The organism is Sneathiella sp. D3-11, assembly GCF_055809395.1.
Genome location: NZ_CM147911.1, coordinates 521220 through 577475, shown reverse-complemented (window position 1 = coordinate 577475; position 56256 = coordinate 521220). Strand labels below are relative to the sequence as shown.

Sequence of the window (56256 nt, the reverse complement as noted above, 5' to 3'; positions counted from 1 at the left end):
AGCCGGAGCAGCCGCCGCCATTAACTGCGACACGCAGCATTTTCTTGTCGGAGTTCATTTCCTCGACAATGGCATTGATCCGGTCCGCCGCCGATTCCGACAACTTGACGGGAGGCTCCATATTATCCATGACAGACATTGTACTTAAATTCCCAACTTACAAAGGCAACTGGCCTTCGTTATAGAGACTATATAGCAAATGATGTATTAATCCTAAGCTTGTTTGTCAATCGACGGTCCGGAAAAGTAAACTGTATTATGTCCATGAGTTATATAACCCAGGCCCGCGCGGCGCTGAATGCCGTCCTTGATACGGTTGAGTTTCCCGATGCGGCGTTGAGGCGGCAGATAACCTTACGACCGCCGAAAGAAAAATCCTATGGTGATTTATCATCAAATTCATTTATAGTATTGAAATCAATAGAAAATATTGACTTTAATTTACTCTCACAAAAACTCCGTGACGCCTTTGAGAAATTGGACGGTATTGCCGATGTCCGACTGGAGGATAATGGCTATCTCAATCTTAAATACAATATTATTTACTGGTTAAATAATATAATACCGGTTTTTGAAGAAGGGCCGGAATTTGGTATTGGGGGGATGGCGTCGAAAAAATACACTTTTCCAGCGCCGGAAGAAGTTGTCGATCTTGCGAGTTACCGTCAGCAGGTGAATTTCGAGGCCTTGTCGCGGATCGCAACAACGGTGGGCGCATATGTTGAACGAGAAACCAGGCCTGCGCGGGAAGCTGAGGGATTTCCCCATACCACGGCAATAGCAAAATGCACCGAGGCAAAGGCGCGCTTTGCCGTTCTGGCCAATCCGCCCGGGTTTATCGACGCGTTCAGCCCTATTTTGGCCATAGACCGGCGTTATGATAATCCTGTTTTCGCGATACCTTACACGCGCCTGCTGCTGCAACGGCTCGGCGCGACGACGGAGGCAGCGGAAACCGGGGTGAGTGATGGGGTGGATATGTCAGTTTTAGTATTGCCGGAGGAAGTGATGCTGGCGCGGCGGCTGAATGACTGGCCACTCGCGCTCGAACAGGCTTTAGGTAAGCGAGATGCTTTTTATCTCGCCTCTTTCCTCCATGAGCTTTCCTTGCTATTTTTCCGTCTTGTAGAGCGAGTGCATCCCATATCGTCAAACTATCTGATGGCGGAGGCGGAGGGATCGGCGCGGCATTGCTTGTTGGGCGCGCTCGACAGAATTTTAAGCGGCGGCGTGGGGCTTCTCGGCGTTGATACAGTAAGGGAGTATGGTTAAGTGACTGGCGAAGATGACTACTTGGACGACGACTTCTACGATGGTGATGACGAACCCCGCTTCAGCCGCAAGAAATGGATCGGCGGTATTCTAGCCATTCTGATTGTCGGCGGTTTCGGTGTTGGTATCTGGTACGCTTATGATCAAGGTGTGAAAAAAGGCGTTCAACTTGCCCCGCCGATCATCAGCGCCGACACATCGCCCGTCAAGGTCAAGCCCGACGATCCGGGCGGGATGGACATTCCCAATCAGGATAAAGAGGTTTTCAGCGTTCTCCAGTCTGGTGACGCACCGGAAAAGGTGGAGAAGCTGATGCCGCCGCCGGAAGACGCGATCAAGGATGACGTGGCCGAACAAGCGGCCGATGCCGCGGTGAGTACGGCAGAAAAGGCCGCCGACGACAGTAAGCTTGAAACCCTGATCGAGAAGGCGACGAAAGACGCTCCGTCGGCAGCGGAGGCAGCTTCGAAGGCGGCGAACACGTCAGGAGCAAGCGAGAGCGCGACAGTTGCGGTCAAAAAGCCGGAAGTTGTTGTCGAGAAAGTTGCCCCTGAAGTGGAAGAGAAAAAGGTCGAAGTGGTGGCCGCTCCGGTTCCTAAAAAGGTTGAGGAGCCTAAAGCAAGCGGCCCTCGCTATCGGGTGCAGGTTGGCTCTTTTCGCTCTGCCGACGCGGCGGAGAAACAATGGTCAATGCTTTCTTCCAAGCATAAATCACTTCTCTCCGGCCTTAGCTATCGGGTGCAGGATGTCGATGTGAAGGACAAAGGCACATATTACCGTCTGCAACTCGGGGCTTATGGCAGCCGGGATAGTGCGAACAAGCTCTGTAATGATTTAAAGGCGCAAAAGCAGGATTGTCTCGTTGTCAGCGGCTGATCTATCAAAATGCCGCTCTGTCATTTTTGGCTGCGAGGGGACTAAACTTTCCGCGGCGGAGAAGAAATTTTTCAAGGCGGAGCAGCCTTTCGGATTTATCCTTTTTGCCCGCAATGTGGAAACGCCGAAGCAGCTCAGGAAACTGGTGAAAGCCCTGCGTACGGCGGTTGGCCGACCCGATGCGCCGGTCCTGATCGATCAAGAAGGGGGCGGGTGCAGCGCTTGCGCGGCCCCCACTGGTTCGAGGCGAAGCCCTTTGGGTATTTCGGCGAACTCTATCAGAACAACCCGGAGAAGGCGATTGAGACCCTGCGCCTTACGACGCGGTTGATCGCGGCGGACTTGCAAGAGGCGGGGATCACTGTTGATTGCACGCCTTGTCTAGATCTTTCCCTGCCGGAAACGGTGGATGCTATCGGGAACCGCGCTTTTGCGGAGGATCCGCAAGTTGTTGCCCGCCTCGGTGCGGTAGTCGCGGAAGAAATGCTGACCGCCGGGATCATTCCGGTGATCAAGCATATGCCGGGCCATGGCCGCGCAACGGTGGATAGTCATCACACGCTACCCCATGTCGAGACAGCACCTGAGACTTTGCAGGAAACCGATTTCCTCCCTTTCAAGGCGCTTTCTGTGTTACCGTGGGGAATGACCAGCCATATCGTGTTTGAGGCCATTGACGCGGACCATCCTGCGACCCAGTCAGCGAAGATTATCAAGGATATTATCCGGGGCGAGATAGGTTTCAATGGCCTGTTGCTAACCGATGACCTCAATATGGAGGCTCTGTCGGGCAGTCTGCCAGAACGGGCTACTGCCGCGCTGGAGGCCGGAGTGGATATCGTGCTGCATTGTTCGGGCGTACTCGCGGAAATGCAGGACGTCGCGGCCGTTTGCCCGCCTTTGACGGAGGAAACGCAAACTCGCATTGCCCTTGGCAACCGTGTGTTCGATCACGCAGCTGACAAGTTAGATGCAATGGCGGACCTAGCACAGCTAAACAAACTTCTTGAAACGGACGTCGCCTGATGGATTTTGGCAATATTCTCTACCAGATTTCTGTCTGGATTATCCCGGCGCTTACCGCCATCACTCTGCATGAGGCTGCGCATGGCTTTGTTGCCTGGAAACTCGGCGATGATACGGCGAAGCGGCAGGGACGGGTGACTTTCAATCCATTCAAACATATCGATCTTATGGGAACGATCATCATTCCGGGATTCCTGTTGTTGATCAAGGCTCCGTTCCTGTTTGGTTATGCGAAGCCGGTGCCGGTGAACTTCGGCCGCTTGGGTAATCCACGCCGTGATATGATCTGGGTGGCGCTGGCCGGGCCGGGGATGAATTTTCTGCTCGCCTTCCTCTTTGCACTTGGGATTCATCTTCTGCCGCTTTTTCCGGGAGAAGTCGCTCAATGGCTCGCACATAACTGTAAAAATGGTATTATTCTCAATGTTGTATTGGGCGTTTTTAACCTACTTCCGCTGCCGCCGCTCGATGGCGGGCGGGTCGCGGTTGGAATCCTGCCGGATAGTCTTGCCCTGCCACTCGCCCGGCTGGAACGCTATGGCTTCTTCATCCTGATCGGCGTGATTTTTCTTCTACCCATGATCACGCGTCAGCTCGGCATGGAGGTCGATTTGCTGAACTGGCTGTTCACCGGGCCCATCAGCTATGTGGTCAATCTGATTGCCAATCTGGCCGGTCTGGGATAGGCTTTTGCAATGCTGACAGGCTCACAATTTGCAATAGAGGCGGCGCGCCGTGGATAAGGGATCCTTCGACGATGCGGGACAGAAAAACCCCGATGTTATTCCGCTTCCCACTCATGCACTGCTAGTCGATCTCGACGGCTACGAAGGTCCGCTGGATGTGTTGCTTGTGCTGGCGCGGGACCAGAAGGTCGATCTCCTTAAAATTTCCATTTTGCAACTGGCCGAGCAATATCTCGCCTTTATCGAGCAGGCCCGCGCGCTACGGCTTGAGGTGGCGGCAGATTATCTGGTCATGGCGGCCTGGCTAGCCTATCTGAAATCGCGTCTGCTTCTCCCGGCGGAAGAGGATGATGGCCCAAGCGGGGAGGAACTGGCCGACCGGCTCGCCTTTCTATTGAAAAAGCTGGAGGCGATGCGAGAGGCGGCGGAAAAGCTGATGAACGGCACGGTTGTTGGGCGGGATCAGTTGCAGCGGGGCCGTCCGGAAGCCATCCGGATCACCCGCCATTCGAAATATGAATGTACGCTGCGTGAGTTGTTGCAGGCCTATGCTGCACAGAAGGAACGCAAGGGCATTATCAACCCACTCCGGCTGATGCGGGACGCCGTCTTCTCGGTGGAGGAAGCGCTGGATCGGCTTGAAAAGATGCTCGGCACGCTGCCGGAATGGACGGATTTGATGGCCTATCTGCCAGAAAATATCTCAGATCCTTTCAGTCGCCGTTCGGCTCAGGCCTCGACCTTGCTGGCAAGTCTGCAGATGGCGAAAGAGGGGCAATTGGAGTTGCGACAGGGCGCAACGTTCGGCCCTATTCAGGTGAAAAAGAGGAAGAGCGAGAAATGAGTCTCGATCCCGAGCATGTCAGAATGGCGGAGGCGTTATTGTTCGCTTCGAAAGAACCGCTGGACGAGGCAGCGCTGGCTGAACGTCTGCCCGACGGCGCGGATATTCCGGCTATCCTTTCGACAATTGAGGAGCAATACCGCCATAAAGGCGTTAACCTCACTCGTCTCGCCGGGAAATGGACTTTCTTGACGGCACCGGATCTTTCCTGGTTGCTGGAGGAGGAACGAGAGACAACCCGCCGTCTCAGCCGCGCCGCGTTGGAGACATTGGCGATTATCGCCTATCATCAACCAGCGACCCGCGCCGAGATTGAGGAAATTCGCGGAGTTGGCCTCAGTCGTGGCACCATGGATGTGTTGTTCGATGCGGGCTGGATACGCCCGCGTGGCCGCCGCCGTACGCCGGGGCGGCCGGTCACCTACGGCGTGACAGAAGATTTTCTTATTCATTTCGGACTTGACGATATCAAGGACCTTCCGGGCTTTGACGAGATGAAAGCTGCGGGGCTTTTGAGTACGGAGCCCACTGGTATTTTCAACGATCTTGCCCACCCAGGCGAAGAACTGGATGAAGTTGAGGATCCGGAGGAAGAGGAACTCTAGGCGGGCATCGTCGCCATCACGAATAACAAGAACAAGCCATCACAAGGTGACAAAACGAGGGAGTGGGGATGTCAACACGCAAGGGATATGTCTTTATTCATGGGGCTTGGCATAACAGTGAGACATGGGCCGAAATAAAGCCTCGCCTTGAAAGGCAAGGGCATCTCGTGCAGGCAGTTGATTTACCGGGGCCGGGCCAAATGCGTCCGAACCGGCCTCGCTGACACGGCGACCTTTCGACGCCGACGCTTTTGCAACGGAACCTTCTCCAAATGCAGATGTCACGCAACGGGAACGAACAGATGCCGTTATCAAGGTGGTTCGCGACATCAATAGCCAAACCGGCGGCAAGACCATTCTGGTTGGGCATTCGCTTGGCGGCTTGACGGTGTCGCATGTGGCAGAAGAAATTCCAGAGGAAATCGGAGCGGTAGTTTATTTAACGGCCATGATGCTTCCGAACGGAATGTCCGCACTGGAAGTATCGAAACGCGACGCGAAACCGGATGAAATGCTCCCGTCCCTGATATGTGCAAATCCGTCTGTTGTTGGGGCGATGCGCCTGAATACCAGAAGTGAGGACGAAGGCTATCGCGCGCGGATGAAGGAATGTTTCTATGGCGATGTCGATCAGGAGACGTTTGATAGAGTGAGTAAAAGCCTGCATTGCGACGAACCGGCAGGGGTGCGGATAGAGCCGTCACCCATTACGGCTGGGAATTTCGGAACTGTTCCGAGACATTACATTGAATGTTTGGAAGATAACGCGATTCCCATTTATCGGCAGCGGTTTATGATCCAGGCCGTTGATGCCAACGTGCGGTCGAAAACAACCGTCCATACCCTCGAAAGCAGTCACTCGCCTTTTGCCTCAATGCCGGATGAACTTGGCGAGATTCTGTTGAACATTTGAGGTTCAGACCCGTTTCGGTCGGCTGATACGGCAAAACGCGGCGATTTGCCGCTAACATCCGCCTTTTCTTATCCCTTGCAAATGATTATTATTTACCGATTGCGCCGGGTGGCTTAGATAAGCCCCTTCGCGTGAACTGGAATGAGGGATATCATTGGCAGTACTGGAGTTTGAAAATCAGCAACCGCTTGCGCGGCAGGGGCGGCGGCGCAAGGGCGCGTCCCTTGCGACGGGCTTTGTGTTGCTGATTGCGCTCATCCTGTCGATCCCGGTACTAGCTGTCCTCGGCTATGTCTTTGTGCCCGCGCAGGACATATGGGCTCATCTCGCCAGTACGGTTCTGCCGACCTATCTCTATAACACGCTCCTGTTGACGCTCGGCGTTGCGGCCATGGTGTTAGTGATCGGAGTGGGGACAGCTTGGCTGGTCACCATGTGTGAATTTCCAGGGCGAAGGATATTCTCATGGGCACTGTTCCTGCCGCTTGCCATGCCCGCCTATATCATTGCCTATACTTATACCGGCATGTTCGATTTTGCGGGGCCTATCCAGACAGCACTCCGTGAGACGTTTGGCTGGAGCCGGGCAGATTACTGGTTCCCGTCGATCCGGAGCCTTGGTGGTGCCATCACCATGCTCGGTCTTGTGCTCTATCCATATGTCTATCTGGTCAGCCGCGCAGCCTTTCTGGAGCAATCGATCTGTGCGCTGGAAGTGGGGCGGACATTGGGGCGCGGGCCGTGGCGCGGTTTCTTCTCGATTGCGCTTCCGCTCGCCCGTCCGGCCATTGTCACAGGCCTTGCGTTGGCGCTGATGGAGACGTTGAGTGATTTCGGCACTGTTGAGTATTTCGCCGTTGATACCTTTACCACCGGCATCTACCGGACCTGGTTTGGCCTGGGGGAGCCGGCGGCAGCGGCGCAACTCGCGGCGATCCTGATGCTCTTTGTCTTTACCCTGATCCTGATCGAGCGATTTAATCGGGGAAAACGGAAATTCCATCACACGACCGGGCGATATCAGAAAATCACCCGCTATTCTCTCCCCAAGGGGCGGCAAGGGTTTGCCATGCTGGCCTGCGCGCTTCCGATTATTCTCGGTTTTCTGCTGCCGACCGGATGGCTCCTGAAAGACAGTATATCGCATTCCAGCAGCGCCTTTAACGCCCATTTTCCGCAGTTGGTGCTGAACAGCGTGACCGTGGCCCTGATCGCGGCGGGGCTGTCGCTATTGCTCGCATTGTTCTTGATCTACGGTCTGCGGCGGGAAAGCCGTGCGCCGTCCCGGCTGGAGCAGGGGGCGCTGCGCGTTGCCTCAATGGGCTACGCGGTGCCAGGCCCTGTGCTCGCCGTCGGGATCATGCTCCCCTTCGGATTTGTCGATAACGCGGTCGATAGCTGGATGCGTGACGCGTTTGGTATCTCGACCGGGTTGATTTTAAGTGGCACCATGGTTGCGCTCTTGTTTGCCTATATTGTGCGGTTCCTTGCAATTTCCCTCAATACGGTGGAGGCCGGGGTGGATACAGTTACGCCCAATATGGATCGTGCCGCACGAACCCTCGGTGTTACGGGACTGAAAAAGATGTTCCGGGTGCATGTCCCGATAATTTCGGGCAGCCTGATGACGGCGGTCCTGCTTGTCTTTGTTGATGTGATGAAGGAGTTACCGGCGACCCTCGTTTTGCGGCCCTTTGGCTTTGACACATTGGCGATCCGTGCTTATGAAATGGCGAGTGACGAGCGGCTCGCTGATGCGGCGGGACCATCGTTGGCCATAGTTATTGTCGGTATCCTGCCGGTTATTATCCTCAGCCGGGCAATCGCTAAATCCCGGCCGGGACAGCATACAGCTTCGAGAAACGATTTTTAATGAGTAATCTGGTTTTCAGGAATGTCCGTCATCAGTATGACGGGGTAAATTCCGTCGATATCGAGCATCTGGAAGTGGGGGCGGGCAAGCTTGTCTGCCTGCTCGGGCCGTCAGGCTGCGGTAAATCGACGACGTTACGCCTTGCCGCGGGGCTTGAAAGCCCGATGAGCGGTGAAATCAGCATTGAAGGCGAGGTGATGGCCGATGACCGCGTCTTTGTCGGACCCGAGGATCGCCGCGTCGGGCTGATGTTTCAGGATTACGCCCTGTTTCCGCATCTGACTGTGGCGGATAATGTTGCTTTCGGCCTCTCGCACCTCAGCGGGGAGGAAAGGCGCGCGCGGGCGCATGCGATGTTGGAGACCGTCGGCATGGCGTCCTCGGCACAGAAATACCCGCATATGCTCTCCGGTGGGGAGCAGCAGCGCGTGGCGCTTGCCCGGGCACTCGCCCCAAGCCCTCGTATCATGCTGATGGATGAGCCATTCTCCGGCCTCGACGCAGTTTTGCGTAATCGGGTGCGGGATGAGACGCTGGCCCTCTTGAAGGAAATGGGCACGACCGTGTTGATGGTCACCCATGATCCAGAAGAGGCTTTGCGCATGGCTGACGAAATTGTGTTGATGCGCGCCGGTAAAATCGTGCAGCAAGGCCCCGGCGGTGAGCTTTATGATCGTCCGGTTGATGCATTCGTGGCGTCCTTCCTCGGCGATGTAAACCGGGTTCCTGCGCGCCGGAATGGTGATTTTTTCGAAACTGACCTCGGGCCGATACCCATTACTGCTGCTGCGACAGGTGACAAGGCGGCCGAGATCCTGATCCGCCCGGAGGCGATCCGATTCCTGCCCGTGGTCGACGTTAACGCGCCGACGGGGAAAGTGGTGCTATCGCGTAATCTTGGGGCCTATAGCCTGATCGATATCCAGTTTGAGAGCGGTTTTCGGGCGACAGCGCGCGTCGCGTCGATGTATCAGCCGAAGGTGGGGGAAAGCTGCTCTTTCTCGCTAAATTTAGGCGGCGTTTTCATTTTTCCGGAGCCTGGAAATGGCACATACGTCGATAAACACATATCAAACGCAAATTAAATGTCGTATAAACGCCTATAGACCTTTATATAAAACGAAGGGAGAGCCGCAGAGTTCCTTGAAAAAGTCCAGGGTTGGAAACTTTTCGGTGTTTGCGGTCGTCATATAGATTTAAGATATTCTCGAGATGAGAACAGGAGCATAGAACATGAGTATTGGTCCGTGGCAAATTATTCTAATTCTTGTCATCGTGCTCATTATTTTTGGTGCCGGCAAGCTGCCGCGCGTTGCCGGTGATCTGGCAAAGGGCATCAAGAATTTCAAAAGCGGGATGAACGAAGACGACAAGCCGGAGAAGGCCGAGGAGAGCAAGCCTGAAGTGCTTGAATCCGCCAGCAATAATGACAAGGCCGATAGCAAGGACAAGGCGGCGCAAGGCTAAGCCTTACGCGGCCTCATTCGTGAAACCCTTCAACCTGGACGAAGTGAATAGCCATGTTTGATATTGGCTGGACAGAAATGGCCTTTGTGCTGGTGATCGCTGTGCTGGTCATCGGACCAAAAGACCTGCCAAAGGCAATCTCGACCATCGGAAAATATGTTCGTAAGGCCCGCTCCATGGCGCGGGACTTTCAGTCCGGCATCGATGATCTTGCCCGGGAGACGGAACTGGATGAAATCAAGAAGGATATTCAGAAGGGGACGGATTTCAATATCAAGAAGCAGATCGAGGATGCAGTCGACCCAACCGGTTCCAAAGAGAATATGTTCAACGATATCAAGCCGCAGATCCGGGATCCGCGCGACAGCGCCAATAACTATTCTACCCCTCCAGTAAAAAGCGGGGAGGGGACGCAAAGCCCCGCCAAGGCCGACGCACCATCGGTCGCAGAGAAGACCGCCCCCGCCAAACCCGCTGAGCCTGCCCCTGTCAAGACAGCGGATGCTCCGCCAGTGCCTAAATCGGAAACCAAAGCGTCGTGAACGAAACGGAGATTGACGAGAGCAAGGCTCCCCTGATGGAGCATCTGATCGAGTTCCGCAATCGGCTGGTTTACTCGGTCATTGCGCTTCTCGTCGCGTTTATCCTTTGCTACGTCGTGGCGGAGGATCTGTTTGCCTTTCTCGTCCGACCGTTAGTGGAGGCGATGGGCGATGATATCGAAGGCCGCCGGATGATTTTCACCGGCCTGCACGAGGCCTTCTTCACTTATATCAAGATTGCCTTCTTCACGGCGATGTTTGTCTCTTTCCCGATTATTGCAACTCAGATCTGGATTTTTGTGGCACCAGGCCTTTACAAGAATGAAAAGAGCGCGTTTCTGCCCTTTCTTGTGGTGACGCCGATCCTGTTTTTCTTAGGTGGCGCATTGGCCTATGAAATCGTTATGCCACTGGCGTGGAAATTCCTGCTCAGCTTTGAAAGTAACGGCCAGGCCAGCCTCTATGCGCGGGCTGTTGCCGCAATTGTCGAGCATTACCCGACAATGGTGAATTACCTGCCCACGCCGTCCGAGCCGATGGCCCTGCCGATCCAGTCGGAGACGCGGGTCAGCGAGTATCTCAGCCTCTCCATGAAGCTGATCTTCGCCTTTGGTCTTTGCTTCCAGCTTCCGGTTTTGCTGACGCTGCTTGGGCGTGTTGGCATTGTCTCTTCTGCGGGGCTGAAGGCGAAATTCAAATATTCTATCGTTTTTGCCTTTATCGCGGCGGCAATCCTGACACCACCCGATCCCTTGAGCCAGATCACCCTCGCCATCCCGATCATCGTCCTCTACGCGATTTCAATCGTCAGCGTCCGTATGGTCGAGAAAAAACGCGAAGCGCGGGAAGCATTGGAAGACGAAGACTGATCTTTCATCGCCGCCTGTGGGCTGGTCACCACATTTTTGAGATAAATTTGAAGGACGGCGCAAAGCCCTCTGGACGTCGGGCGACCGCGCCCTTATACACAGAACATCCATCCTTCAGAAACTGAAATGACGTATCTATGCTCGATTTAAAATGGATCAGGGAAAATCCGGAAGCTTTTGACGCGGCCATGAAGCGGCGCGGCTTGCCGCCGCAATCCGAGGAGCTGCTCAAGGTTGATGTCTATCGACGGAGTGTCCAGACAGAAATGCAGGAGCTGCAGGCGCGGCGTAACGCAGCAGCAAAAGAAATCGGCAAGGCAAAAGCGTCCGGTGCCGATGCCGATGCGTTGATCCGCGAGGTGGCAGACCTCAAAGATGAGGCCCAGAGAAATACAGAACTTGAGCGGGAATTGCAGGAGAGGCTTGATACAGCGCTCAGTGTACTTCCCAATATCATGAAAGACGAAGTGCCGGATGGCGCGAGTGAGGACGACAATGTCGAGCTTCGCCGTGTCGGTGATATTCCGACTTTTGATTTCGACCCGAAAGAGCATTACGAGCTTGGCGAAGCCCTTGGCATGATGGATTTCGAGACGGCGGCGAAACTCTCCGGCTCGCGTTTCGTCGTCACCAGCGGCCAGATTGCCCGGCTGGAACGGGCGTTGGCGGCCTTTATGGTTGATGTGCATACGCTGGAAAAAGGCTATCTTGAAGTCTCCCCGCCGGTGATGGTGCGAGCAGATGCCATGTTTGGCACCGGGCAGCTCCCGAAGTTTGCAGAAGATGCGTACAGGACGGGGGAAGATCAATATATGATCCCGACTTCGGAAGTGCCGCTGACCAACCTCGTGCGTGAGAGCATCCTGAGTGAAGATGAACTGCCGAAGCGTTTTACCGCCCATACACTCTGCTTCCGGTCCGAGGCGGGATCTGCGGGCAAGGATACCGCCGGCATGCTGCGCCAGCATCAGTTCGCGAAGGTCGAAATGGTCTCAATCACCACGCCGGAGCAGTCTGACGACGAGCATGAGCGTATGACGGCTTGCGCAGAAGATATCCTCAAGCGCCTCGACCTGCCGTACCGGGTTGTCGTGCTCTGTAGCGGCGATACCGGTTTCGGCGCGCGCAAGACATATGACATTGAAGTCTGGCTGCCGGGGCAGGATAGCTACCGGGAGATTTCAAGCTGCTCAACCTGCGGCGATTTCCAGGCTCGCCGTATGAAGGCACGCTATCGTCCCGAAGGAGAGAAGGGAACGCAATTCGTACATACGCTAAATGGCTCCGGCCTTGCTGTTGGGCGGACGTTGATCGCGGTGATGGAAAACTATCAACAGGCGGATGGATCAATCAAGATACCGGAAGTACTCGTGCCTTATATGGGCGGAGTGACGGAAATCCGGGCCTAAAACAAAGAAGAATAAGGATTAAAGATTTTGCGAATTTTACTGAGTAATGATGACGGGTATAACGCACCCGGAATGGAAACTCTTCGGCGAATTGCGGCCGAACTGTCGGATGATATCTATGTGGTCGCCCCCGAAAAAGAACAGAGCGGCGCCTCGCGGTCTCTTACCCTGCATGACCCCATCCGTATTAATAAATACAGTGACCGGGAATACTCGGTAGAGGGGACACCGACGGACTGCGTTATGATGGCGATGAATTATCTGTTCAAGGATAAACGCCCTGACTTGATCCTTTCCGGCGTCAACCGGGGCGGCAATCTTGGCGAAGATGTCCTCTATTCGGGCACGGTCGCGGCCGCAAGTGAAGGGTGCCTTCTGGGAGTTCCTTCTATCGCGATCAGCCAGTGCATTCTCGGGAGTGATATCTTTCATTGGGATACGGCAGCCGAACTTGCGCCTGATATTATTCGCAAGCTGATCAAGTTGGAATGGGGTCCGGACGTCCTGATCAACATCAACTTTCCCGCTATCACAACCGAAGAGGTTGAGGGCATTGATGTAACGCGGCAAGGAAAGCGCGATTTATCCAATCTTTCCATTGATGACCGGGTCGATGCGCGCGGGCGGGAATATTTCTGGCTTGGCTACCGGCCATCACTCGGCGACCCGCCGAAGGGCACGGATCTATGGGCCGTTATCAACAAAAAAGTTTCCGTCACACCGCTCAAGCTGAACCTGACGAAAGTTGCACTTGCCGACAAGATCAAGAAGGCATTTGCGTGATTGACAATCCTGCTCAGAAAATCCGCCTGATTATGGAACTTCGTCGGCAGGGGATCAGCAATACGGAGGTCCTCTCGGCGATTGAGCGGGTATCGCGCGATGCTTTCGTGCCGAAGACCTTCCGGGACCGGGCGTATGAGAATATTGCCCTTCCCATCGCCAGTGGCCAAACTATCAGCCAACCCTATGTGGTTGCCTATATGACCCAGTTGCTTAACCTCGACAAGCGGCGCAAGGTACTGGAAATCGGGACCGGATCCGGATACCAGACGGCGATCCTTGCCCGCCTGTGCCGTCGTGTCTATTCAATCGAACGGTACCGAAACCTGCTGGAGCAGGCGGAGGCTGTATTCGAGGAACTCAAAATCACCAATATTACCACGCGGCTCGGTGATGGATATAAGGGCTGGCCGGAGCAGGCGCCTTTTGATCGGATTATCGTAACCGCCGCAGCGGAAGAAGTGCCCGAGGCCTTGCTTGATCAACTCGGGCCAGATGGGGTTATGGTGCTCCCGGTGGGACGGGATTCCGCAAACCAGCATATCTTGCGGTTAATTAAGGACCAGCAGGGCAATGTCTCGGAAGAGGTCATGTTGCCTGTTCGATTCGTTCCCATGGTTCAAGGGGTTGCTGAATAATCTTAAATTAACACTACATCTTGTATGTGGTTAAATTTGTTGTGATTCGGAGCCAAATATGCTTAATATTGGAGCATTATGGCGAGGTATGTATCTTTTTCAGTCGCGTTGCCTGCGTAAGCCTGCTGCTCCCGATGTTGGCGGGCTGCCTTTATGACGACTATCTTCCGCGCTACAAAAGCGCCAAGATCGTGCGTGCGCCGAAACCGCAGCTGGTGACCGCCAAAGTCGTTATGCCTGCTGATTTCTCGCCCTATTATCAGGATCTTTCCTATCAGTATGTGACCGTGCGCGGCGGGGATACGCTCTCTAAGCTGGCGGCGCGCAGCAATGTGCCGGTCAAATCGGTGATCGCCATGAATAATATGCGTGATCCATACTTGATTTACCCCGGTCAGCAATTGAAAGTGCCCGCGTTCCATACTCATTCCGTGCGGCCGGGGAAACCCTTTACGCAATCTCTCGTGTGTATGATGTGGAAATGTCGGAAGTGGCGCATTTTAACTTTCTCGATGCGCCTTATACGCTGATGCCGGGAACGAAATTGAAAATTCCACTGAAGACAAAGGGGAGGTTCGGGTTGCCTCCGCCGATATGTCCGCTTGGCCCGCACCAAAACCTGCTGCTATAAATACGTCGACGCAACCCGTGAAACGGGTCGTGATCAATTCCCTGCCGCAGGTCGTCTCCGCCCCGCAAGCGTCGCCAAAGGCGAACCCGGCGGTCATGACGACTAAGGCCGCAGCGCCTAAATCAGTTCCGAAGGCAACTCCGGCACCGGCCAAGTCTGAAACCAGCTATCAGATGGCGAAGCTGGATATTCCGCCCGTACCGACGCGCCAATATACAACGAAAGCGCCGCCCAAACGGAGCGGTAAATCCTTCAGCTGGCCCGTGAAGGGTCAGATTATTTCCGGCTTTGGCAAAAAGAAGACCGGCTTTCACAATGACGGTCTCAATATCGCCGTGAAGGAGGGGACGCCCATCCGCGCGGCGGAAAATGGAGTGGTTTCCTATGTTGGAAATGAAATGCGCTCCTTCGGGAACCTCATCCTGGTGTCCCATGCGGACGGCTATGTCACCGCCTATGGCCATACGGAGCGGGCTGAGGTTGCCAAGGGCGATGCGGTTAAAAAGGGTGAGGTCATCGCCTATGCCGGATCGTCGGGGAGCGTAACGCGCAGCCAGTTGCATTTCGAAATTCGCAAAAAGGGCCGCGCGATCAATCCCGTAGCGATGCTGCAATAATTTGATCAGCCTCTCGGGCGCAGCACAGTCTGTGTCTGGGTGACCTTGCCGATCAGCTTCCCATCCGAATTCCTGACTTCCGTCTCGATGACAATTGTCGAGCCACCGACATGGAGTGGTTTGGCTGTCGCTGTGACGCGCCCCTTCCGCACGGCACCGAGAAAGTTGGTCTTCGATTCAATGGTGGATGTTCCGCTCGCGCCTTCGGGCAGGTTGGCAAAGGCGGCCGCACCACCGGCACTATCGGCAAGCGCCATTATGGCCCCACCGTGGAGGATGCCCGCACTGGTACAAAGGCCCGTCGCCCAATCGAGGGTCAGGATTACTTCATCGGCGGCTATTTTCTCGGCTTTCATCCCGAGGGTCGCACAGAGGGGCATTCTGTCACGGATATAGGCGGTAAGGTCAGTTTTCGTCATCGGAGCGCTTCTTGTAAATTAAAGGAAACCCCATCCTGACTCACTCCCGTAGGATAATCAATTACGCCTGAGGTAAAGCGGCCTGAACAAGGTCAGGCCTTGTCGAGATGCCAAACGACCTCACTCGCGGGGATCTGCCCTTTAAACCCGCCGCGTATTTCTTTCTCTTCAAGCGAGGTAATGCGGTAGCTGCCGTTATAGAGGCTTTTCACTGTTTCGCCGTCAACAGAGAAGGGTGGGCCCGGCATTTTGCTCTGATCATACTCGATTGTGATTAGCAGTTGTGAGACCGTGCCGGCGATTTCCCGCAGATGTCCCGCGTATCGTCTGCGCATCTCGTCGGGCAGGGCGATCAGGGCAGCCCGGTCATAAACAGCATCAACCGTACCCAGCAGGTCGGCAGACAATTCAAAGATATCACCAACAAAGATATCGATATCCGACGCGCTATAGCGGGTGAGCTTGCCCGTTGGCGTAATGTCAGGGGTGACGCCCAATTCTTCAAATAGCTGTTTAACGGCATTTTCGCTGAGTTCTGCGCCGGCAACCCGATATCCGTTCGCAAGAAGCCAACCGATATCAAGCGTTTTGCCACAGAGCGGCAGAAAAATACGGCTTCCTTTCGGGAGAGCCAGCACCGCGAAATTTCTTTCAAGCAGGGCATTGGGTTTGGGTTGGTGAAACCCGATTTCGTTGGCGTTCCATCTGTCGTGCCAGAAACTTGCTTCCATATCGCCGTCTTTCGTTTTTTATATTACTTTATCGATCACTCGATGACGGTGCCGGTTCGTCCGGCGACGTCCTGAATATATTGCCAGGCGACACGGCCCGATCGGCTGCCGCGGGTGCGGGTCCATTCGATCGCCTCTCGCGTGAACTCTTCCTCGCTGATCGGGATGTTGTAATGTTTGAGGTATCTGCGAATCATCTCGAGATATTCATCCTGCGAACAGCTATGGAAGCCGAGCCAGAGGCCGAACCGATCAGAGAGCGAAACTTTTTCCTCAATCGCTTCCGACGGCATGATGGCGGTGGAACGCTCATTTTCGATCATGTCCCTGCGCATCATATGGCGGCGGTTTGATGTGGCGTAGAAGATCACATTCGCGGGCCGACCCTCCAGCCCACCATCGAGCACGGTTTTGAGGGATTTATAAGTGGAATCGTCGCTGTCGAATGACAGATCATCGCAGAAGATGACAGAGCGCCGATCTGTTTTCTGAAGCTGTTGCATCAGGGTGGGGAGGGAAGGGATATCCTCCCGATGAATCTCGATCAATGCGAGCGTGTTCTCCATTTCCTCATTCACTTGCGCGTGGGATGCCTTGACGAGGGAGCTTTTCCCCATGCCGCGCGCGCCCCAGAGCAGCGCGTTATTGGCGGGCAGGCCCTTGGCGAAGCGTAGGGTGTTGTCATAGAGAATGTCGCGGACCCGGTCGATCCCATGCAGGATCGACATATCCACATGGTTGACCTTTGGAATAACACGCAAGTGATTGCTTTCGGCTTCCCAGACAAAAGCGTCGCCGCTGTCGAGATCAACAGGAGTCGTTGCGGGTGGCGCCAGACGGTCAAGGCTGTCGGCGATGCGCGTCAGCTGCGTGAGGATTTTATCGTTACTCATATTCACCAATTGAAATCAGAAGGGGCAGACCCCAATTTACGGGACAGGCAACATAAATGCCACCATACGGCGGAATGTTCAAGCGCCCGTTCGTCAGGCAGCCCCAAGGATCCTCCAATTAACGGAGATTTCCGATTGCGGCTTGCATTGCGCGGCAGGAACAATATAAAAGTCGTTCAGTATTTCCACGGGGAGGGCAGAGCGCTGTCATCCCTTCGTCACGAATTGTACCAAAGGACCTATTACGATGGACCAAGGACTAACCCAACTTTTGCCGCTCGTACTGATCGGTGTCGTGTTTTACTTTCTTCTTATTCGTCCGCAGCAGAAACGGGCAAAGGAACACCGCGCCATGATTGAGGCGGTTCGCCGCGGCGACAATGTTGTCACCGCCGGTGGCATCATGGGTAAAGTGACCAAAGTGCGTGACGATAATGTCGTCCAGATTGAAGTTGCACCGGAAGTTCGCATCGATGTTGTGAAATCGACCCTGACGGAAGTCAAGACCAAGGGTGAGCCTGCGCCTGCCGCGCCGAAAGATGGTGGTGACGATAAGGCCGAAGGGGATAAGCCCGCGGGCGGCAATCCGGTTAGCAAGTTTTTCAAGAAATAACGGCCAACCCTCATGAACCGTTTCCCCACGTGGAAGATTATCGTTGTGGCGATCGTTTGCGCCTTCGGGATACTCTACACGCTTCCTAATTTCGTTGGTAAATCGGCACTCAGTGGATTGCCGGACTGGATGCCGACGAAACAGGTTAATCTCGGGCTTGATCTGCAAGGGGGGTCCCACCTTCTGTTGCAGATTGATGCCGACACCGTAAAAACCAAGATGATGGATAGCCTTGTCGATGGCGTGCGCGACAGCTTGCGACAACAGGGCGATAATGTCGGGTATCGCGATCTTGGGCATGACGGCGAAGTGGTGTCCTTCACCCTTCGGGATCCGGCGGATGAGGAAAAAGCGCGAGAACGGCTTTCGGATTTATCGAATATCATGGCGAACGGACAGCGCGATGTCGTGATCGCCTCCGATGAAGGCCGCGTTACCCTGACGCCAAGTGAATCGGCGATTACCGCGCGGCTCAGTGCTGCTGTTGATCAGTCTATCGAGATTGTCCGCCGCCGTGTCGATGAGACGGGCGTGAATGAGCCCGCAATCCAGCGACAAGGAACCGATCGTATTCTGGTGCAATTGCCGGGGATCGATGATCCGGACCGGATCAAGCGCCTTCTGGGCGAAACGGCGCAGCTTACCTTTCACCTAGTTGACCTGACTTCCGATGTTGGCGCGGCTGGTCGAGTGCCGCCGGGCTCCAAACGGCTTCCGTCGATTCAAGAAGATGGCCGGACATACATTATCAAGAGCCGGACCATGGTCTCTGGTGAGAATCTGGAAGATGCGCAGGCCACTTTTCAGCAGGGTCAGCCGGTCGTCTCTATCCGTTTTGACGGGCTGGGGGCGAAGCAGTTTGGCCGGGCAACGACCGATAATGTCGGCAAGCCTTTCGCAATTGTTCTCGATAACAAGGTCGTCAGTGCACCGCGCATTAATGAGCCGATTTTGGGTGGCTCCGCTGTCATCAGTGGTGGTTTCAATGTAGCGGGCGCGCAGGACCTTGCGTTGCTCCTCCGGGCGGGCGCGCTTCCGGCGCCGCTTGATATTCTGGAAGAACGTTCCGTTGGGCCTGACTTGGGCGCGGACAGTATTGCCGCCGGTGAGATCGCCGGTATTATCGGTATTATCGCTGTCGCGGTCTTCATGATCGCAAGCTATGGCCTGTTCGGCATTTTTGCCAATGTGGCGCTGGCAATGAATATATTCCTGATCATGGCGGTTCTTTCTGTTCTGGGAGCAACGCTGACGCTGCCCGGTATTGCGGGTATCGTTCTTACCATCGGTATGGCGGTAGATGCTAACGTCCTGATTTTTGAGCGTATCCGCGAAGAAATTAGAGTGGGTAAGACGCCGTTGAATGCGGTTAATTCCGGATTTGCGCGGGCTTTTACAACGATTATCGACGCCAACGTCACCACCGGTATTGCCGCCGTTATCCTGTTCGTGATGGGCTCCGGGCCGGTCAAGGGCTTTGCGGTGACGCTGCTGATCGGGATTATCAGTTCCATGTTCACGGCGATTATGCTCTCGCGCATGCTTATTTCCTTCTGGATGCAGCGCAAGCGCCCGAAGACACTCGAGATTTAGGGGACCGGAAACATGTATAAAATCAAGCTTGTGCCGGATAATACCGCCATCCCCTTCCTGAAATACCGGATGATCGCCTTTATTCTGTCGGCGGTGTTGATCCTTGGATCAATCGGGGCCTTCCTGACAATCGGGTTTAACAAGGGTATCGATTTCGAAGGTGGTATCCTGATTGAGGTCGGGACGGAAACCGCGCCGGATCTCGGTGATATGCGTGGCTCTCTCGGCGGGCTGGGCTTGGGCCAGGTGGCGCTTCAGACTTTCGGCAGCGATACAGATATCCTGATCCGCGTACAGCGACAGGAAGGTGATGCCTCCGCCCAGCAGGAAGCGGTGACCGTGATCAAACAGCAGTTGGCATCAGATTTCGGTGATGAAATTTCCTACCGTCGCGTGGAATTCGTCGGGCCGACGGTCTCGGAAGAATTGGTTATCGCCGCGACGGAGGCGGTCGTCGTCGCCGTGCTGGCCATGCTGGTTTATATCTGGCTGCGGTTTGAGTGGCATTATTCTGTCGGTGCAGTTATCGCGCTGGTCCATGACGTTATTCTGACCATCGGCATGTTCGCCATTACACGGATCGAGTTTAATCTCGCCTCCGTTGCGGCTATCCTGACGATTGTCGGCTATTCAATCAACGATACCGTGGTGGTCTATGACCGGATTCGCGAGAACTTCCGCCGTTACAAGAAGCTGTCGGTCGCGGAGCTGATCAATCTTTCCATCAACGAAACCCTGACCCGGACGGTCATGACCTCGGTCACGACGTTACTGGCCCTAGTTGCCCTTTATATTTTCGGGGGCGAAGTGATCCGCGGCTTCGCGACGGCCATGATTTTTGGTGTCATTGTCGGTACTTATTCGTCGATCTTTGTTGCCGCACCGGTTCTACTTCATATCGGCCTGACGCATCAGAAAGAGGAAGAAGACGGTTTCGCTGGCGCGGAACGTGCCGATGGGGATGCAGAAGAAAAAAGCTAACGCTTCGCGATCCAACAACAGGAGACGTCATGCAGGACATATCCGGCCTACCCCAGGAAGGACAGCAGCTCATCAATGGCTACGGCGATGGCGGCTTCCGGGTGAGCGGTGTGCGGTATGAGGGATCTGTCCTGATCCTGCCTGAAAAGACGGAGAACTGGTCTCTTGCGGATATCGACGGGATCAGCCTCGACAGTCTCGCCAGTCTGATTGAGAAGAGCGATGAGATTGAAATCCTGCTGATCGGATGTGGCGACGGGATGGACTATATCGAGGATGATATCCGTAACGCTCTCAGAGAAAAAGGCATTGTCATCGACGCCATGGGCACAGGCGCAGCGGTCCGGACCTATAATGTCCTGCTGCTGGAGCGGCGTCGGGTAGCCGCGGCGCTGATCGCTATTTGAACTACCCTTATATATTACAGACTTTACATGAATGGCTTTCCGGCTTTATGATTCGCGCACATATCCTCCCGGCGTAGAAAACTTATAACGGAGCCGGGCAGGATTATCCTCAAGGGGAGGGAAAGTCATGTCCAGTATCTTATCAAATCTCAGAAATACTGTTATCGCCGGGATTGTCCTGACCATCATTATGGTTGTGATTGTCACCGCGGTTACAGGCGGCGGCTTCGACATGGGCGGTCATGCCTATAGCAGTTTTGTCATGCGCTGGTTTCATGTGTTGAGCGGAGTGATGTGGGTGGGTCTTTTGTATTATTTCAACTTTGTGCAAATTCCGAACATGCCCAATATCCCGGATGAGCAGAAGCCTGCGATCGGTAAGGTGATTGCACCCGCTGCGCTTTGGTGGTTCCGCTGGGCCGCAATGGCGACCATCGTTACCGGCCTGCTGTTGGCATGGATGAACGGCTATATCGTGGATGCCTTAACCCTAGGTGCGAAAGAGGGGTTCGCCGTCGACAAGAGCTTTGCCATCGGGATTGGCATGTGGCTCGGCATCATTATGTGGTTCAATGTATGGTTCGTGATCTGGCCCAACCAGAAGAAAGCACTGGGCATTGTCGATGCGAATGCGGAAGCCAAGGCGGCGTCGGCCCGGACGGCAATGCTCTTTTCCCGGACGAATACGATGCTATCGTTCCCAATGCTTTACGCAATGGTTTCGGCGCAGAATTTATTCTAGATACAAAAAAGGCGCTTCCCGAAAGAAGCGCCTTTTTTTGATGTATATGCTAGCCGTTAGCCGAGATTTTCGTTCGCGAAATCCCAGTTCACAAGGCTTGCCAGAAATGTCTCCATATATTTTGGGCGCGCATTCTGATAGTCGAGATAGTAAGCGTGTTCCCAGACATCCATGGTCAGGATCGGCTTTGCGCCGTCAGTGAGCGGGCAGGCCGCGTTAGGGGTCTTTGTGACCTTCAGCTTGCCGCCGTCGAGAACCAGCCAGGCCCAGCCGCTGCCAAATTGGGTTGCGCCGGCAGTCTTGAATTCTTCGGCGAATTTCTCGTAGGAGCCAAAGTCTTCATCAATCTTTGCCGCAATGGCACCTGTTGGCTTGCCGCCGCCGTTCGGCTTCATGGAGTGCCAGTAGAAAGTGTGGTTCCAGACCTGCGCGGCATTGTTGAAAACACCGGCTTTGCTCGCGTCGCCAGCAGTATCTTTCATAATCTCTTCCAGTGAGCGGCTGTCGGCGTCATCCAGGAGACCATTCAAATTCGTCACATAGGCGTTGTGATGCTTTCCATAGTGAAAATCGAGAGTATTTTCCGAAATATGGGGGGCCAAAGCATCTTTTGCGTAAGGAAGGGGGGAAGTTCAAAAGCCATAATTATCCTCTTGCCATTTTTGTGGTCAATTTTTCAGTTCTTAATTCCGTGAAAATTCAAGCCCCTGATCGGGGAAAGAACTCGCATATCTCTACGCATACAGATATATACCAAATTATGTGCGCTTCCAGTTTTTTATAATGATTCTACATAAAAGTTGAGACAGTTGGTGAGTGAAGAAGGCCAGAATAGCTATCTATCCGATGAAGTGAAGCGGTATGACTATGATCGCTGGCTGACGGTTCTGTTCGCGCCGCCCACCGCTCGGGACGGGGTGTTCGCCCTGTTGGCCTTTCATGCGGAAATTGCGCGGATACGCGAAACGGTGAGCGAGCCAATGCTCGGTGACATCCGCCTTCAATGGTGGCGCGATGCGCTGAATTCGATTGCCGCCGGAAAAGTGCCTGCCCATCCTGTGGCGGAAGCGCTGGCGCACACTATCCCGGCTCATGGTCTTGATGTCGGTGATTTTCAGAATATTATCGATGCCCGGGCTTATGATCTTGATCCACAGCCGTTTCAACGCATATCAGAACTGCTCTCCTATGCGGATCAGACGGGAGGCATATTGAACAGCCTTTTCATGCGAATAATGGGCGTGACAGATGCGGGCGGTCTTGCCGCCGCACGTCAGGTCGGCAAGGCCTACGCGCTCGTAGGTATTCTTCGAGCCGTGCCCTATCACGTTGCGCAAGATGTGTTGCGTATTCCGTCCGAGATGATTGACGCGCATGGCCTTAACGCTGATACGCTCTTTACGTCAAAAAACCGGGAAGTATTTTTCGGACTTATGCAAGAGTTGACGGACCTTGCCGAGAGCGAACAGAGTGCCGCGCGAAAATTGATAACAGGTCGGCCTAAATCGGAAAAAAATGTCTATCGCCTTTCCGCGCTTAGCACGCTTTACCTCAGTCGGCTCCGTAAGTCGGGGTTTGATCCGGCGCATGAGAAAATGGATATCGGGGGATTGCGTAAAATTTCTGCGCTTTTCTTCGGGCGCTGAAGAGGGTTGGCTAAACGCCGCCCAACCGCCAGCTTTGTGACTGCATATAATTGCGGGCAAGAAACTGGTATGTATCCCGTAAAAGCCGTTCAATCTCGGAGCTTTCGTCGATAATCATCCCATCCCATTTTTCCACCATATTTCGCCAAACCATGAAATGCTGATGCAACTCGTCCCGTGTTTTGCGGATAATATCGACAGTCGGCTGGAAATTTTTGAGGATGACCATAACTTCGCATGTCTGCGCATCGATATCGATAAATTCCCTGTCGAATCTTCGAATGACAGGATCGATGAGAATCTGCATCCGGTTTATTTCTTCGGATGTCGCCCGATCACGCTTGTAAATATTGGCAATCCGACCGAGATTAGTGCTAATTTTCTTGATCTTTGAATAATGGTCGCGCAAGGCTTCAATATAAGCGAGTTCGCGAATAATTTCATCGATCTTTGCCACCACATCATCGCGCTGCACACCAAGCTTTTCAGCAATTTCGCGGAAAGCCTCCTGAACTTTTTCCTTGGTATCCGGGTCATTGGCAATCGCTTCGAGTTCGCTGATATTCAGGACAATTTCCTCGTCCCCTTGCAGCCACGATATGATTTGTGCCGTAATACGACCGCGCGCGATTTCTTTGTGCGAGTCGTCTATCGACCAGGAAGCGGAACCATCAAGCAGTTCTTTCGGGATCGAATCATTAGGCCGGATTTCTTCGACATATTTAAGTGCACGCCCAATGGTGGACAGTAGATCAGAATCCGAGCTTTCGTCATCGATACCGAATTCCCGGCAAAGGGATTTCGTTGGGATTGCACCCTTAACATCACCAATTTTGACAAAAAAACAGGGTTCTTTCGTGTCGTGAGTCAGGCTGAAATAAGCCCCCTCGACGGTGAAGATTTTATGGTCAAATGCGAAAAAGACGCTTGGATCCTGCTTTTCTTCCATAGAAATGTCCGCTGTACCTTATGCATTAAGTTATTCTGATCCAACCGCATATACCCTGTCCGTTCCCCCGATTTTCCGTCATCGTTGCAGATCGGGGCAGTCAAAATAAATGCCTGCGTCAGATAATAAATAAACATCGTATACAAATGGTTACCAGATCACGCAGTTTTCCGGCTCTTTAAGGTAGCGACTTTTGAAGCCAGCCGGAGAAGTCCTGCGCTGCGCGGGATGTATAGGCCTGTTTGCGCTCCTTTTTCTTGATCCGGCCTTCCGGGGGCGGGAACAGGCCGAAGTTGACATTCATCGGCTGGAATGACTTGGCGTCGGCCCCGCCTGTGATATGGCTCAGGATCGCACCCATGGCCGTGGTGACCGGCGGCAGGGCGAAAGCGCTCCCCGCGACATCAGCGGCGGCGAACCGTCCGGCGATCAGCCCGATCGCGGTGCTTTCCACATATCCCTCGACCCCGGTTATCTGACCCGCAAAGCGGATATGAGGATGATTCTTGAGGCGGAGTTGTTCGTCCAGGACTTCCGGGCTGTTGATAAAGGTATTTCGGTGCAGACCGCCAAGGCGGGCGAATTCAGCCTTCTCCAGCCCGGGGATGGTCTGGAAAATCCGCTTCTGCTCGCCATAGGTGAGCTTGGTCTGGAAGCCGACCATATTGTAAAGCGTGCCGAGCTTGTTATCTTGCCGGAGCTGGACAACGGCGTAGGGCTTCTCGTCGGAATTCGGGTTGGTCAGGCCAACGGGTTTCATTGGCCCGAATCGCAGGGTTTCCGGTCCGCGTTCCGCCATTACTTCGATCGGCAGGCATCCATCGAAATAGGGAGTGTTCTTTTCCCATTCCTTGAACTCCGTCTTGCCGCCCTCATTCAGCGCTTGAATGAACTCCCGGTACTGCGTCTCGGTCATCGGGCAGTTGATATAATCCGACCCGTCGCCCTTGTCATAGCGGGACTGGAACCAGGCGATATCAAAATTAATACTGTCTTTATAGACAATCGGGGCAATCGCATCAAAAAAGGCGAGGGCATCGGCGCCAGTTGCCGCATGGATTTTTTCGGCGAGCGCACCGGAGGTGAGGGGGCCCGTGGCGATTATTACCTGTTCCCAGTCGGCGGGGGGCAGGTCCGTGACTTCTTCCCGTTCCAGCGTGACCAGGGGATGAGTCTCGATTTTATCCTGTACATAGGCGGAGAAACCATCCCGGTCGACCGCAAGTGCGCCACCCGCCGGAACCCGGTTGATATCGGCACTCTCCATGATCAGCGAGCCCATATCTCGCATTTCCCGATGAAGGAGTCCAACAGCATTATTTTCCGCATCATCAGAGCGGAATGAGTTGGAGCAGACAAGTTCCGCGAGACCATCGGTCAAATGCGCATCGGTCCCGCGAACGGGGCGCATTTCATGGAGGATGACGGGTACACCCGCCGTAACGAGCTGCCAGGTGGCTTCGCTTCCGGCAAGACCGCCGCCGATAACATGTACGGGTTTTTGATCTGCACTCATGGATATTACGCAGCCTTCGTTTTCTTGGTCTTTTTCGCCTTGCCTTCGGCCGGCTTGACCGCGGGTCGTTTGGCGAGAATGTCTTTCAGATACCGTCCGGTATAGCTTTCCGGTACCTTGGCAACCTCTTCCGGTGTCCCTTCGGCCACCAGATAGCCGCCTGCATCGCCGCCATCTGGGCCCATATCGACAACCCAGTCGGCCGTCTTGATAACCTCAAGGTTATGCTCGATCACGAGGACGCTGTTGCCCGCATCGACAAGGGCCTGCAGCACTTCCATCAATTTGCGCACATCCTCGAAATGGAGGCCGGTTGTCGGTTCGTCGAGGATATAGAGCGTGCGACCCGTCGCCCGGCGGGAGAGTTCCTTGGCCAGCTTGACACGCTGCGCCTCACCGCCCGACAGGGTCGTCGCCTGCTGCCCCACATGGATATAGCCGAGACCGACCTGTTGCAGGGTTTCGAATTTCTCGCGGACGTTCGGTACGGCCTTGAAGAAGACCGCCGCATCATCGACGGTCATGTTCAGCACGTCGGAGATGGATTTGTCCTTGAACTTAATCTCCAGCGTCTCGCGGTTATAACGCTCCCCCTTGCAGACGTCGCATTGCACATAGACGTCGGGCAGGAAATGCATCTCGATTTTAATGACGCCGTCGCCCTTGCAGGCCTCGCAACGGCCGCCCTTGACGTTGAAGGAGAATCGCCCGGATTTATAGCCGCGGGCTTTCGCTTCAGGCAGGCCCGCAAACCATTCGCGGATTGGCGTGAAAGCGCCGGTATAGGTCGCGGGGTTGGACCGCGGTGTCCGCCCGATGGGAGACTGGTCGATATCGACGATCTTGTCGAGCCACTCAATCCCCTCGATCCGGTCATGCGGCCCCGGGTGGTTGCGGTTGTTGTTGAGTTTCTTCGCGATGGCCTTGTACAGCGTCTCGATAATTAACGACGACTTGCCGCCACCTGAAACACCGGTCACGCAGGTAAAGGTGCCAAGCGGGATGTTGACATTCACACGCTTCAGATTGTTATGGCGCGCACCGATGATATGAATCTGGCGCGATTCCTGGATACGGCGGCGCTGCTTGGGAAGCGGAACCTCCATTTCGCCGGACAGATACTTGCCGGTGATGCTTTCCGGCTCCTTCATAATATCGTCCGGAGAGCCTTGCGCGATCAGGCGACCACCATGGCGACCGGCGCGCGGGCCCATATCGACCACATGATCGGCTGTCATAATCGCTTCTTCGTCATGCTCGACCACGATCACGGAATTGCCCTGATCACGCAGATTAACGAGAGTTTTAAGAAGCCTTGCGTTGTCCCGTTGATGCAATCCGATGGAGGGCTCGTCCAGCACATAGAGTACACCGGTCAGGCCCGAGCCGATCTGGGAGGCGAGGCGGATACGCTGGCTTTCCCCGCCCGAGAGCGTGCCGGAGCCACGTGATAATGTCAGATATTCAAGCCCGACATCGACAAGGAAGCCGAGCCGTTCATTGATTTCCTTGAGGACCCGCTCGGCGATGGAATTGTCTTTTTTCGACAGGGCTCCGGAAAGTTCTTCGAACCATTTGCGGGCATCGAGGATGGATTTTGCGCACACCTCGCCGATATGATGGCCATTGATGCGGATGGCGAGGCTTTCTTCCTTGAGCCGGTGACCACCGCATTTACTGCAGGCGGTTTTATCCTGATATTTTTCCAGATCTTCGCGGACCCAACTGCTATCAGTTTCGCGCCAGCGCCGCTCGATATTCGGAATAACCCCTTCGAACGGCTTGTTGGTCTTATAGGTGCGCAAGCCATCATCGAAGGTGATCTGGATTTTGGTTTCTCCTGTGCCGAACAGGACAGCCTTTTGCGCCTCCTCATCGATTTCCTCCCAAGGCTCCGTCGTCGTAAAGCCGTAATGCTTGGCGAGGGCTTCCAGCGTCTGCATATAGTATGGCGCGGGCGTCTGGGAGCGGGACCAAGGGGCAATCGCGCCATCGCGCATGGATAGCGTGACATCGGGCACAATCTGGTCCGGATCGAAGAACATTTCCGTCCCCAATCCGCCGCAGGATGTACAGGCGCCATAGGGGTTATTGAAGGAGAATATGCGCGGCTCGATTTCCTCAATCGTGAAGCCCGACACAGGGCAGGCAAATTTGGAGGAAAACATCGTCCGTTCCTGCGTGTCGGCGTCTTCCACGGCGAATAAACCGTCGGCCAGGTCAAGTGCGGTCTCGATGGAATCAGCGAGGCGGCCCTGGATATCTTCATTCAATACAACGCGGTCCACGACGACGTCGATATGGTGCTTGATCTGCTTGTCGAGTTCGGGGGTGTCCTCAATGTCGTAAATCTCACCATCGACCTTGACCCGTTGAAAGCCGCGCTTGCGGAGATCGAGGAATTCCTTGCGATATTCGCCCTTGCGGCCGCGTACAATGGGGGCGAGCAGATAAAGGCGCTTGCCTTCACCCTTAGCCATTACCTGATCGACCATCTGGCTGACAGTCTGGCTGGCGATGGGTAAGCCTGTTGCCGGAGAATAAGGCACACCGACACGCGCATAAAGCAGGCGCAGATAGTCATAGATTTCTGTCACCGTACCGACTGTGGAGCGCGGGTTTTTCGACGTTGTCTTCTGCTCAATCGAGATGGCGGGGCTGAGTCCGTCGATATGGTCCACATCCGGCTTCTGCATCATTTCCAGGAATTGGCGCGCGTAGGCCGACAGGCTTTCGACATAACGACGCTGCCCCTCCGCATAGATGGTGTCGAAGGCGAGCGAGGACTTACCTGACCCCGAAAGTCCGGTGATCACCACCAATTGATCGCGGGGGATATCGATATTAACATTCTGCAAGTTGTGTTCGCGGGCGCCGCGGATGCTGAGAATTTTCTGCATTCGGATATTATACCTGACATGTGCTTAAAACTGTGCCGGAATTTATAGGTTAATATGGGAAAAGGCCAGACTTATCGGCAAAAAGTGTTTTCATTTTGTTCACGGTCGACATTATGGTCGAAAAGCACTGGCCAGAGGCGCTATTGCACGTTATTGTCTGGCCAGAATTTTTTAAGAGAATACAGAATCGAAAGCGGAACACACCATGGCGGGCAGCGTTAATAAAGTCATTCTTGTTGGAAATCTGGGCGCGGATCCTGAGGTTCGCTATATGAATAATGGCAAGCCCGTCTGCAACCTGCGTATAGCGACGAGCGAATCCTGGAAGGACCGGGACAGCGGAGAGCGGCGTGAGCGCACGGAGTGGCACCGGGTTGTGATTTTCAATGAAGGACTTTGCAAGATAGCCGAGCAGTTTCTCAAGAAAGGCTCGAAGGTTTATTTGGAGGGTCAATTGCAGACCCGCCAGTATGAGCAGGACGGCATCACCAAATATTCAACAGAAATCGTGCTGCAGGGCTTTAACTCTGCCCTCACCATGCTTGATAGTGCTGGCGGTGGTCAGGGACAGGGTGCCGGCGGCTATGGCGGTGGCGCACAGAAGGGCGGCAATGACTATGGCGGCGGCGGTGCCCCGAGTGGGGATCGCAGTTATGGCGGTCCGGCTGGAAGCGGCATGGGCGGCGATTTCGATGATGACATTCCCTTCTAAGGGCGTGAACATCTCGGTGAAATGAGAAAAAGGCTGTCCGTCGCGGGCGGCCTTTTTTATTGGAGTGAGGTTGAAGGCGGAGGAGGAAAGAAAAATGGCGCTAGACCACATTTCCATAGCTGTACAGGATCTTGAAAAAGCAGGGCAGTTTTATGATGCTGTCTTTGGGCTTTTGGGTATGACGCGGATTGCTGATCGCCCGGGAACTGTCGGGTATGGCAAGAAATTTCCCGAATTCTGGATTAATGCGCGTCCTGACATGGCGCCGGTGCCCGCCGATACCGGCGTTCATATCGCGCTCCGAGCCAGAAGTGAAGATACGGTTCTTGAATGTTATCAGGCGGCGCTTGCGAATGGCGGTACAGATGCAGGTTTGCCGGGGGCGCGGCAGGCGGCACTCACGACATACTTCGGTGCCTTTTTCAAGGATCCGGATGGCAACAAGGTCGAAATCGTGACCTTTCCCAAAACAGAATAACCAGTGGGCGTGGGAATTTAATGTCGTTACTGTTGGGGATTGATACCGGCGGGACCTACACGGACGCAGTGTTGTTCGATGAAGAAAAGGGCGTGATCGCGAGCGCCAAATCCCTCACGACACGGCGTGATTATGCCATTGGCATCGGTAAGTCGGTTGCTTCCGTGATCGGCTCGGCTGAAGTTTCCACTTCCGATATCGGTCTTGTCTCCCTTTCAACAACACTTGCGACCAACGCGCTGGTGGAAGGGCAGGGCGGGCGTATCTGCCTGATCCTGATTGGCTTCGACGAGACAGCGCTGGAGCGCAATGGTCTGCGCGATGCCTTGAAGGGTGATCCGGTCATATTCCTCTCCGGTGGTCATAATGGGCAGGGGGAAGCGGAAGCCCCGCTCGATGAAGCGGCGCTCAATTCCGGGTTAGATGCAGCAGGCACTATCACCGCCTTTGCCGTCGCGGGCCTTTTTGCCATTCGCAACCCGGAGCATGAACTTCGCGCGCGGGAAGTCATCCTCGCGCGCTCTGAAAACAACAGTGTGACCTGCAGCCATGAACTATCGAGTAAGCTCGATGGGCCGCGCCGGGCGCTGACCTCCGTTCTCAATGCGCGGCTGATTAACCTGATTCATCATCTGATTGCCTCCAGTGAAACGCTGTTCGCGGATATGAAGATCGATGCGCCGCTCATGGTCGTGCAGGGAGATGGCGCGCTGATCTCGGCAGAGGTTGCGAAACTCAAACCGATTGAGACAATTCTCTCCGGTCCGGCTGCAAGTCTTGTCGGTGCGGCGTATCTAAGTGGTGAGGAAGATGCCATCGTCTCGGATATTGGTGGCACGACAACGGATATTGCGATACTTGAAAACGGCAGCCCGCGTCTCGATGCGGATGGCGCAACCGTCGGCGGTTGGCGAACCATGGTGGAGGCCGTGGCAATCCATACCGTCGGCCTTGGCGGCGATAGCGAAGTGACAGCAGCTAAATCCGGCTTCGGTCTTGCGCTCACGCTCGGGCCGCGACGACTGGTGCCGGTTAGTCTGCTCGCCACGGAGCATCCCGGCCTTGTGCATGACGCGCTGGACGCACAGTTGTTGCGCGACAGGTGGCAGGAGAATTTTGGCCGCTTCGCTTTCGCCGTTGGGCGGGAGAGTGCGCATCTCGCGGGCCTGTCCGAATTGGAGGCGGCACTTTTCGCAGAGTTGGAGAGCGGCCCAAAGCCGTTGGAGAAACTGATCACGCGGCGGCGGCAACTCTCGGCGCTCGAAAGATTGGTCTCAACCGGTCTTGTGATGATCGCCGGGCTGACCCCCTCTGACTCGGCACATATTCTGGGGTTACAGGAGGGCTGGGACAGAGAGGCGGCGGAAAAGGCGGCGCTTCTCTTTGGGCGGCAGAAGGATACGCGCGGTGTGCCGCTGTCCAATACGGCAGAAGAGGTGAGCCGGATGATTTTTAGCGCTCTGGTTAACATCTCCAGTGAGACCTTGCTCGCGGCGGTGCTGGGGGACGACTCGCTACTAACCCCGGCGGAGGCGGTGACGATGCTTCGGGCTTCCCATCAAGAAGCCACCCATCCGCTGATCAAGCTGGATATCGGTCTTCAATTGCCGGTGATCGGGCTTGGTGCCTCCGCCCATATTTATTATCCGGATGTCGCGACGCAGCTCGGCACCATTGCCATAATTCCCGATCATGCCGCCGTCGCCAATGCGGTGGGCGCGGTGGTGGGGCAGGTTCGCACGAGTGCCCATGGTAATATACTGCCGACAGATAATGACGGCTTTCGCCTCTATCACAGCGGGGAGCCGATGGATTTTGAGAGCATCGACGCGGCGGTGGCGGCAGCGGAAAAGTTGCTGAAAAGCGAGGCTCGGACCCTCGCGACGGAGTCGGGCGCGGCGGAGGTACACACGAAATTCGTCCGACAGGACAATGTCGCTCATATCGGCGGGCGAGAGATGTTTATTGAGAGCGTTCTGGAGGCCACCGCTTTCGGCCGGCCGCGTATCACTCGCTAAGGCATTTGCAGCGGTAGCGCGGTGGTGAATTTAATCTCCTCCATTGCGAAGTTTGAACTTACATCGGAGAGGTCAATCTCCCGGATCAGGCGATGATAGAAGTTGTCATAGGCGGCGACGTCCGGCACGATCACTTTCAGCAGATAATCGATATCGCCGCTCATCCGGTAAAATTCCATAATCTCGGGGAATTTATCCACTGTCTCGGCAAACTTGCGGAGCCATTCCGCATCATGGCGGCTGGTCTTGATGGCGACAAAAACAGTGACCGGCAGGTTGAGCTTGGTCCGATCAAGCAGGGTGACCTGTGCCCTGATGACACCTGTCTCCTCTAGCGATTTGATGCGCCGCCAGCAGACCGTACGGGAGCAGCCGACTTTCTCAGCCAGTTCCGCCACGGCGATAGAACTATCTTCCTGCAGATGGGCGAGTATTTTTCGATCTACGGCGTCCATAGAATTTTTTCCCATATTTTACGATAATATCGAAACATATGTTTCATTATATGGGAATTATGGGTTAATAAAAGGCAAATATTCCGGTAATTGCCGTTATGATTATCCCATACTAAAGCTATGGGTTTAGATAGATGACGGAAAAAGACCATGACTATTCAGAAACTGTTTACTGATCATCCCGCGTCCGTGAATGAAAGTTATGTCGAGCATATGGAAATGTCCGGCTCCTTTGCCTTCTGGCTTTTCGTTGCCGGATTCTGTGCGACGGTTCACGCTGTTCTCCCCTTCTTGTTCGAGAAAACGGGAAGCCGGATCATAACAAGGTTGCATCGGCGGATGGTGGCGGGGCGGGTGACGAAGCCGGTGTCCGCGTCTCTAGCTCACCAGGCCCTTGACAGTGCGGCGCTTTAGGGGCGCTTCTTGGCTAAAAAGGCGCGGTTTTTGGCCCGCTAAAGGTTGCTTATGAGGCGGATATCTTGTAGAACAGGCCAACCTTGACGGTCGCTGATATCGGCAGGGGAGTTTAATGGTTTTTTCTGTGCCCGACCAATGTCTGGCATACTCAAGTTTATTCAGGAACCCCTGCCTTGAATGATGTAACAATACCTCCTTCCGATAACCATATCGTACCGGTCACTATCGAAGAGGAAATGCGGCGGTCGTATCTCGACTATGCCATGAGCGTGATTGTCTCTCGCGCACTTCCCGATGCCCGTGATGGGCTCAAGCCGGTACACCGGCGTATCATTTATGCCATGTATGAAAATGGCTATACTTCGGACAAGGCTTTCCGGAAATCTGCCCGCGTCGTCGGTGATGTGATGGGCCGTTATCACCCCCATGGCGATAGCGCGATTTATGATGCCATGGTGCGTCTCGCGCAGGATTTCTCTATGAGCCTCAAGCTGGTGGAAGGGCAGGGTAACTTTGGGTCCATGGACGGCGATAAAGTTGCCGCCATGCGCTATACCGAGGCGCGTCTGCAAAAGGCCGCTGAGAGCCTGATCGATGATATCGACAAGGACACCGTCGACTTTGTTAACAACTATGATGACAGCGAGCGCGAACCTTCGGTTTTGCCGGCGCGTTATCCCAATCTTCTGGTTAATGGTGCCGGTGGTATTGCTGTCGGCATGGCGACTAATATCCCGCCGCATAACCTCGGCGAAGTAGTTGATGGCGCGCTTGCGCTTCTTGAGAAGCCGGAAATGGCAGTTGAAGAGCTGGTCGACTTTATTCCCGGACCGGATTTCCCGACAGGCGGCACGATCCTCGGTCGGAGCGGGTCAATCAGTGGCCTGACCACCGGGCGCGGTTCGGTCATTATGCGCGCCAAGGTCGATATCGAGGAAATTCGCAAAGACCGGCAAGCGCTGATCGTGACCGAAATTCCCTACCAGATTAACAAGGCCCGCCTTGTGGAGCAGATTGCCGACCTGGTGCGTGCCAAGAAAATTGAGGGGATCGGTGATCTTCGCGATGAATCTGATCGCCATGGGGTGCGTGTCGTTATCGAGATCAAGCGTGATGCGATGGCGGAGGTGGTGTTGAACCAGCTTTTCCGTTTCACGTCTCTTCAGACGTCCTTTGGTGTGAATATGCTGGCGCTTAATCGCGGCAAGCCAGAACTTCTGAACGTCAAGGAATTGCTGGAAGCCTTCCTGGATTTCCGCGAAGAAGTGATCTCCCGGCGGACCAAGTTCCTGCTCAGTAAGGCGCGCGAACGGGCCCATGTGTTGATCGGTCTAGCGATTGCGGTCGCCAATATCGATGAAGTGATCAAACTGATCCGCGCCGCGCCAGATCCGGCGACAGCGCGCGCCCAGTTGATGGAGCGTGACTGGAATGCTTCCTCGGTGGAACCGCTGATCCGGCTGGTGGATGATCCGGAATATGCAATTACGGAGAAGGGCACTTATCGCCTTTCGGAGGCACAGGCCCGGGCGATCCTCGATCTTCGTCTGCAACGCCTGACAGCGCTTGGCCAGAATGAAATCGGCGATGAACTCAAAGATCTCGGTGAGAAAATTCTCGATTATCTCGATATTCTTTCAAGCCGTCCGCGCCTGATTAGCATCATCCGCGACGAACTTCTCGAGATGAAGGAAAAATATGCGGTTCCGCGCCGGACTCAGATCGAAGAAAGCGAGTTCGAGCATGATATCGAGGACTTGATCCAGCGTGAGGATATGGTGCTGACGGTCAGTCACAAGGGCTATATCAAGCGCGTACCGCTCTCGACCTACAAGCCACAGCGCCGGGGCGGTAAGGGACGTGCTGGCATGCAGACCCGCGATGAGGATTTTGTCACGCAGCTATTTGTCGTGAATACACATACACCGGTGCTGTTCTTCTCGACCTTTGGGCGGGTTTATAAGATGAAGGTCTATCGTCTGCCGCTCGGGTCACCACAAAGCCTCGGCAAGGCGATTATCAATCTTCTGCCACTGGAAGAAGGGGAAGTGATTTACACCCTGATGCCACTGCCGGAGGAAGAGGAAAGCTGGTCCGAACTGGAAGTAATGTTCGCGACAGCCAAGGGCAATGTGCGCCGCAACCTGCTCAGTGATTTCTCTAACGTGAAGGCCAATGGTAAGATCGCCATGAAGCTTGATGAGGATGATCAGCTTGTCGATGTCCGGATTTGTACGCCAGATTCTGACGTATTCCTAGCCGCCAAGGGCGGTAAATGCATCCGCTTCCGCGCGACCGATGTGCGACTCTTCAAGGGGCGGGATTCTAGCGGTGTCCGTGGCATGAAGCTCGGCAAAGGTGACAGTGTTATTGGGATGTCGATCCTCAAATCCGTTGAGGCGGATACGGAAACCCGGGATGCGTATCTCAGGGCGCGCAAATCCATCGATGAGGCCGGGAACGTCACGGAATATGGCATTCTCTCGCCGGAACAGTATGAGGCTCTCCTGCAGGATGAGGAGGTATTGCTTGCCATTACCGAAAATGGCTATGGCAAGCGGACGAACGCCTTTGAATATCGTGTCACCAATCGTGGTGGGCAAGGGATCATCAATATTGAAACCTCCGATCGGAATGGCAATGTGGTTGCCACTTTCCCAATCACCGAAGATGAGCAGATCATGCTGGTGACCAATGGCGGTAAGGTCATCCGGACACCGGTCACGGATATCCGAATTGCCGGGCGGAATACGCAGGGCGTGACCCTTTTCAAGACCTCAAAAGGGGAGCAGGTTGTTTCTGTGACTGCGCTTGCCGATGACAAGTCCGAGGGTGAGAATGGGGAAGTTGATGACAATGCGGATGATGCCGGGCCCACAGATGAAGATGCGAACGGCTAAAACGGTGCGCATAAAATATCAAGCTAACAAATAGAAGTAGCGAAGAAAAGAAAGGGAAATTCATGTCCAAAAATCGCGTAGGATTGTATCCGGGGACCTTTGATCCGATAACGGTGGGTCACTATGACATTATCCGCCGCGCATCGAAGCTGGTTGATACATTGGTGATCGGTGTGGCAATGAATCCCGGGAAAAACCCTCTCTTTACCGTGGATGAACGGGTCGAGATGGTTGAAAAAATGACAGAGGAATTTCCAGGCACCAATTTCGTGGTGAAACCCTTCAACAACCTGTTGATGCATTTCGCCGAGCAGGTTGGCGCAGCCATCATTATCCGTGGCCTGCGCGCGGTATCCGACTTTGAGTATGAATTTCAGATGGTTGGTATGAACCGGCGCCTGAATTCAGAGATTGAGACGGTTTTCCTGATGGCCTCTGACCAGCATCAGTTCATTGCCTCCAGCCTGGTCAAGGAAATTGCCCTGCTGAATGGTGATATCACAAAATTTGTTTCGGCGACGACGGCGCAGAAAATTGTCGATCGGGTCGAACTTATTCAAAGAAATTCGAAATAGTTGAAATTTTAAACCGCGTGCGTCTTCGTGCGCGGAAGACAGGAGAAAATAATGGCACGAGACCTTGAAAACACCCTCTATCTTGAAACAAAGGATGGTCGTGTCATCATTGAGATGCGCCCCGATCTTGCGCCGAACCACGTCGCACGGATCAAGGAACTGGCGCGTGAAGGCTTTTATGACGGCATTGTCTTTCATCGGGTGATTGATGGCTTCATGGCACAGACGGGCTGTCCGCAAGGCACTGGCACGGGCGGATCGGGACAGAATCTCTCATCCGAATTTTCCGACGAAGACCATATCGAAGGCACATGTTCAATGGCTCGCGCCGGTCATCCCGATAGTGCAGATAGCCAGTTTTTCATTATGTTCGACCGTGCGCCGCATCTGGATGGCCAATATTCTATCTGGGGTCAGGTAGTCGAAGGCATGGATGCCGTCCATAAGATAAAAAAGGGCAGCAGCATGGACAATGGCTCTGTTTCTGATCCGGACAAGATCATCAGCCTTAAAGTCGCGGTTGACGTCGAGTAACATTTTAATATTTCTGGGCACGAACGGCTTGGGTATCCAAGTCGTTCGTTTGCGTTTTAGATCATGAAAGTTGACGCATTTGACTTTATCTTGCCGACGGAGCTGATCGCCGATCGCCCGGCGGTTCCGCGTGAGGCGGCAAAGCTGTTAGTGGTTGGGGAAACGCTCAGCGATTTCACTGTCGCCGATCTGCCGGATCTCTTACGCGAAGGGGATCTGCTTGTCTTTAATGACACCAAGGTGATCCCGGCGCGTCTGCGGGGCACGCGGCGCACGGCAAAGATTGAGGTGACGCTGCACAAGAATGTTTCCGCCGATAGCTGGCATGCTTTTGCAAAACCGGCGAAGAAGCTAAAGACAAGCGATATCATAGAGTTCGCCGATGGTTTTACGGCGCTGGTGACAGATAAATTTGATGGCGGGGAGGTGGCACTTGCCTTCTCTACCTCTGGTCCTCAGCTGATGGAAAAGCTTATGGAGCATGGGGAAATTCCACTCCCGCCCTATATCAGCAGCCTGCGCGCTGTTGATGAGCAGGACAAGAGCGATTACCAGACAATCTTTGCGAAAGACGAGGGCGCGGTGGCGGCACCAACGGCGGGGCTTCACTTCACCGAAGCACTTCTGAAGAAATTTGCCGCAAAAAAGATCGATATGGTGACAACGACCCTGCATGTCGGAGCGGGAACCTTTCTGCCCGTTAAGGTCGATGATACCGATGATCATAAAATGCATGCAGAGCGCGGATTTCTGGACGAGGAAACAGTTCAAAAAATAAATGAAACACGTAGACGTGGTGGCCGCATCGTCGCGGTCGGAACAACCAGCCTTCGCCTGCTTGAGAGCGCGGCAGATGACGCAGGCGTCCTACATCCCTTTGAAGGGGAGACGGATATCTTTATCACGCCCGGCTATCGCTTCAAGGCGATTGATCTGCTGATCACCAATTTCCATCTTCCGAAATCGACGTTGTTTATGCTCGTCTCGGCTTTTTCCGGCCTTGAGACCATGCAGGGGGCCTATGCTCATGCGATCGCAGAAAAATACCGTTTTTATTCCTATGGCGACTGTTCGCTGCTATATCCGAAATCATGACAAACGCATTTGACTTCAATATTTCCGCCACCGATGGCGCAGCCCGGCGCGGGACCCTGAAAACCGCCCATGGGGAAATCCGCACACCGGCCTTCATGCCGGTTGGGACGGCGGCGACGGTGAAGGGGATGACACCCGAAGCGGTGCGCGAGACCGGGGCGGATATCCTGCTCGGTAACACCTATCACCTGATGCTGCGCCCGGGGTCGGAACGGGTAAAGCGCCTCGGCGGCCTACATAAATTCATGAACTGGGAACGGCCGATCCTGACCGATAGCGGCGGCTTTCAGGTGATGTCTCTGAATGAACTCCGCAAGATCGACGAGAATGGCGTAACCTTCAAGTCGCATATCGATGGGCAGCGGTTCGAGTTGACGCCGGAACGTTCCATGCAGATCCAGAATGATCTCGACGCTACGATCACCATGGCCTTCGACGAATGCACGCCTTATCCGGCGACAGAGGATGTGGCGGCAAGTTCCATGCGCCGATCCATGCGTTGGGCTGAACGCTCCCGCGAGGCTTATGAGCAACGGTCCGGCTATGGCCTGTTCGGCATTGTGCAGGGTTCGACATATGAAGACTTACGCCTTGAATCCATTGCGGCGCTGACCGGCATCGGGTTTGAGGGATACGCGGTCGGCGGCTTGGCTGTGGGCGAGGGGCAGGCGGAAATGTTTCGCACGCTGGAGTTTACGACGCCAGCACTGCCGCAGGACAAGCCCCGATATCTTATGGGGGTTGGCAAGCCTGATGATCTTGTCGGGGCAGTGATGCGTGGGATTGATATGTTTGACTGTGTGTTGCCAACACGCTCAGGGCGCAACGCACAAGGATTCACGCGCTATGGCACAGTGAATATCCGTAATGCCCGCCATGCGGATGATCCGCGCCCGCTGGATGAACGTTGCGGCTGCCCGGCTTGCCGGAATTACAGCCGCGGATATCTCCATCACTTGTTCAAGGCGAAGGAGATGCTGGGATCTATGCTGCTCACCTGGCATAACCTGCATTACTATCAAGAAGTTATGGCCGGAATGCGTGGTGCAATTGAAGAAGGCGCTCTCGCGGATTTTGCGCTTGATTTCTTTGCCATGCAGGCGGCCGGCGATATCGAGCCGATCTAGTTTTGATACGTCGGGGAAGGATGGTAATCGAAGCCATCTCTGCCTTTGAGGGGAGGGGTGGAATCGGCAAAAATAGCTTCGATCAACCTTGGACAGCTTTATCATCCGCCTCGAACTCTTAACATTGCGTTAACAAGTTACCGAGCCGGACAAATGGCCGCAAAGATGACGATTTTCGTCGATTTTTTATGCAATTTAGCTGTTTTTTTGACGTTTTTAGGATGAAAGCCACCCCGAAACGGCGTGATCGGGAAGAGATTTCTATATATGCGAGGCGATTCTTGTCATGGGAATCTACCTTTAAGTGCCTGTGGGTTTGGCGGGTTTCGAAGAAGAAGACATCTTCATCGGTTGATGTGGCTTGATGGCCGTTGCGGTCGAGCGGGAGGTCGTCACTGTGGAAATGATCTTATCAATCACATAGAAAATAAGCTCTACGCTATAGCCCGCAAGAAAAGCGATGGCGAGAGGACTGAAATTTGCGAGGCTGGACGAGCCGAGCTTGATCGTCGCGAAGGCGGAGGTGTTAGAGGTGAGGGAATATAGCTTGCTGGGCGCTTCGGTAAAAAAGAAGCTGGCCATGATTCCGGCAAGTGGGCCTTGCGTAATCCGAAGGCTGTAGTCGATATGGCTATTCATCGAAAAAGTCAGGTTTTCGATATCCTTTGGCAACTGTCGCAGAACATAGAAAGACGCCCCCAGCAGGCCGTAGAGTATTGGCAAAAAGTAAACCGAAATGGCATGCAGCACATATTGGGCGGACACATAATGAACATGAATTTTTGATTCCGGCGACAATTCACTATAGCCGGGCTTTTCCCATGTTTGCGCGCTGAAAAAGATGATCCGTCCCCAGAAACGATTCCAGTTTTTAAGTTCAATAATCTCCGCACTGCGCCATGCGATATATTCGTCGATCTGGCGATTGAGAGTTTGTATATCGACGGGATTTGACGAAGTTTTCGCAGTGATACCTGCAGTCGATCCAGTCGCCGCATCACTATCAGACAGGGCCTTTCCTCCTGCCTCTATTTTATTCTTATTTGAGAGATTACTGAGATTGCTCGACCGATTAGTGCCATTTTCATTGAATAGTTGATATTCCAGTTCATTGATCCGGTCAGACTGATATTTGATATCAAAGACAAGTGTATTCCCGATGGCCCAGAAAACCTGCAGCGCGATAAGGCTTAGCAAGGTGGTCAGCGATAGCATTTTGTAGCGAAAGGCCGATTTTCTGGAAAAGGACACATATGTACGCCCTTGCAAATATCCCCAGATGCCGGAGCGCAAACCGCGCATGTCATGGGTTGCGCGGACACTATCGATGGTAATCGGACTTAGCGTGCGCGAGAGGGTCTCGTAGGCGTGCCAGAAGCTATTGATAACATCAGATGTGAGAATGGCTTTGTCGAAGGCGTCGCTCGTCTCCAGAATGGTTCGGGTCACGTCCTCATCAATTTCTATGCCACGCTCTGCCGCCGTCATCATCAAGAGTTGGGAATCGACGAGGGATTTCTGCAGGATGGTTGAGGCGAGGGTCTGCCCCGGCGTTTCGCCATCCTGCGACTCATCCGCTGCTGAATTTTTTGAGAAATGACCCATTTAACGCTCCTTCCTAGCTGTGACGACAGTGAATGGCGGCCTGTGACTGAAAATCCCTGTTTTTGTGGCTTTTTAGGCGAAGAAAAAGAATTCACGCCGGAGGGTTGCCCCGCTTTGCCGTGGCACGCTACAAAGAGGCCAGATCGATTTTGAGGGAGACGCGCACCGTGATTATGTATGGGATTAAAAACTGCGATACCTGCAGAAAAGCGCTCAAATGGCTACAGGAAGAGGGGATAGCCAGCAAGTTTCACGATTTGCGAGCTGATGGGCTGCCGCCGGATGAGCTGGCGCAGTGGCTTGCCGCAATTGATCGCAATGTCCTGATTAACAAGCGCGGAACGACATATCGTCAACTTGACGATGCGGCGAAAGCGGCACTGGAAGGTGATGATCCATCAACGGCGATCCTCGCTCAACCGACCTTACTGAAACGACCAATTTTTTCAGATAACGGCCGATATCTGGTCGGCTTCAAGGAGCCAGAGAAAGAAACGCTGAAAAGCTGGGTGGATTAATCCAACTTTTGTACATAGCAAAGAACATGATCGACATCGACCTGGTTCTCACTGAGTGGCAGGGCGATCACGCGGAGCGGAATTTCATCGAAGGTGGACGGGAAGTGTTCGGTCCCGTGGGTTGGCTTGCCTGAATTGGCGACATCCCTTGCAAGGCCCAAGACCCAATCAACCACCATCGGTGTAAACTCAATATCCGAGGTGTATTTCTGATGTGGGTTCTCTGCCTGCGTAGCCTGCCGAACTTCACTTGCGAAACCATTTTCCAGCTGTAGACGACCGGCGACCCGATCGCAATGAACCAAGGTACAGTTTGGCCAGTATTTTCCGATCTTGGCTGTGTCCAGCTTCCGCCAGGTTGGGTATCGATTGCCGTCGCGTATCTCCATCCAATAAGAGAGAATATCCGGGGCGGCTGGCTTTTTCTTCTGCCATCCGGAGGTGGCGGCGGGACGGGCCCAATGCGCCCGACGCGGCGGGACGGCGGAAACGGGTTTGGGCTCAACGACGACTTCCTCGGCTACAGGAGGAGATGGCTTTTTCGCCTTTACTTGTTTTTTCGGGGAGGTCGCGCGGGGTTTTGCTTTTTTGCGAGACGGCGGCGGGGTGGCCTCTTCCACTTTCTGCGTGAAGACAGCCTCGGATGCGGATGGGGAGGGCTTGCTGGCCTCCAATTCCTCTGAAAGTGCCTGCAAACGGTCAGTAATATCGCCGGATTTCACCTTGCGTGGAGATGCAGCTTTATCTGTAGATCGTCGTACCTTGATCCGTGACAGTGAAGCTGCGTTAAGGCCGATTTCCAGCTCCTTATTTTCATCAATATTTTCACGCATGACTGAATACTTCCACTCAGAGGGACGACTTGTCCAAAACACAATTACAGGATTGCGGGAGGATCGCCGTTCCATGATTGGCGACATACTCTTCCAGAGCGGTTTCAAAGATCGACTGCGCAGACATCTGTGTATGCGCCGCGATAAGTTTGAGCTGCAAATGATCCTTGGGCGTCATGCGAACAGAAATCCGGATGCGGCCCAGGCCATCTTTCTTTAATTTTGAGACTTCTGCAGCAATTTCCTGCACCTTTTCATCCCCAATCGGCGTGATTTCCCGACGGCTAGACACTCCGTTTGTGGAGGGGCGGGAGATATTTGCCTGTTGATAGGATGGCGTGCCATTGCTGTCTGTCACGGCCTTTTTCGGCGTCGCGGTTTCCCGTGTCATGAAGGCCGGGACACTATCGTCAGAATCGAATTCGGGTGTCTCAGTGATGGTATCGGAGATGTCCTGCTCCGGTGTATCCGATGCTTCCTGCTCTGGCTCTGTATTATGCGGTTCGGCATACTCGCGCACCCTGTCATAGATGCGAGATACATGGCTGTTGCCGTCTTTTTTGTCGTCGTCGAGAAGGTTTTTCGGCGTCAGACGCGGCGAAGCCGGGGCGGCCTTACCCTTGGAGGCAATCAATGAACTGGATAGAAAAGCAGCTTTCATGACAAATCTTCTTCTTGTAAATGGCCGTCAGATATTAGTTGTATGCCGCACGATTGCTAGCGGGAGAGGCGGAAATATGATGTGCAGTCGGCATCGCGTGGTTGGTTTCCATGCGCGATAAACGCTCATCGATATAGGCCCAGAGCTTGGTGATCTCGTCACTTGATCGTGAACCGGGATTCAGTTCCATGGTCGTTCGGCCATCGATCATGCTGGAGGCGAAATCGACGCGCTGATGAATGATTGCCGGAGCAAGCGTCCCATGCTGGGAAAGCGCAATTGCGGCCTCGCTGGTGATCCGGGCGCGTGGGGTTGCGCCATTGACGACGAAAATCAACGGGGTATTCAGCCCTTCGGCCAGTTCCACTGTCGCCCCGACAGCCCGAAGGTCATGCGGACTGGGCCGGGTTGGAATGATAAGCAAGTCCGATAGCCCAATCACATTGGCAATTGTTGAGGTGATGGCGGGCGGCGTATCAACAAACAGCAATTTGATGCCCATCTTTTTCATCCGGCCAATATCCGCCTCAAGGCGTTCTACGGTCGTCCGTGCGAACAGCGGGGTTTCCGCCTCGCGTTCGTTCCACCATTCCGACAGGCTACCCTGGGGGTCTGTATCAACAAGCGCCACTGGGCCGCCGCCGGCCATTTCGGCCTGAACAGCTAGATGTCCGGCAAGTGTAGTCTTACCTGAACCACCCTTTTGTGATGCAACTGCAATAACCTTCATCAGAACTCTCCTGCACGGTTCTTTAAAACTGGAGAGGAAGAAACCGGTTTTTACAATCGGTTTTTCGCTCCAGCTGTTGTCTCATGGAGAAAAATTACCGATTAAAAATTAAGGAAGATTTACGAACTACGCCAAATCTTAGTCAAAAATTAGTAAAATTTTATAAAGCGTTAAGGCGCACGTCTTATCCGTTACAGAATGAACTGTTCGTCGAGGATCCGCTTTTCCAGATTATGCTCCGGATCGAACAGGAGACGCATGGTGATATCGCGTTTTTCCTCAACGGTAACTGTTGAAACATCCCGTACCTCCACCGCGTCCGCAACGGCACTGACCGGCCTTTTTGCGGCTTCGAGAACTTCCAACTCAATCCGCGCTTCCCGCGGGAGAATGGCGCCACGCCACCTTCTGGGGCGAAAGGCGCTGATCGGTGTGAGGGCGAGAACACCGGCATTTACCGGCAGGATCGGACCATGGGCGGAATAGTTATAGGCGGTGCTGCCCGCTGGCGTTGCCACCAACACTCCGTCACAGGTGAGTTCCGCGACCTTGACATGCCCATCGATTGATATGCGTATCTTAGCAGTCTGGCGGCTCTCTCGCAGCAGGGATACTTCATTGATGGCAAGGGCTTGTGTCTCTTTCCCATGCATATCAACAGCGACCATATGGAGGGGATGAAGCTTGGTGATTTCACCCGCCTTCAACCGTTCGATCAGGCCTTCTTCGCGGTAGGTATTGAGTAGAAATCCGACAGTTCCCTTGTTCATGCCGTAGATGGCAAGATTGGAGTCCATAAACGCATGCATGGTTTCCAACATGAACCCGTCCCCGCCAAGAGCGACAATAATTTCAGCATCTTTGGCAGGAATATCGCCATAGCGGGCTATCAGGCTTTCGCAGGCACTTTGCGCATCTTCCGATTCTGCTCGCAGTAAAATGTATTTTCATCTGCCGTTAGCCGCCCGTCACGCTCATATGGCGGGGAACCGCCGGGCGATCATCGGATTGCCGGTCGATAACGAAATCATGGCCCTTGGGCTTGCGACCAATGGCTTCATCAATTGCGGCGTCCAGAGCTTTAAGGCCGTTTTCGCCGCGCAGGACAGTTTTCAGGTTCGCGCTATCCTCCTGCCCGAGACACATATAGAGCATGCCAGTGCAGGTCAGACGGACCCGGTTGCAGCTTTCGCAGAAGTTATGGGTGAGCGGCGTGATAAAGCCGATCCGGCCACCGGTCTCCGCCACATCGACATAGTCAGACGGGCCGCCGGTGCGGTAGGTGGATGGCGTCAGGGTCCAACGCTCTGCGAGCTGTTTTTTCACTTGCGAGAGGGGGAGATACTGATCTGAGCGTTGTCCGTCGATAGTCCCCATGGGCATGGTCTCGATAAAGGTGATATCCATGCCCTCATCGCCAACCCATTGGATCATATCATTGAATTCATTGTCATTAAATCCCTTGAGCGCGACCGTGTTGATCTTGATTTTAAGCCCGGCATTCTTGGCGATGCGGATACTTTCCATCACCTTTTCAAAGTTGCCCCAGCGGGTGATATCCTGAAATTGATAGGGATTAAGGGTGTCGAGTGAGACATTCAGCCGCCGTACGCCAGCATCATATAATTCCGCGGCATACTTCCCAAGCTGGCTGCCGTTGGTGGTGAGGGTCAGTTCATCCAGTTCGCCACTTTTAATATAGAGGCCCAAATTTCGGAACAGCTCCATAATTCCCTTGCGGACCAGTGGCTCCCCGCCGGTAATACGGATTTTGCGCACGCCCTTGCGGATAAAGGCGGCGGAGACCATCTCCAGTTCTTCCAGGCTGAGAACGTCCTTTTTTGGCAGGAAGGTCATATTTTCCGACATGCAGTATTTGCAGCGGAAATCGCACCGATCCGTCACCGATACGCGGAGATAGTCGATTTTTCTGCCAAAGGGATCAATCACATTCATATTCCAGTCAAGAAGAGACGCGAAGCTTCTCATCTAAAAATATATTTTTAAATATGTTTTGCAAGCAATCATGGAAAAGAAGCGATGCCGACTAGGATATCTCGGCGTATCTGATTTTTCCAGACATGAAGTCTGCATTTTTAAGGGCGGCTTTGGCGGACTCTTGTGTCAGCAGATCGTAGAAATCCATCGACACCGATTTAGCAGGCGAAAGAATGGAGGCATTTTGTTCGCGAATGGAGGCGGTAAGGTCGTAAATTGATTTGAAAATGACCCGGTCAATGTCCAGTGCTGCGGCTGGCAACGGCGAGGATCTCCGGATTGTCTGCATAGATAATATTACGGATATCATCGCTTTCACCTTCCAAACCAAGCAGCTTTGCAAAGGAAAATTCAAATAGATCTATTTCCCCCTGATGCAGTGACTTGATCATAAAGCGAGGAGAGAGATCGCCGGACCTGTGGAGTTTTTCGACGAGGCGATAGGAGGGATCGCTATCCTTGGAGATGGCGTCGATGGTATCGTTGCGGTCATCGATATTAATCTCTAGGGCACGGACATCCACGTCAAAATTCTCGGCAATATACTCTCGTAAGGACATAGAGACCCAACGGTACATTTTCTCAGCGATTGGTTTGGGCAAGAAAGGTCGCTCCAGAAGTGGACGCTGATATTCTGGTATAAATTCTGACTGTTCTCCCAGATAGCTAAGCGTAAGGAGCGGCATCTGCGCGCTGTGATTCTTGAGCAGGGTGACGGTTATGTCCGGATCATTTATCTCGCAAAGCGCTGTGCAGAGATCTTCTCCAATATTGTCCCGCGCAGCAACGGCGAGCCGATGCTGATTGGAACGATGTTTGACAATATCCAGAAGATCACGCTCTGCCAGCAGGCCGCACCCCTGAAGGATCGGGAGCGCAACCTCTATCTCGTCATTGGCCAGAAACACCAGAAGGCTTTTCGGGATGTCCTCCCTAGGGGCCAATGTTTTCGCAAATTTTGCGCGGATCGATTTTTCGACATCACTGGTTATCCGACAGATGATATCGGCCATGATGTCTTTTTCAGAGTCGGAAAATTTCAGATGATCTTCAATGAGGAATTCACTGATCCGATTGTACAGGAATTCGCGCTTCTGCCGTGAGCTTGTCTCTGCTAGGTCGACAAGCATATTTAACGTTTCGATTTTTTCCTGAGCAGAAGCGGCCATAAAAACTTGTCCAAAGATTAGGATATTACAACCTTAGGATAAGTAGTTATTGTTAAAACTCTGTTAATTAGAGAGCTAAGATGACATATGAATCAGATAAAGAGGGGCTTAATGGGCGAGGGGCAGGCGAACCTTGAAGCGGCTGCCGTCTGACAAGCTGCTCTTCACTGAAATGTTCCCGCCCATGAGCCGCGCGAGTTTTAGCGAAAGCGTCAGGCCGAGGCCGACACCGTCTGTGCCTCGGCTGTAAACGCCTTCATGAGCCTGCTTAAAGGCTTCGAAGATTTTTTCCTGATCTTCCTCGGCAATGCCCGGCCCAGTATCCCAAACTGTTATGTCCACAAAGGCATCATCAATAATGTCATATTCGATACCAATTGTACCGCCGCGCGGCGTAAATTTCACCGCATTGCCGATAATATTGACAAGAATTTGCAGGCAGCGGGTCGGATCAACCGCGAGTTTGATGTCCTCCGTGATTCGAGTGCCGATCATCTCGAGATTCTTCTCTTGCGCATGATTTTGTATCAGAACATAGGCGTCGGCCACCATGCCGGCGAGGGGGTAGGCACAATCTCGATCGGGATTTTATCGCTCTCGATGCGGGCGATATCCAGAATGTCTTCGATTAGGCTCAACAGATGCTTACCGGAATTCAGGATGTCACCGACATACTCCCGGTATTTATCACTGATCGGACCAAAGGTTTCAAGGCCAATGACTTCGGCAAAACCGATAATGGCGTTGAGCGGCGTGCGCAGTTCATGACTCATATTGGCAAGGAATGTATCCTTGGCTTTTGCAGATTCTAGTGCTTTCTTAGCAGTTACTTCCAACTGCATGTTTTTCTTGGTAATTTCGTTAATCGCCTGTTCCAGGTCGGCTTTCGAGGACATAGCCTCGTCCTCCGCGAGAAGGCGCGCAGTGATATCGTCGCTCGTCCCGCGATAGCCGACAAATCGACCTTTGTCATCGAAAACGGGAACACCGGACATATTGAAAATCTTGTAAGCGCCGCTGGTGTCCTGAATTTCAAGCGGGATCGAGCGGAATGGCACATGCTGTTTCATGGCGCTCTCGGCCCGATTACTACCATCTGCCTCCGGTTTGAACACGCCTAGATCGGCAAGGCTCTTGCCTTTCAGCAACATCGGCGGCAGGCCCACGGCCTGTACGGCCCGGTCAGAAACAAATGTTAATTGTCCATCCGCATTTGTTTCCCAGATCCAGTCAGAGGCCGCGCGGGTAATGTCAAGAAACCGTCGCTTTTCTTCTCTCAATTTGGCTTCCGCATTAACCTGGCGGGTGGAATTGATGAAGCTGCCGCAAATGGCGATCAATTGATCATCGTCATCAAAAATCGGGAAATGACGGGAAAGAAAATATTCAGGTTCTTTCCCGGTCATGAGCGCGAGCTGCCGGGTTTCGGTTTCATGCGTCTCGGCGATACGGATGACGATGTCGAGATGATCCTGCGGCAGGGTCGGGAGGATTTTATCCTCTACTCGCTGCGCGGCACCGGGGCGAAAATGTGTACGATATCCGCTGTTGGCGTATATAACAGTCCCATCCGGGCGTGCCATATACATCGGGGGGGCTTGTTCGAAAACAGCGTCAAAAAACTCCCGGCTGATAATACCCTGCATCGACGAGTTATCTGAGCCGTTGTTGTTTTTGGCATCGGTATGAAGCGATACAACGCTTCCTTGCCCCCGTTCCGTCATTTACTCAATACATGCAATCCGACATGTTCCCTTGTACGCATTTACACCACACGCGAAAATCATAAGTAAACCCGGTCGTCATCAAGATCGGCATCGAGTTGTTCAACAATTTCCGTATAGTCACGCTCCAACTGCCAGAAGCGTAACGTCATTTTCGCGTTCTTTGTAGAAATTTTATCATAAAATTTCATAATAATCTCTACTTCTTCCGGTCGTGTTGACTTTTTTATTGTTTTATTGTGGGAAATATTGCGGGTTAGAAGGTAAATAGTGGAAAAAGAGTTTCGGCTGAACTCCAGCGCCTTGAGGACGACGATCAAAGCCTCGGCATTGGGATCATAGATAAATCGGCTGATTTTCCGGTAATCCAGCCCGGAAAGTTCTGCAAGGCCGATCACAAACAGCCGTATCTGACGACCGCGCAAGGATTGCACCAGAAATTTCTCGTTCAGCTCTTTGCGTTTCGATAGTTCAGCAATCAGTTTGTCCGCGTTGGAACTTTTCTCATCGATATCATAGCGATATTCAGTTTTCGCCGCCGCGACGATCTTCTCATTGAGCTCCAACTCGTCAATCTCGAAATTCTCCAGGATATGTCGGCGCAGCGCCGCCGATACCCACCAGAACATCTTATGGGCAAGATCCGAGGGGATGTCGTGCCGCGCGATCAACGGTTCCTGAAAGCGGTCAATACGGCGGGATTCCTCGACCAGATATTCCATGCTGTCGCGGGAGATCTTGGCGTCACCATTTTCGATCAGATGAGAAATCACATCCTCGTCGCCGTGGCTGATGAGCATATCGCTTAGCGTCGTGTTCAGGTCGTCCCGCTCGGCAATGGCGAGCATATGCTCCTTCCCGCGGTTCTGGATAATTTCGATCAGGTCGGGTTCCGCCAGGAGATGACTCTTGAACAGAATAGGGCGGGCAACTTCAATTTCGTCATTAGCTAGCAGCGTAATCAACCCATGGGGCACATTCTCATGATCTGCCAGTTCCTCTGCCAAATTCTGGCGCAGCGTTGTTTCAATCTCAGTGAGAAGCTTTGTCAGAATGCTGACAATGAGCGCATGTTCTTGCTCGCTCAAACGCTCTTCGTCCTGCATGAACAGATCGCTGATGTTATTGAAGAGCTGATGGCGGCCGCGCTTGCTACTGTCTTTCGACAGAGCAACCAATCTGGCGAGCTCATCATCGTGACCTTCAGTCATGTTAATTCCGTTTCCATCTTTTGATACCGGCCCATCGTGATCACCGGTTTTGTCCAAGACGGGTTAATTCAGGCAGGCCCGACATACCCGGCAGGACGATTTTTTTGCCCGTACAAGTCGATATTAACGTGTCAACATGCGGCATTGACATTAAATTCCCGTTAATTGCGCGACCCATTCCGCCAAAAAGTGGTGACGTTTCCATAATTTTGCCGTGAACAGAAGTATTATTCTATCTCACTTTGGCATTGATGAAAGCTGTGCAATGATTGAAATCACCATAAAAACGATGATTTTCGGAGGATTTATGTCGATATCTCCTCTAGTTCGTCAAGAATTTTTAACATTTTACAATTCGTTAAGATTGTCAGGGCAGAATAAGCCAGATTTCCGAGAGCATAATTTTTCAATAATGCGTATACCCGTTGATTTAAGGAAATAATGTGACTGAAGAATATCATGAGCTCACCAGGTTGATTGAGCGGCTCCACCGCCGCTTTCTCGATGTTTTACGGACAGAGCTGACACTTATGGAGATTACGGACATCAACGCCGTTCAGGCCCTGCTTCTTGCCAATATTGGCGATGAGGAAATCAATGTCCGCGAGCTTATGTCCCGCGGATATTACCAGGGATCTAATGCGTCCTACAATCTGAAAAAGCTTGTTGAAATGGGCTATCTTCTTCAGGAAAAATCGGAACGTGACCGGCGCGCTACAATGATTAAGCTCTCTGAAAAGGGGCTTGATATGGTCGAAAAACTAACTTTGGTGGAACAGAAGCAGTCGGACCTTCTCGCGCGTTCCAATCCGGCGCCCGACATTGCCGAAACCCGCAAGCATTTGCGGCAGATTGAGCAGAATCTGGACGGATTATATACAGTATGGCGCCCAGTAGCAGCCTCATCTCTTCCCATTTTAATACCGATTAACGCCCGATTTTTCTCCTATTAGAACTACCTAAGGTGGGATGGGTGGTGGGCGTTAACTTTTTGTTAAGAAATTTCAGCTAGCTTTGTGACTTACGGTTCGCCGTGAATAGAATATTTGAGTTTATTTAAGCCCTGAAGGAGAGGAGTTGCGTTATGGACGTAACCCCATTCGGAAAACAAAACGCGATACTTTCCACGCCGCAGACCGGTGCTTCCGCTGCGAACCATAATACTTTGGCCAAGTCTACGCGCGATGATAGGTCTCTGTCGCTGGCGTCAGATGCTAACGTTACGGACCCCGTAAAGCGTGCGGAAGAGGCCATTGGCGGTTTCTTCGCTGATTCGAATTACCCTTCCGGTCGCTTTTCGATTGATCAGGACAAAGAAAGCGGCAGATATGTTTATCGTCTTATCGATCGCAATACGGACGAAGTGTTGAAGCAGTTCCCCGGTGATTACGTGCTGCGACGCGTTGCCTATTATCGCGAATTGCAGGGTCTCGCCGTTAACAGCGAAGTCTGAAAGCCGCCCCATTTCCCTCTCAAATAACCTGATTGATGGCAATCGCGCCGTTTATTGTGCGCGCGTTCCTGTTCGATAAAGGATTGGCAACGCTTGCGCGGGACGTATAGGCGCTTGGCGGCGCTTTTTTCTTTGCCACCTCATCCGCGACTGACTTAACCAGACCTTCCGTGACTGTTCTGGCGGTAGAGAGTTTCCTGAAATGGCGATCAAGAATGCCATAGAAGATTTCGCTCGTCTGCTTGAGGTGGTCGATGTCTGCCTTGGGAAACGCCTTGAAGGCATCCGGGTTCTTTTTCACGAGAGACATCTGCTGGTTATAGATCGCGATTAGGCGGGTTTTTTCATTCAGTGTTGCCTTGAAGCCATCCGGATTATTCTCATGGAGGAGCTTGTTCTCTTGCTCAAGAATGTCACTCAGCCGCGCGATTAGGCGGGCCAATGCTTCGGGGCTCATCAGAATTGGGCCGCTGGTTTGGGTGTCTACGGTCATCTTTTATACCTCCTGCAGTGCCAGCATTTCGCGATAAACAGCATCGGCAATGCCGACGCTGCTATTGCGGCTCATGGACTTGGCATGTTCATCGTTGAGCATGGAACGGAACATCTTTTCGGATTCGCCGCCACCAAAGGTCTTGTCTACCTCCAGTCCTGAGGACATGGAGTTCAGAACCTGACTAAGAAAGAAGGCCTCAAACTCGATGGCGGTTTGCCTTATCTTCTCGTTTTCTCCTGCGCCGCCATTTTTGCCGTTCGCGCCGGTATCGACGATAAAGTTCGGATTCGTAGCTTGAATATTGGTCATTACATTAACTCGATATCAGCCTGCAGAGCACCTGCGGCCTTGATTGCCTGAAGGATGGAGATCATATCTCGCGGACCAATGCCGAGTGCGTTCAGTCCGTCAACAAGATCCTGAAGGCGAACACCTTCTTTCAGGATGGTTAGCTTTTTGTCACTGTCATCATCCACCTCGATATTGGTCCGCGGGACAACAACAGTTTCGCCTGTTTCAGAGAAGGGGGCCGGTTGCGAGACTTGCGGTGTCTCGGTAATACGCACCGTCAGGTTCCCCTGGGCGATAGCGACTGTATCTACCTTGACCTCGCTGCCGATCACGATAATGCCGGATTGTTCGTCAATGACGACACGGGCGGTCTGGTCGGGGTTGACCTGCAATTGTTCAATATCCGCCAGCAAATCGACCATATTATCGCGCTCACTGCCCGCAAGATTAAGGACAACCGTTGACGGATCAGTTGGTTCCGCGACCGGCTTGCCAATATATTTATTAATCGCGCCGGCGATCCGGCGGGAGGTGGTCAGATCCGGATTACGAAGAGAAATACGCAGGCTTGTCAGAGACGCGAGATCAAAGCCGAGTTCGCGTTCAACGATCGCCCCGTTTACAACGCGGGCTGTCGTCGGGACACCACGGGTAATGCTTTCCGCTGCGCCACCGGCGGCAAATCCGGCAACGGTCAGCGTGCCTTGCGCGACCGCATAAACTTCACCATCAGCTGCCATCAGAGGTGTTACGACCAGCGTTCCGCCCATCAGGTTTGTGGCGTCGCCCAAGGAGCTGACAACGATATCGATTTTCGTACCCTGACGCTGAAACGGGGGCAGGGTGGCCGTTACAACCACCGCCGCAACGTTCTTCGTCTTTAGCGTTTCACCACTTGTGTTTACGCCGAGGCGCTCCAGCATGGCGGTTAGGCTTTGCTCGGTAAACGGTGAGTTGGACAGAGAGTCTCCTGTTCCGTTCAGCCCGACAACTAGACCGTAACCAACCAGGATGTTGTCTCGAATACCTTCGAATTCGGCGATATCTTTTACGCGCGAAGCGGCATTGGCCGCGTCAAACGACCAGAATAGGCAGCTAAGTGCGACAAAAACGGCCGTCAAATGCCGTGATTTTACCTTCAACTGAGCTGAGATATGTTGGACTAATTTCAAGGCCATCAATAAATTCCGTTCTTCGATATCCAAAATTTTCTAATTTCAGGATTAGTAAAGCGAAAAACGTGCCAGTTTCTTTGTTGATTAATATGTTGATTTATATGGATAAAATTACAATACTCTTGCAAAGTCGGGAAAACGGGGCAATATCTTCCCCTTGACCGGGAAAGAATGTCCCTTGAGAATGGAATTCGGCAATATTTGTCATTTCAGAAGTGACGGGGTAACGGTTCTAATATGAAAGTGGGCGGATCAGGTCGGGCAACTGCGGCATCCGGCAGCAAAGGCGGCAAGGCGTCGCAAAAATCCGGCGAAAAATTTTCGGTTGAAAGTGACGCGGTGGAAGCTGCGGTTGGCGGTGGTGTCTCTTCATCTTCTCCTATTGGCTCAATTGACGCATTGGTCGCCCTGCAAGGGGTTGATGACAGATTGCCGAAAGGGAACAAGAGAGCGCTGGACAAGGGGCATGATCTTCTTGAAAAACTGGAATCCATTCGCGATGGACTGCTGATGGGGACTTTATCTGCGGACAAACTCAAGCAGCTGCAGGAAACCCTGTCCGGTTATAATGTCTCCGATGCCGATCCGGCATTGCAGCAGATTGTCAAGGATATCGAGGTGCGGGCCGCGGTTGAACTCGCCAAATTCGGCTATTGAGGTTTTTTTCAAGTCGGATGATGTATTTTTATTTGATAACCCATTGATTTTCATAAGCCCTTCATAAATATTTTATCACTATCGAATAGGTTGTTGCTAATAAAGCCGCGATCTTATATTTATTGCCGTTAATTTTTTAGATGTCCGTGTTGAGACATTTGATATATGGGAACTGGAGTCGCTTAATGAACGTTCAAATTCCTGATGACTATCGCCCGTCCGAGGACGAGCCCTTCATGAATTCTCGCCAGCAAGAGTATTTTCGCGCCAAATTATTGAAATGGCGGAATGAAATACTTGCTGATGCGAACCAGACAATCCTGAGTTTGCAGGAAGAAACTGTGAAAGAGCCAGATATCGCAGATCGCGCCTCTACGGAGTCGGAACGGACGCTGGAACTACGCACTCGTGACCGGCAGCGAAAACTTATCGGCAAGATTGATTCAGCGCTGAGGCGGATTGACGAAGGTCAGTATGGCTATTGCGTGGAGACGGGTGAGCCGATCTCCCTCAAACGGCTGGAAGCCCGTCCGGTTGCAACACTCAGCCTGGAAGCACAGGAGCGGCATGAACGCCGTGAGAAAAGTTATCGCGACGACTAAGCCTCCTTCAGCCAGGATAAGACAACAAAAAAGCCGGTTCGATATGAACCGGCTTTTTCTGTTTCAGGGTCTTCCTTAGAAGGGGAAGATGATGTCAAAGAGTTGCTGACCATAACGTCCCTGCTGGACATCGGTCAGATGACCACGGCCACCGTAGGCAATACGGGCTTCAGCAATCTTCGCCGACTCAATCGTGTTGGAAGATGTAATATCCTCCGGCCGGACAACGCCTGTCACAGATAGATCACGGCTTTCGAAGTTCACACGAACTTCCTGACGGCCAACAATGACCATATTCCCGTTGGGGAGAATTTGGGTGACGATGGCGGCAATCTCCATATTGATGGTTTCGTTCCGGTTGACAGCGCCGGATCCACTAACGCTATGATCACTGCCAAGATCGATCAGGGCGCTGGCGTCGGTTCCTTCAGGAAGAATTTTGGTCACCTGTGATTCTAACCCGAGAAATCCGGCAAAACCAGCTTCCTCAGAGCTTGCCCGCGTCGTATCAGTGGAATTATTTAGCGTGGCCTTGTCCTCAATCTCAACAAGCACGGTCACGATATCGCCGACCTGGTTTGCCCGCTGGTCCTTGAAGAAGGCCTTTGAGCCGGGCCGCCAGAGGGAGTTGGCCTGTTGCAACACGGGTTCTGGGCGAGGCATCGGCATAGAGACCGGCTGATAGCCTTTCTGGGTGACTGGGTTCTCGATTTGGGAAAGCGGCGGCTCGCTGCCGATATTTGCGAGGCGAGTAAAGAAGTTACAGCCCGAAAGAGCGACCCCAAGACCAACCACTATAAGGAGGCGAATAATCGTTGTCATATAGTTCGTCATGGAACGTTCCTCTAGTTCTTGATGCTGCTGGCGGAGGCCAACTGCGGCTGGCGGGTGATGATACGTACTTCCTGTGCGCTTATCACCTGGGCCTGAATAACCTTGCGGCTGTTAATGTTTTCAACTCGGATCACGTCCTCTTCCCCGCCGGATTCCAGGGTGCGACCTGTAACGGTGAGATACATGCCTCCCTGTTGCAGGATGACGGCAACCAACTTGCCTTTTTCCACGAGCACCGGATCACCTAGGTTGCTCATGCTAATGGGCAGGCCAGAGCGAACGGAGCGCCGAGGACTCTTACCGATCAGCAGCGCGGCATCGGTAACAATTTGTCGGCCTATTTTGCTGCTGCGCTCTGCTTTATAGTCGATGTCGCTTTCGCGGATTTCTTCACCTGCGGATTTGAAACGCTTGAGGACCGGTACCATCATCTGTGCATGCACCTGTCCGCTCAACCGGATACGCTGACCGTTCTCGGAATGGGCGGGCGCGAGGATTTCGACTACGAACTGACCGCTATCGCGATTGATGAAAAGATTCTCAACTGAGACCGTCTGCTGTTCATCCGCCGCAATCTGGATATTCAGATTTTGTGTTGCCAGGTTCATTTCGAAAAGATCCAGATCCAGTTCATACTCAAGTGCAGCACGAATTTGATCGGAAATGACCTGTTGCGGAATGCTGGAGCCGACGCGGCGGACAGTTATTCGACGGATCGGATTTGCCGGGCGCCATTCAAGTCCTTCTGCATGAACATAACGTGCAACCGAGATAGCCTTGAACACCGTTGATTTTCCGGGCGCAGGTGCGGGCGCGATAACTTGGTCGGCCTTTTCGCCGGTGCCGAGGAAAAGATCGCCAAGGGTAATCTGTTCCCCTTCAACCGCGATGTCGCGGCGGAGGGTGATCGTCTCTCCGGCAACTGAAACGGCCGGAGCAGTGAGTGCGATCGTCAAGGTAAGTATGAGTGCAATGTATTTCATAGCGATTTCTTTCATTCTAGAAAGTTTCTATCGACCAAGCTGGTTGGTAACCGACATCATTTCATCGGCGGCAGTAATGGTTTTCGAGTTCATCTCATAGGCACGCTGCGCACTGATGAGCTGGGTGATTTCCTGCACCGCGTTTACGTTGGACATTTCAAGATATCCCTGACGCAGGGTGCCAAAACCGGTGGAGCCAGGAACACCAATTGTCGGCGCGCCGGAGGCCGTGCTTTCCTGATAAAGGCTATCACCAAGAGGTTGCAGACCGCCTTCGTTGAAGAAGATGGCGAGATCAAGCTGCCCTACGGTCTGCAGGTTTACCTGACCGTCGATCTGCACTTCCACTTCACCGCTTGGGTTAATGGTCACGCTGGTGGCGTCTTGCGGGATAGTGACACTGGGAATGACGGAAAAGCCATCCTGCGTCACGATTTCACCTGTGGGGCTCAGCTGAAAGGAACCCGCACGACTATAGGCTTCATCTCCGCTCGGGAGTAGGACACGAAAGTAACCTTCGCCCTGAACCGCAAGATCATAAGTATTGCCCGTTGATTCCAGGCC

63 protein-coding genes and 1 pseudogene (2 of these 64 running past the window's edge) are annotated in these 56256 nt (G+C 53.4%); 38 read left to right on the top strand and 26 right to left on the bottom strand.

Features of this window, described 5'->3' with window-relative positions; all coding sequences use genetic code 11:
• Window positions 1-139 carry the 5' portion of an iron-sulfur cluster insertion protein ErpA gene (gene erpA, locus AC0L73_RS02985; protein ID WP_473654819.1) on the bottom strand. Its footprint begins 212 nt before the window's first position, so only the first 139 of its 351 coding nucleotides appear in the window; the start codon lies at window positions 137-139; its stop codon lies beyond the left edge, outside the window.
• A gap of 125 nt (window positions 140-264) precedes the next feature.
• Between erpA and AC0L73_RS02980 the strand changes: the two genes are divergently transcribed.
• The 18 genes from AC0L73_RS02980 to AC0L73_RS02895 all read left to right on the top strand — a co-directional run bounded on the left by AC0L73_RS02980 (window position 265) and on the right by AC0L73_RS02895 (window position 15051).
• Window positions 265-1272: a DALR anticodon-binding domain-containing protein gene (locus AC0L73_RS02980; protein ID WP_473654818.1), complete on the top strand. Its 1008-nt coding sequence runs from the start codon at window positions 265-267 to the stop codon at window positions 1270-1272.
• The gene (locus AC0L73_RS02975) at window positions 1273-2148 is read left to right on the top strand and encodes an SPOR domain-containing protein (protein WP_227950483.1); all 876 of its coding nucleotides are present in this window, start codon (window positions 1273-1275) and stop codon (window positions 2146-2148) included.
• Between the two features lie 213 nt (window positions 2149-2361).
• A complete protein-coding gene (locus tag AC0L73_RS02970; RefSeq protein WP_473654817.1) occupies window positions 2362-3174 on the top strand; it encodes a glycoside hydrolase family 3 N-terminal domain-containing protein in 813 nt (270 codons plus the stop codon).
• Window positions 3174-3860: a site-2 protease family protein gene (locus tag AC0L73_RS02965; protein ID WP_227950487.1), complete on the top strand. Its 687-nt coding sequence runs from the start codon at window positions 3174-3176 to the stop codon at window positions 3858-3860. Before AC0L73_RS02970 ends, AC0L73_RS02965 begins: the two co-directional genes overlap by 1 nt.
• A gap of 49 nt (window positions 3861-3909) precedes the next feature.
• Window positions 3910-4704 carry a segregation and condensation protein A gene (locus AC0L73_RS02960; protein WP_227950490.1) on the top strand — a complete coding sequence of 265 codons (795 nt, stop codon included), beginning with the start codon at window positions 3910-3912 and terminating at the stop codon, window positions 4702-4704.
• On the top strand, window positions 4701-5309 hold the full coding sequence (scpB, locus tag AC0L73_RS02955; protein WP_227950492.1) for an SMC-Scp complex subunit ScpB: 609 nt from the start codon (window positions 4701-4703) through the stop codon (window positions 5307-5309). Before AC0L73_RS02960 ends, scpB begins: the two co-directional genes overlap by 4 nt.
• 68 nt (window positions 5310-5377) lie before the next feature.
• On the top strand, window positions 5378-5533 hold the full coding sequence (locus AC0L73_RS02950) for a hypothetical protein (protein ID WP_473654816.1): 156 nt from the start codon (window positions 5378-5380) through the stop codon (window positions 5531-5533).
• Window positions 5530-6222 (top strand): alpha/beta fold hydrolase, encoded by a 693-nt coding sequence (locus AC0L73_RS02945; protein WP_473655409.1) that lies wholly within the window; start codon window positions 5530-5532, stop codon window positions 6220-6222. The genes AC0L73_RS02950 and AC0L73_RS02945 overlap by 4 nt, the downstream gene beginning before the upstream one ends.
• 238 nt (window positions 6223-6460) lie before the next feature.
• Window positions 6461-8095: an ABC transporter permease gene (locus AC0L73_RS02940; protein WP_473655408.1), complete on the top strand. Its 1635-nt coding sequence runs from the start codon at window positions 6461-6463 to the stop codon at window positions 8093-8095.
• Window positions 8095-9180, top strand: coding sequence for an ABC transporter ATP-binding protein (locus AC0L73_RS02935; RefSeq protein WP_473654815.1), 1086 nt, complete (start codon window positions 8095-8097; stop codon window positions 9178-9180). Before AC0L73_RS02940 ends, AC0L73_RS02935 begins: the two co-directional genes overlap by 1 nt.
• 148 nt (window positions 9181-9328) lie before the next feature.
• Entirely contained in the window at window positions 9329-9562 is a 234-nt protein-coding gene (gene tatA, locus AC0L73_RS02930) for a twin-arginine translocase TatA/TatE family subunit (RefSeq protein WP_227950500.1), read from the top strand.
• Between the two features lie 53 nt (window positions 9563-9615).
• Window positions 9616-10104 (top strand): Sec-independent protein translocase protein TatB, encoded by a 489-nt coding sequence (tatB, locus tag AC0L73_RS02925; RefSeq protein WP_473654814.1) that lies wholly within the window; start codon window positions 9616-9618, stop codon window positions 10102-10104.
• Window positions 10101-10973: a twin-arginine translocase subunit TatC gene (gene tatC / locus AC0L73_RS02920; protein ID WP_227950505.1), complete on the top strand. Its 873-nt coding sequence runs from the start codon at window positions 10101-10103 to the stop codon at window positions 10971-10973. The genes tatB and tatC overlap by 4 nt, the downstream gene beginning before the upstream one ends.
• Window positions 10974-11110: 137 nt before the next feature.
• Window positions 11111-12382: a serine--tRNA ligase gene (serS, locus tag AC0L73_RS02915; RefSeq protein WP_473654813.1), complete on the top strand. Its 1272-nt coding sequence runs from the start codon at window positions 11111-11113 to the stop codon at window positions 12380-12382.
• A 27-nt stretch (window positions 12383-12409) separates the two neighbouring features.
• Window positions 12410-13165, top strand: a complete 756-nt coding sequence (gene surE / locus AC0L73_RS02910; protein WP_227950509.1) for a 5'/3'-nucleotidase SurE — start codon at window positions 12410-12412, stop codon at window positions 13163-13165.
• Window positions 13165-13803: a protein-L-isoaspartate(D-aspartate) O-methyltransferase gene (locus AC0L73_RS02905; protein ID WP_415776522.1), complete on the top strand. Its 639-nt coding sequence runs from the start codon at window positions 13165-13167 to the stop codon at window positions 13801-13803. The genes surE and AC0L73_RS02905 overlap by 1 nt, the downstream gene beginning before the upstream one ends.
• A 68-nt stretch (window positions 13804-13871) precedes the next feature.
• Window positions 13872-14333 (top strand): LysM peptidoglycan-binding domain-containing protein, encoded by a 462-nt coding sequence (locus AC0L73_RS02900; RefSeq protein WP_473654812.1) that lies wholly within the window; start codon window positions 13872-13874, stop codon window positions 14331-14333.
• 130 nt (window positions 14334-14463) lie between these two features.
• Window positions 14464-15051 (top strand): murein hydrolase activator EnvC family protein, encoded by a 588-nt coding sequence (locus AC0L73_RS02895; RefSeq protein ID WP_473654811.1) that lies wholly within the window; start codon window positions 14464-14466, stop codon window positions 15049-15051.
• 5 nt (window positions 15052-15056) lie between these two features.
• On the opposite strand, the gene AC0L73_RS02890 is transcribed toward AC0L73_RS02895, so the two are convergent.
• From AC0L73_RS02890 to AC0L73_RS02880, 3 genes are all read right to left on the bottom strand, one after another.
• Complete coding sequence (locus tag AC0L73_RS02890; RefSeq protein ID WP_473654810.1) at window positions 15057-15470, bottom strand: PaaI family thioesterase; 414 nt, start codon at window positions 15468-15470, stop codon at window positions 15057-15059.
• A gap of 92 nt (window positions 15471-15562) precedes the next feature.
• On the bottom strand, window positions 15563-16201 hold the full coding sequence (gene tmpT / locus AC0L73_RS02885; RefSeq protein WP_473654809.1) for a thiopurine S-methyltransferase: 639 nt from the start codon (window positions 16199-16201) through the stop codon (window positions 15563-15565).
• Window positions 16202-16236: 35 nt separating this feature from the next.
• The gene (locus AC0L73_RS02880) at window positions 16237-17094 is read right to left on the bottom strand and encodes an ATP-binding protein (RefSeq protein ID WP_473654808.1); all 858 of its coding nucleotides are present in this window, start codon (window positions 17092-17094) and stop codon (window positions 16237-16239) included.
• Between the two features lie 247 nt (window positions 17095-17341).
• Between AC0L73_RS02880 and yajC the strand changes: the two genes are divergently transcribed.
• From yajC to AC0L73_RS02855, 5 genes are all read left to right on the top strand, one after another.
• Window positions 17342-17707 (top strand): preprotein translocase subunit YajC, encoded by a 366-nt coding sequence (gene yajC, locus AC0L73_RS02875; RefSeq protein WP_227950522.1) that lies wholly within the window; start codon window positions 17342-17344, stop codon window positions 17705-17707.
• 12 nt (window positions 17708-17719) lie between these two features.
• Window positions 17720-19300 carry a protein translocase subunit SecD gene (secD, locus tag AC0L73_RS02870; RefSeq protein WP_227950524.1) on the top strand — a complete coding sequence of 527 codons (1581 nt, stop codon included), beginning with the start codon at window positions 17720-17722 and terminating at the stop codon, window positions 19298-19300.
• A 12-nt stretch (window positions 19301-19312) separates the two neighbouring features.
• Complete coding sequence (gene secF / locus AC0L73_RS02865) at window positions 19313-20281, top strand: protein translocase subunit SecF (RefSeq protein WP_227950527.1); 969 nt, start codon at window positions 19313-19315, stop codon at window positions 20279-20281.
• A 29-nt stretch (window positions 20282-20310) separates the two neighbouring features.
• Window positions 20311-20688, top strand: a complete 378-nt coding sequence (locus tag AC0L73_RS02860) for an Mth938-like domain-containing protein (protein WP_473654807.1) — start codon at window positions 20311-20313, stop codon at window positions 20686-20688.
• A gap of 127 nt (window positions 20689-20815) precedes the next feature.
• A complete protein-coding gene (locus AC0L73_RS02855; protein WP_227950532.1) occupies window positions 20816-21430 on the top strand; it encodes a urate hydroxylase PuuD in 615 nt (204 codons plus the stop codon).
• 56 nt (window positions 21431-21486) lie between these two features.
• On the opposite strand, the pseudogene AC0L73_RS02850 reads toward AC0L73_RS02855, so the two are convergent.
• Window positions 21487-22073 (bottom strand): annotated as a pseudogene (locus tag AC0L73_RS02850) (superoxide dismutase).
• A 169-nt stretch (window positions 22074-22242) separates the two neighbouring features.
• Between AC0L73_RS02850 and AC0L73_RS02845 the strand changes: the two are divergent.
• A complete protein-coding gene (locus AC0L73_RS02845; RefSeq protein ID WP_227950536.1) occupies window positions 22243-23076 on the top strand; it encodes a phytoene/squalene synthase family protein in 834 nt (277 codons plus the stop codon).
• A gap of 10 nt (window positions 23077-23086) precedes the next feature.
• Here the strand turns inward: AC0L73_RS02845 and AC0L73_RS02840 are convergent, their stop codons facing one another.
• The 3 genes from AC0L73_RS02840 to uvrA form a co-directional block, all read right to left on the bottom strand.
• A complete protein-coding gene (locus AC0L73_RS02840) occupies window positions 23087-24025 on the bottom strand; it encodes a hypothetical protein (protein WP_227950538.1) in 939 nt (312 codons plus the stop codon).
• 178 nt (window positions 24026-24203) lie between these two features.
• Complete coding sequence (trmFO, locus tag AC0L73_RS02835) at window positions 24204-25541, bottom strand: methylenetetrahydrofolate--tRNA-(uracil(54)-C(5))-methyltransferase (FADH(2)-oxidizing) TrmFO (protein WP_473654806.1); 1338 nt, start codon at window positions 25539-25541, stop codon at window positions 24204-24206.
• Between the two features lie 5 nt (window positions 25542-25546).
• Window positions 25547-28441, bottom strand: coding sequence for an excinuclease ABC subunit UvrA (gene uvrA / locus AC0L73_RS02830; RefSeq protein ID WP_473654805.1), 2895 nt, complete (start codon window positions 28439-28441; stop codon window positions 25547-25549).
• A 205-nt stretch (window positions 28442-28646) separates the two neighbouring features.
• Between uvrA and ssb the strand changes: the two genes are divergently transcribed.
• From ssb to AC0L73_RS02815, 3 genes are all read left to right on the top strand, one after another.
• The gene (gene ssb / locus AC0L73_RS02825) at window positions 28647-29153 is read left to right on the top strand and encodes a single-stranded DNA-binding protein (RefSeq protein WP_473654804.1); all 507 of its coding nucleotides are present in this window, start codon (window positions 28647-28649) and stop codon (window positions 29151-29153) included.
• A 94-nt stretch (window positions 29154-29247) separates the two neighbouring features.
• Window positions 29248-29631, top strand: a complete 384-nt coding sequence (locus AC0L73_RS02820) for a VOC family protein (RefSeq protein WP_473654803.1) — start codon at window positions 29248-29250, stop codon at window positions 29629-29631.
• A 20-nt stretch (window positions 29632-29651) separates the two neighbouring features.
• The gene (locus tag AC0L73_RS02815) at window positions 29652-31649 is read left to right on the top strand and encodes a hydantoinase/oxoprolinase N-terminal domain-containing protein (RefSeq protein ID WP_473654802.1); all 1998 of its coding nucleotides are present in this window, start codon (window positions 29652-29654) and stop codon (window positions 31647-31649) included.
• On the opposite strand, the gene AC0L73_RS02810 is transcribed toward AC0L73_RS02815, so the two are convergent.
• Window positions 31646-32104 carry an Lrp/AsnC family transcriptional regulator gene (locus AC0L73_RS02810; protein WP_473654801.1) on the bottom strand — a complete coding sequence of 153 codons (459 nt, stop codon included), beginning with the start codon at window positions 32102-32104 and terminating at the stop codon, window positions 31646-31648. The two genes, AC0L73_RS02815 and AC0L73_RS02810, sit on opposite strands and share 4 nt — an antisense overlap.
• A gap of 150 nt (window positions 32105-32254) precedes the next feature.
• Here AC0L73_RS02810 and AC0L73_RS02805 point away from each other — a divergent pair, with 150 nt between their 5' ends.
• From AC0L73_RS02805 to tgt, 6 genes are all read left to right on the top strand, one after another.
• On the top strand, window positions 32255-32518 hold the full coding sequence (locus AC0L73_RS02805; RefSeq protein ID WP_227950554.1) for a DUF6356 family protein: 264 nt from the start codon (window positions 32255-32257) through the stop codon (window positions 32516-32518).
• A gap of 176 nt (window positions 32519-32694) precedes the next feature.
• A complete protein-coding gene (gene gyrA / locus AC0L73_RS02800) occupies window positions 32695-35421 on the top strand; it encodes a DNA gyrase subunit A (RefSeq protein WP_473654800.1) in 2727 nt (908 codons plus the stop codon).
• Window positions 35422-35483: 62 nt separating this feature from the next.
• Window positions 35484-35996, top strand: a complete 513-nt coding sequence (coaD, locus tag AC0L73_RS02795) for a pantetheine-phosphate adenylyltransferase (RefSeq protein ID WP_227950559.1) — start codon at window positions 35484-35486, stop codon at window positions 35994-35996.
• 51 nt (window positions 35997-36047) lie between these two features.
• Window positions 36048-36530 (top strand): peptidylprolyl isomerase, encoded by a 483-nt coding sequence (locus AC0L73_RS02790; protein ID WP_227950561.1) that lies wholly within the window; start codon window positions 36048-36050, stop codon window positions 36528-36530.
• Between the two features lie 63 nt (window positions 36531-36593).
• On the top strand, window positions 36594-37625 hold the full coding sequence (gene queA / locus AC0L73_RS02785) for a tRNA preQ1(34) S-adenosylmethionine ribosyltransferase-isomerase QueA (RefSeq protein WP_473654799.1): 1032 nt from the start codon (window positions 36594-36596) through the stop codon (window positions 37623-37625).
• Window positions 37622-38752 carry a tRNA guanosine(34) transglycosylase Tgt gene (tgt, locus tag AC0L73_RS02780; protein WP_227950565.1) on the top strand — a complete coding sequence of 377 codons (1131 nt, stop codon included), beginning with the start codon at window positions 37622-37624 and terminating at the stop codon, window positions 38750-38752. Before queA ends, tgt begins: the two co-directional genes overlap by 4 nt.
• A 300-nt stretch (window positions 38753-39052) precedes the next feature.
• Here the strand turns inward: tgt and AC0L73_RS02775 are convergent, their stop codons facing one another.
• Window positions 39053-40357 (bottom strand): hypothetical protein, encoded by a 1305-nt coding sequence (locus AC0L73_RS02775; RefSeq protein ID WP_473654798.1) that lies wholly within the window; start codon window positions 40355-40357, stop codon window positions 39053-39055.
• Between the two features lie 119 nt (window positions 40358-40476).
• Here AC0L73_RS02775 and AC0L73_RS02770 point away from each other — a divergent pair, with 119 nt between their 5' ends.
• Window positions 40477-40875: a Spx/MgsR family RNA polymerase-binding regulatory protein gene (locus AC0L73_RS02770; RefSeq protein ID WP_473654797.1), complete on the top strand. Its 399-nt coding sequence runs from the start codon at window positions 40477-40479 to the stop codon at window positions 40873-40875.
• On the opposite strand, the gene AC0L73_RS02765 is transcribed toward AC0L73_RS02770, so the two are convergent.
• The 10 genes from AC0L73_RS02765 to AC0L73_RS02720 form a co-directional block, all read right to left on the bottom strand.
• Window positions 40872-41708 (bottom strand): hypothetical protein, encoded by an 837-nt coding sequence (locus AC0L73_RS02765; RefSeq protein ID WP_473654796.1) that lies wholly within the window; start codon window positions 41706-41708, stop codon window positions 40872-40874. The genes AC0L73_RS02770 and AC0L73_RS02765 overlap by 4 nt on opposite strands.
• Window positions 41709-41724: 16 nt before the next feature.
• Window positions 41725-42369, bottom strand: coding sequence for a hypothetical protein (locus tag AC0L73_RS02760; RefSeq protein WP_227950574.1), 645 nt, complete (start codon window positions 42367-42369; stop codon window positions 41725-41727).
• A gap of 34 nt (window positions 42370-42403) precedes the next feature.
• Window positions 42404-43099, bottom strand: coding sequence for a ParA family protein (locus AC0L73_RS02755; protein WP_227950576.1), 696 nt, complete (start codon window positions 43097-43099; stop codon window positions 42404-42406).
• A gap of 191 nt (window positions 43100-43290) precedes the next feature.
• The gene (locus AC0L73_RS02750) at window positions 43291-44040 is read right to left on the bottom strand and encodes an NAD kinase (RefSeq protein WP_473655407.1); all 750 of its coding nucleotides are present in this window, start codon (window positions 44038-44040) and stop codon (window positions 43291-43293) included.
• Window positions 44041-44056: 16 nt separating this feature from the next.
• Entirely contained in the window at window positions 44057-45088 is a 1032-nt protein-coding gene (gene moaA, locus AC0L73_RS02745; RefSeq protein WP_227950581.1) for a GTP 3',8-cyclase MoaA, read from the bottom strand.
• Between the two features lie 58 nt (window positions 45089-45146).
• The gene (locus tag AC0L73_RS02740) at window positions 45147-45359 is read right to left on the bottom strand and encodes a hypothetical protein (RefSeq protein WP_473654795.1); all 213 of its coding nucleotides are present in this window, start codon (window positions 45357-45359) and stop codon (window positions 45147-45149) included.
• Window positions 45334-46266 carry a DUF2336 domain-containing protein gene (locus AC0L73_RS02735; RefSeq protein WP_473654794.1) on the bottom strand — a complete coding sequence of 311 codons (933 nt, stop codon included), beginning with the start codon at window positions 46264-46266 and terminating at the stop codon, window positions 45334-45336. The genes AC0L73_RS02740 and AC0L73_RS02735 overlap by 26 nt, the downstream gene beginning before the upstream one ends.
• A gap of 108 nt (window positions 46267-46374) precedes the next feature.
• Window positions 46375-46761, bottom strand: coding sequence for an ATP-binding protein (locus tag AC0L73_RS02730; protein ID WP_473654793.1), 387 nt, complete (start codon window positions 46759-46761; stop codon window positions 46375-46377).
• A 32-nt stretch (window positions 46762-46793) separates the two neighbouring features.
• Window positions 46794-47990 (bottom strand): histidine kinase dimerization/phospho-acceptor domain-containing protein, encoded by a 1197-nt coding sequence (locus AC0L73_RS02725; protein ID WP_473654792.1) that lies wholly within the window; start codon window positions 47988-47990, stop codon window positions 46794-46796.
• Window positions 47991-48049: 59 nt separating this feature from the next.
• Window positions 48050-49201, bottom strand: coding sequence for a DUF2336 domain-containing protein (locus tag AC0L73_RS02720; RefSeq protein WP_227950587.1), 1152 nt, complete (start codon window positions 49199-49201; stop codon window positions 48050-48052).
• Between the two features lie 443 nt (window positions 49202-49644).
• Here AC0L73_RS02720 and AC0L73_RS02715 point away from each other — a divergent pair, with 443 nt between their 5' ends.
• Window positions 49645-50154, top strand: coding sequence for a MarR family winged helix-turn-helix transcriptional regulator (locus tag AC0L73_RS02715; RefSeq protein WP_473654791.1), 510 nt, complete (start codon window positions 49645-49647; stop codon window positions 50152-50154).
• 131 nt (window positions 50155-50285) lie between these two features.
• Window positions 50286-50654, top strand: coding sequence for a flagellar protein FlaG (locus AC0L73_RS02710; RefSeq protein WP_227950591.1), 369 nt, complete (start codon window positions 50286-50288; stop codon window positions 50652-50654).
• 19 nt (window positions 50655-50673) lie between these two features.
• Here AC0L73_RS02710 and AC0L73_RS02705 read toward each other — a convergent pair whose 3' ends face one another.
• Genes AC0L73_RS02705 through AC0L73_RS02695 form a run of 3 tightly spaced genes read right to left on the bottom strand, consistent with a single transcriptional unit; the run spans window position 50674 to window position 52619 of the window.
• Window positions 50674-51147 carry a hypothetical protein gene (locus AC0L73_RS02705; protein ID WP_227950595.1) on the bottom strand — a complete coding sequence of 158 codons (474 nt, stop codon included), beginning with the start codon at window positions 51145-51147 and terminating at the stop codon, window positions 50674-50676.
• A 3-nt stretch (window positions 51148-51150) separates the two neighbouring features.
• Window positions 51151-51459 carry a rod-binding protein gene (locus tag AC0L73_RS02700; RefSeq protein WP_227950597.1) on the bottom strand — a complete coding sequence of 103 codons (309 nt, stop codon included), beginning with the start codon at window positions 51457-51459 and terminating at the stop codon, window positions 51151-51153.
• Window positions 51459-52619 (bottom strand): flagellar basal body P-ring protein FlgI, encoded by a 1161-nt coding sequence (locus AC0L73_RS02695; protein WP_227950599.1) that lies wholly within the window; start codon window positions 52617-52619, stop codon window positions 51459-51461. The genes AC0L73_RS02700 and AC0L73_RS02695 overlap by 1 nt, the downstream gene beginning before the upstream one ends.
• Window positions 52620-52853: 234 nt before the next feature.
• Between AC0L73_RS02695 and AC0L73_RS02690 the strand changes: the two genes are divergently transcribed.
• Together AC0L73_RS02690 and dksA are read left to right on the top strand one after the other, a co-directional pair.
• Window positions 52854-53273, top strand: coding sequence for a flagellar assembly protein FliX (locus AC0L73_RS02690; RefSeq protein ID WP_227950601.1), 420 nt, complete (start codon window positions 52854-52856; stop codon window positions 53271-53273).
• A 185-nt stretch (window positions 53274-53458) separates the two neighbouring features.
• On the top strand, window positions 53459-53875 hold the full coding sequence (gene dksA, locus AC0L73_RS02685) for an RNA polymerase-binding protein DksA (protein ID WP_227950603.1): 417 nt from the start codon (window positions 53459-53461) through the stop codon (window positions 53873-53875).
• A 75-nt stretch (window positions 53876-53950) separates the two neighbouring features.
• On the opposite strand, the gene flgH is transcribed toward dksA, so the two are convergent.
• The 3 genes in view from flgH to flgG are tightly spaced (at most 27 nt apart) and all read right to left on the bottom strand, a layout consistent with a single transcriptional unit that may run on beyond the window.
• Window positions 53951-54709 carry a flagellar basal body L-ring protein FlgH gene (gene flgH / locus AC0L73_RS02680; protein ID WP_227950605.1) on the bottom strand — a complete coding sequence of 253 codons (759 nt, stop codon included), beginning with the start codon at window positions 54707-54709 and terminating at the stop codon, window positions 53951-53953.
• 11 nt (window positions 54710-54720) lie between these two features.
• Window positions 54721-55692, bottom strand: a complete 972-nt coding sequence (gene flgA, locus AC0L73_RS02675; RefSeq protein WP_227950607.1) for a flagellar basal body P-ring formation chaperone FlgA — start codon at window positions 55690-55692, stop codon at window positions 54721-54723.
• A 27-nt stretch (window positions 55693-55719) separates the two neighbouring features.
• A protein-coding gene (flgG, locus tag AC0L73_RS02670) for a flagellar basal-body rod protein FlgG (RefSeq protein ID WP_227950609.1) crosses the window boundary here: on the bottom strand, window positions 55720-56256 show its 3' portion. It continues 252 nt past the right edge of the window; the window shows 537 of its 789 coding nt (coding positions 253-789); the start codon falls outside the window, past its right edge; its stop codon occupies window positions 55720-55722.

Bases quoted from the DNA above. Each gene is read 5' to 3' on its own strand.
- AC0L73_RS02980 (WP_473654818.1), top strand. From the start codon at position 265: ATGAGTTATATAACCCAGGCCCGCGCGGCGCTGAATGCCGTCCTTGAT.
- AC0L73_RS02965 (WP_227950487.1), top strand. From the start codon at position 3,174: ATGGATTTTGGCAATATTCTCTACCAGATTTCTGTCTGGATTATCCCG.
- scpB (WP_227950492.1), top strand. From the start codon at position 4,701: ATGAGTCTCGATCCCGAGCATGTCAGAATGGCGGAGGCGTTATTGTTC.
- AC0L73_RS02950 (WP_473654816.1), top strand. From the start codon at position 5,378: ATGTCAACACGCAAGGGATATGTCTTTATTCATGGGGCTTGGCATAAC.
- AC0L73_RS02935 (WP_473654815.1), top strand. From the start codon at position 8,095: ATGAGTAATCTGGTTTTCAGGAATGTCCGTCATCAGTATGACGGGGTA.
- tatA (WP_227950500.1), top strand. From the start codon at position 9,329: ATGAGTATTGGTCCGTGGCAAATTATTCTAATTCTTGTCATCGTGCTC.
- tatB (WP_473654814.1), top strand. From the start codon at position 9,616: ATGTTTGATATTGGCTGGACAGAAATGGCCTTTGTGCTGGTGATCGCT.
- serS (WP_473654813.1), top strand. From the start codon at position 11,111: ATGCTCGATTTAAAATGGATCAGGGAAAATCCGGAAGCTTTTGACGCG.
- AC0L73_RS02890 (WP_473654810.1), bottom strand. From the start codon at position 15,470: ATGACGAAAACTGACCTTACCGCCTATATCCGTGACAGAATGCCCCTC.
- tmpT (WP_473654809.1), bottom strand. From the start codon at position 16,201: ATGGAAGCAAGTTTCTGGCACGACAGATGGAACGCCAACGAAATCGGG.
- AC0L73_RS02880 (WP_473654808.1), bottom strand. From the start codon at position 17,094: ATGAGTAACGATAAAATCCTCACGCAGCTGACGCGCATCGCCGACAGC.
- yajC (WP_227950522.1), top strand. From the start codon at position 17,342: ATGGACCAAGGACTAACCCAACTTTTGCCGCTCGTACTGATCGGTGTC.
- secD (WP_227950524.1), top strand. From the start codon at position 17,720: ATGAACCGTTTCCCCACGTGGAAGATTATCGTTGTGGCGATCGTTTGC.
- secF (WP_227950527.1), top strand. From the start codon at position 19,313: ATGTATAAAATCAAGCTTGTGCCGGATAATACCGCCATCCCCTTCCTG.
- AC0L73_RS02860 (WP_473654807.1), top strand. From the start codon at position 20,311: ATGCAGGACATATCCGGCCTACCCCAGGAAGGACAGCAGCTCATCAAT.
- AC0L73_RS02855 (WP_227950532.1), top strand. From the start codon at position 20,816: ATGTCCAGTATCTTATCAAATCTCAGAAATACTGTTATCGCCGGGATT.
- AC0L73_RS02840 (WP_227950538.1), bottom strand. From the start codon at position 24,025: ATGGAAGAAAAGCAGGATCCAAGCGTCTTTTTCGCATTTGACCATAAA.
- trmFO (WP_473654806.1), bottom strand. From the start codon at position 25,541: ATGAGTGCAGATCAAAAACCCGTACATGTTATCGGCGGCGGTCTTGCC.
- uvrA (WP_473654805.1), bottom strand. From the start codon at position 28,441: ATGCAGAAAATTCTCAGCATCCGCGGCGCCCGCGAACACAACTTGCAG.
- ssb (WP_473654804.1), top strand. From the start codon at position 28,647: ATGGCGGGCAGCGTTAATAAAGTCATTCTTGTTGGAAATCTGGGCGCG.
- AC0L73_RS02820 (WP_473654803.1), top strand. From the start codon at position 29,248: ATGGCGCTAGACCACATTTCCATAGCTGTACAGGATCTTGAAAAAGCA.
- AC0L73_RS02815 (WP_473654802.1), top strand. From the start codon at position 29,652: ATGTCGTTACTGTTGGGGATTGATACCGGCGGGACCTACACGGACGCA.
- AC0L73_RS02810 (WP_473654801.1), bottom strand. From the start codon at position 32,104: ATGGACGCCGTAGATCGAAAAATACTCGCCCATCTGCAGGAAGATAGT.
- AC0L73_RS02805 (WP_227950554.1), top strand. From the start codon at position 32,255: ATGACTATTCAGAAACTGTTTACTGATCATCCCGCGTCCGTGAATGAA.
- coaD (WP_227950559.1), top strand. From the start codon at position 35,484: ATGTCCAAAAATCGCGTAGGATTGTATCCGGGGACCTTTGATCCGATA.
- AC0L73_RS02790 (WP_227950561.1), top strand. From the start codon at position 36,048: ATGGCACGAGACCTTGAAAACACCCTCTATCTTGAAACAAAGGATGGT.
- queA (WP_473654799.1), top strand. From the start codon at position 36,594: ATGAAAGTTGACGCATTTGACTTTATCTTGCCGACGGAGCTGATCGCC.
- tgt (WP_227950565.1), top strand. From the start codon at position 37,622: ATGACAAACGCATTTGACTTCAATATTTCCGCCACCGATGGCGCAGCC.
- AC0L73_RS02775 (WP_473654798.1), bottom strand. From the start codon at position 40,357: ATGGGTCATTTCTCAAAAAATTCAGCAGCGGATGAGTCGCAGGATGGC.
- AC0L73_RS02765 (WP_473654796.1), bottom strand. From the start codon at position 41,708: ATGCGTGAAAATATTGATGAAAATAAGGAGCTGGAAATCGGCCTTAAC.
- AC0L73_RS02760 (WP_227950574.1), bottom strand. From the start codon at position 42,369: ATGAAAGCTGCTTTTCTATCCAGTTCATTGATTGCCTCCAAGGGTAAG.
- AC0L73_RS02755 (WP_227950576.1), bottom strand. From the start codon at position 43,099: ATGAAGGTTATTGCAGTTGCATCACAAAAGGGTGGTTCAGGTAAGACT.
- moaA (WP_227950581.1), bottom strand. From the start codon at position 45,088: ATGAGAAGCTTCGCGTCTCTTCTTGACTGGAATATGAATGTGATTGAT.
- AC0L73_RS02735 (WP_473654794.1), bottom strand. From the start codon at position 46,266: ATGGCCGCTTCTGCTCAGGAAAAAATCGAAACGTTAAATATGCTTGTC.
- AC0L73_RS02730 (WP_473654793.1), bottom strand. From the start codon at position 46,761: ATGATCGGCACTCGAATCACGGAGGACATCAAACTCGCGGTTGATCCG.
- AC0L73_RS02725 (WP_473654792.1), bottom strand. From the start codon at position 47,990: ATGACGGAACGGGGGCAAGGAAGCGTTGTATCGCTTCATACCGATGCC.
- AC0L73_RS02720 (WP_227950587.1), bottom strand. From the start codon at position 49,201: ATGACTGAAGGTCACGATGATGAGCTCGCCAGATTGGTTGCTCTGTCG.
- AC0L73_RS02710 (WP_227950591.1), top strand. From the start codon at position 50,286: ATGGACGTAACCCCATTCGGAAAACAAAACGCGATACTTTCCACGCCG.
- AC0L73_RS02705 (WP_227950595.1), bottom strand. From the start codon at position 51,147: ATGACCGTAGACACCCAAACCAGCGGCCCAATTCTGATGAGCCCCGAA.
- AC0L73_RS02700 (WP_227950597.1), bottom strand. From the start codon at position 51,459: ATGACCAATATTCAAGCTACGAATCCGAACTTTATCGTCGATACCGGC.
- AC0L73_RS02695 (WP_227950599.1), bottom strand. From the start codon at position 52,619: ATGGCCTTGAAATTAGTCCAACATATCTCAGCTCAGTTGAAGGTAAAA.
- AC0L73_RS02690 (WP_227950601.1), top strand. From the start codon at position 52,854: ATGAAAGTGGGCGGATCAGGTCGGGCAACTGCGGCATCCGGCAGCAAA.
- dksA (WP_227950603.1), top strand. From the start codon at position 53,459: ATGAACGTTCAAATTCCTGATGACTATCGCCCGTCCGAGGACGAGCCC.
- flgH (WP_227950605.1), bottom strand. From the start codon at position 54,709: ATGACGAACTATATGACAACGATTATTCGCCTCCTTATAGTGGTTGGT.
- flgA (WP_227950607.1), bottom strand. From the start codon at position 55,692: ATGAAATACATTGCACTCATACTTACCTTGACGATCGCACTCACTGCT.